This is a genomic window from Lentzea sp. NPDC020367, assembly GCF_044387305.1.
Classification (GTDB): Bacteria; Actinomycetota; Actinomycetes; order Mycobacteriales; family Pseudonocardiaceae; genus Lentzea.
In genome coordinates this window covers 433841-490366 of sequence record NZ_JBIRVV010000003.1, presented here as the reverse complement: position 1 = coordinate 490366, position 56526 = coordinate 433841, and the positions used below count along the sequence as shown (strand labels likewise).

Genomic DNA, 56526 nt, shown 5'->3' with positions numbered 1-56526 from the left:
CGCACTCGGCGGCCGCCCTGGCCGTCTCGTGGTCGCCGTCGGCGAGTGCCGTGTTGCCCTGGCGCACCTTGTTGTGCAGCGCTGCCACGGCTTGGGGCGTGTTCAGGTCGTTGTCCATCGCGACCACGAAGTCCGGGCACATGTCACCACGGAGCTCGATCGGGCCGACGCGTTCGACGGTGCGCCGCAGGAAGGACTCGATGCGGTTGTAAGCCGACACCGCCTCCTGCAACGCCTCCTCGGAGTACTCGATGTGCGAGCGGTAGTGCGGCGCCACCAGGTAGTACCGCAGCTCCTGCGCGCGGACCTTGTCCAGCATCGCGGGGATGGACACGGTGTTGCCGAGCGACTTGGCCATCTTCTCGCCCGACAGCGTCACCCAGTAGTTGTGCATCCAGTAGTTCGCGAAGCCGTCGCCGGCCGCGCGGGACTGGGCCTGCTCGTTCTCGTGGTGCGGGAAGATCAGGTCGAGCCCGCCGCCGTGGATGTCGAACGTGCCGCCGAGGTACGCCGTGGCCATCGCCGAGCACTCCAGGTGCCAGCCGGGCCTGCCGTCGCCCCACGGGGTCGGCCAGGACGGCTCACCGGGCTTGGCGGCCTTCCACAGCGTGAAGTCGCGCGGGTCGCGCTTGCCGCGCACCGCCGTCTCGCCCTGTTCCACGCCGTCGAGCCGTTGCCCGGACAGCGCGCCGTACTCGGGGAACGAGCGCACGTCGAAGTAGACGTCACCGTCGACGTCGTAGGCGTGGCCCTTGTCGATCAGCCGCTGCATCAGTTCGACCATCTGCGTGACGTGGCCGGTGGCGCGCGGCGCGTACGACGGCGGCAGGCAGCCCAGCGCGTCGTAGGCGTCCTCGAAGGCGCGCTCGTGCGTGTACGCCCACTCCCACCAGGGCCTGCCGTGGTCAGCGGCCTTGGTGAGGATCTTGTCGTCGATGTCGGTGACGTTGCGGACCAGCGTGACGTCGGCGCCGTCACGGGCGAGCCAGCGGCGCAGCACGTCGAAGTTCAGGCCGCTGCGGACGTGCCCGATGTGCGGCACGCCCTGCACGGTCGCCCCACACACGTAGATCGACGCCGTTCCGTTGACCTGCGGGTGGAACTCCCGCATGGACCGGCTCGCGGTGTCGTAGATGTGGAGGCTCACACGGGAATGGTACGGGCCACATCCAAAAGAGCGGTCGGGCGGTCACTCGTCGGAACCGGGTTGACGAGCCGGAAGGAGCAACCGATCGACTCCGCTCCGCCGTCCGCCTCCTCGCTGTCGCCGACCATCACGGCATTGCGGGGATCGACGCCCAGCCGTTCGCACGCGGTGGTGAAGATCTTCGGGTCCGGCTTGATGACGCCTTCTTCGTAGGACAGCACGAACTCGTCCACGAGGTGCGTGAGGCCATGCAGCTCGAACACGCTGCGGATGTCCCAGCCGATGTTGCTGACGACCGCGACGGGGACGTCCCTGAGGTGTTCCAGCGTCGCCCTGGTGTCCGGGTAGGGCTGCCAGGACTCGGGGTGCAGCAGCTTGTCGTAGAAGGCCTCGGCGTCGGGCACCAGCGCGTCCTCGAGGACCTTCACGTGCACCCAGCGGTGCACGTCGGGGTCGAGGTCACGCCGGTGCCAGCCGTCGGCCAGTTCGGGGTCCATCCCGTCGGCGATGCCGACCGGGGCGGTGAGGGCACGCATCAGGGCACCGTTGGACTCCAGCTCGGGGTGTTCGAGCCGGAACAGCGTGCCGGAGAAGTCGAAGAGCGCGGCGCGGATCGTCACGCCCCCGACTCTACGTGCCGGATCGCTAGGTGGTCTGGACCTTTTTGAGCTCGGCCTCGACCAGCGAGGCGTCGTAGGACAGGGTCAGCTGCAGGTCGCCCGCGCCGCGGTCGCTGGCGGCCGCGAACTCCTCCGCGAACCGCTCGATCTGCTTGAGCGGCTCGTCGGCGAGCTGTGCGGCGGCCTTGTAGAGCGCGGTGAAGCGGTCCGGCGTCGTGGTACCGCGCAGGTCGGCCGACCAGTCGAGCAGGTTCTCGTACTGCTCCACGAAGTTGTTGGCCAGGTACTTGATCTTGTCGCTGTCGCCGGGCCGGCCTGCCGGGCCGAACGCCATCTGCAGCCGGCCGGGGGAGAGCAGGTCCGCGATGCCGTTGATGATGCCGTCGAACGTGCGGCTGCGCGCCATGAAGGTGTCCAGCGCGTCCACGTCCGCCGTGATCATGCGCTTCGGCTTGACACTGCCCATCTCGTGGCTGATCCGCTTGTCCTTGAGGTTGCGCATGTGCAGCCCCACGGTGTCGGCGAACAGCTGGTACTCCCAGCCCGGCTTCGGCCCGGCGACCGCGGCACCGACCTTCTTCGCGATCATCTCGGCCAGCTCGCGCGGCGTGCGGTTGCGGATGTCCAGGTACCCGGTGCCGACGCGCAGCGCGGGGATCTCGGTGTCGTCGAAGCGCACGGGCAGCACGTACTCGGTGTCGGAGACCAGGGCGCGGTCGAACGCGGACTGCCGCTCGTGCTTCGTCCACATCTTCCTGGCGTAGGCCTCCGAAATGAACATCACGCAGAAGCGCGAGTCGTGGCGGTAGATCTGGTCCAGGTGCTCGACGAGGTTCTTGCCCCAGAGATCGGCCTGCTCGTCGGTGTCGTAGAAACGGGAGACGCCCAGCTCGGTGAGGTGGCGGGCCACCTCGTCGACGTAGGGGCGGTCTTCGCCGGCGAAGGAGAGACAAACGTCGTACTTGGGCACGAGGCGCATGTTAGTGGCGGGAACCACACCGACGTACGGGGAGTTGTCCAGGCATGAGCCTGGGGTACCTGTTCGCGATGTCGTTACCCGCGTTGGTGGCGGCGTTGTTCGTGCTCGCCGTGGTCGAGCGCTTCATGCGGGGGAAGAAGAAGGGCACGCCGATGTCCGCGGCCGGGATCGGTGAGCTCGGCGCGACGTTCGAGGCAGGCAAGCGCGAGGAGATCGAGTTCCGCAAGGAGGAACGGCTGCTGCGCGACGACGAGGGGGACGGCGCGCCGCCGCGAAGCCGGGTGGACCTCGACGGCGGCCGTGCCGTGCTCAACGTGCCCGCGCAGAGGCAGCGGAGTTAACGGCTCTAGGCGTTGCCGGTGGTCTTGGCGACCTTCACACGGACGATCACGCGGACGTTGTCCGTGCCTGCGTCGCCGGGGTAGTCCTTGCCGAGGTACTTGTGCGACAGCTCGTTGATGAGCTCGGCGCCGCCCTCGGTGGTCAGCGCCGCGTCACCGCGGAACTCGCTGTACTGGTACGGGTTGTCCTTGTTGATGACGGTGATGCTCACCCGCGGGTCGTTGCGCAGGTGGCGCTCCTTCGCCCGGCCCACGACGGTGGAGAACAGCACGTCGTCGCCGTCGCGCTTGATCCAGACGACCGAGGTCTGCGGGCTGCCGTCCTTGGTCAGCGTCGCGACCGTGGCGTAGTTCGGGCTGTCGAGGAGTTCGCGCTGCGTTTCTGAAAGCGTGGCCATGTTCGTCAGGCTACGGGGAACAGCAGGGCTGTCGCGATCGCGGCGATGCCCTCGTTTCGCCCTGTGAGACCCAGGCCGTCCGTGGTGGTGCCGGCGACCGAGACCGGGCCGCCGATCGCGTCGGAAAGCGTTTTCTGGGCTTCTTCGCGGCGCTTGCCGATGCGCGGCTCGTTGCCGATCACCTGCACTGTGGCGTTCCCCACACGGAAACCGGCCTCTTCGACGAGGCGGCGCACCTCCGTGAGCAGGACCACGCCGTGCGCGCCCGACCAGCGCGGGTCCGAGGTGCCGAAGACGGCGCCCAGGTCACCCAGGCCCGCCGCGGACAGCAGCGCGTCGCACAGGGCGTGTGAGGCCACGTCGCCGTCGGAGTGGCCGGCGCAACCGTCGACGCCCTCCCACAGCAGACCGGCGATCCAGCACTCCCGGCCCGACTCGATCGGGTGGACGTCGACGCCCTGGCCGATCCTCACTACCTGCCTCCGCTGAACAGTGCTTCCGCGACCGCGAGGTCGAACGGGGTGGTGATCTTCATGGCGTGCGCGTGGCCGGGAACCGTGTGGACGGCGACACCGTTCTTCTCCACGAGACCAGCGTCGTCAGTCGCGGCGATACCGGAGCAATAGGCGGCTTTGAGAGTCTCGGCGCGGAAACCCTGCGGGGTCTGCACGACCCGCAGGCCGGCTCGATCAGGTGTGGAGACGACCACTCCGACCTCGTCCACCTGCTTGATCGTGTCGGCGACCGGAAGTACGGGGATGACGGCGTCGAACCCGCCTCGCACAGCGGCGACGACGGCGGCGATGACCTCGGGAGGGGTGAAGGCACGAGCAGCGTCGTGGACCAGCACGATCGAGGTGTCCGGAATCACGCGGAGCGCGTGTTCGAGGGCGAGCCGCACCGAGTCGGTGCGCTGCGCGCCCCCTGAAAGCACGTGCACCGCCCCGCCGGCCGGAGCCAGCGAGGCGGTAGCGGTGTGCACCAAGTCCACATCGGACGGTGGAGCTGCGATGACGACGTGCTGAACCTGGCCTGACTCGAACAGACCTCGCACGGCACGAGTCAACAGCGGAACGCCGTTGACCGGCACGAGCGCCTTGGGCATCCCGTAGCCCAGACGCTCACCTCGCCCTGCCGCGGGCACGAGCGCGACAACACTCATGTTCGCGACTAAGTCCGATGCTCTGATTGTTTGTTGAAAGAAACTACGAGGCGGTGGCGAGAACTTCGTCGAGGAGAACCTCGGCCTTGTCCTCGTCGGTGCCCTCGGCCAGCGCAAGCTCGCTGACCAGTATCTGCCGCGCCTTCGCCAGCATCCGCTTCTCGCCGGCGGACAGCCCGCGATCCTTCTCGCGCCGCCAGAGGTCGCGCACCACTTCCGCAACCTTGTTCACATCGCCGGAGGCGAGCTTCTCAAGATTGGCCTTGTACCGCCGAGACCAGTTGGTCGGCTCCTCGGTGTGGGGAGCACGCAAGACCTCGAAAACCTTGTCGAGCCCTTCCTGGCCGACAACGTCACGCACGCCTACGATTTCGGCGTTGTCAGCGGGAACCCGAACGGTGAGGTCGCCCTGCGCTACCTTGAGAACGAGGTACTTCTTCTCCTCGCCCTTGATCACGCGGGTCTCGATTGCTTCGATGAGAGCGGCACCGTGGTGCGGGTAGACGACGGTCTCTCCGACCTTGAAAACCATGTGTCCTCTGCCCCTTTCGATGCCTCCATCCTAACACGTCCGGCAACCCTTCGATCGCTGCTCGATGATCCGTTAGTGCTGGTCAGGGCCATGCGGGGGGTTGACAAACCACCTGTTCGCGTGCAAGGTACGTCTCATCGAAGATCGACTGGCATCCCGTCGCGTCCTCGATTCGGGTCCCGGTTAGGCTCCTTGCCTGGTGGTTGTTCCCTAGGAAGGACGCTGGAGCCGTGAATTCAGGAGTGTCTCGCCGGATGATCGTGACGGCAGCGCTGGCCGCGGGCCTCGGCCTGGTGGCGGTCGGCTGCAGCGCCGGTCAGATCACCCAGACCGACACCCAGGTCGCCGCCGTCGACGGTGCGAGCGGCAACGCGGGCCCCATCGCGGTGCGCAACGTCATGCTCGCTTTCCCGCCGGACGGCAACCGGTACCGCGAAGGCGACGACGTGCCGCTGACGTTCGTCATCGCGAACTCGGGCTCAGCCCCGGACAAGCTGCTGTCGGTCAAGTCGGAGGCCTCGGAAGCCGAGGCCGAGATCGTCGGCTCGAAGGACATCCCGGCGCAGTACGCGCTGCGGGCCGAGTACGACGCCTCGAAGGCGCCGGTGAAGTCCTCTTCGCCGTCGTCGTCCGCTGCCTCGTCCTCGTCGGTCGTGCCGACCTCGGGTGCCCCGTCGTCGAACCCGTCCTCGTCGGTGACGCCGTCGTCCGGTGCCCCGTCCTCGAACGTGTCGTCCTCGAACGTGTCGCCGTCCTCGGGCGCGTCGTCGAGCGGCCGCCCGTCGGGTTCCTCCGTCGCGCCGACCTCGTCGTCGGCCGCGGTCGACCCGAGCCTCGAGGTGCTGGAGATCCGCTGCACCCTCAAGAAGCTGAACCGCGACGTGGTGGCGGCCCAGACCGTCAAGGTCACGTTCCTGTTCGAGAAGGCCGGCTCCGTGACGCTGGAGGTGCCCGTGGCGCCGTCCGAGCACAAGCGCACGAGCGAGGGCCACGACTCGGGCCACTGAGCCTCAGAGACGTGAGAACGCCGCCCCCTGGCTTCAGGGGGCGGCGTTTCTCGTTGTTCAGGAGGCCTTGAGCATCGGCAGGAACTTGTCGCGGTACGCCCACGCCAGGCCGATCTCGGCCGCGACCACGAGCAGCCCCATGACCAGGCCGCTCGGCTCCAGGAAGACGTGGAACAGGAAGATGTTCACGATCACCGGGGCGAGCAGGGCCAGCGCCAGCGGCACGAACCGGCCGACGAGCAGCAGGAGCCCCGCGACGAGCTCGACGCCGGACAACAGCTGGACCATGTACCCGGTCGCGTAGAGCGCGGTGTTGAAGGCCACGCCGTCGGGAGCCATGGTGCTGGGGTCCGGGGCGGGCATGAACATGATGAAGCCGTTCAGGCCGGTCGTGGCGAACAGCAGGCCGGTCAGCACGCGGGTGACGACGGTGGCGTAGCGGCCGAGGGCGAACTTGCGGGTCTGCGTCGCGGAAACGGTTGCGGTGCTCACTGTGTCCTCCAGGTTTGTCGTGTCCTTCCACTGATGCGTCGAACGGGCCTCCTGCGGGATCGACAAACGCGCCGAAAAATCTTCGAAGTTTCTCCGGCGACCGGCCTGACCTGCGGTGCGAGTTCGCGTTGGTCGTCCGGTCGCCCCTTCGGGTCAACCGCCGAAGGCGATTCGGGCCGAAGCGGTGCCGGACGACCAACTTCCCGGCGAACTCGCCGCCGACTGCGGAGCAGCGGCCAACAAGAACTGTCGGTGTCGTCCTCTAACGTTCTGGTCGTGGCGAAGACAGCGCGGCCGATCTTCCGTTGTGCCGAGTGCGGGCACGAGGTGGCGAAGTGGTTCGGCCGCTGCCCCGAGTGCCAGGCGTGGGGCAGCATCGAGGAACGAGGCACCGCGTCGGTGACGCGCGTGGTGGCGGGCGCGCCGACGTCCGCTGCCCGGCCCATCGGCGAGGTCGACATCGAGTCGGCGCGGGCGCTTTCGACCGGCGTCAGCGAGTTCGACCGGGTGCTGGGCGGCGGTCTGGTGCCCGGTGCGGTCGTGCTGCTGGCCGGCGAGCCCGGCGTGGGCAAGTCGACGTTGCTGCTGGAGACGGCGCACCGCTGGGCCGAGTCGCACGGCCGTTGCCTCTACGTCACGGGCGAGGAGTCCGCGGGGCAGGTGCGACTGCGCGCGGAACGCACCGGCAACCTCCACGGCGAGATGTACCTGGCGGCCGAGAGCGAGCTCAGCGCGTTGCTCGGGCAGGTCGACCAGGTGAAGCCGTCGATGCTGATCGTCGACTCCATCCAGACCATGTCGACGGTGAGCGTCGAGGGCGTGCCCGGTGGCGTCACGCAGGTGCGGACTGTCGCATCAGGACTGATCGCGATGGCCAAGGAGCGCGGCCTTCCTGTTGTCCTGGTTGGACACGTCACGAAGGACGGATCCGTTGCGGGGCCCAGGGTTCTGGAGCACCTGGTGGACGTGGTGCTGCAGTTCGAGGGCGATCGCCACTCCAGTCTGCGGCTGCTGCGCGGCATCAAGAACCGCTACGGAGCGGCGGACGAGGTGGGCTGCTTCGAGCTGCGCGACGACGGCATCGCGTGCGTGCCGGACCCGTCCGGCCTGTTCCTCACGCGGCGTGAGAAGGCCGTCGAGGGCACGTGCGTCACGGTGATCGTCGAGGGCAAGCGGCCGATGCTCGGCGAGGTGCAGGCGTTGGTGGCCAAGACGAACCTGCCCGCACCCCGGCGCGCGGTGAGCGGGCTCGACTCGGCGCGCATCTCGATGGCGCTGGCGGTGCTGGAGAAGCGCGGCAAGGTCAACCTGTTCCAGAAGGACGTCTTCACCGCCACCGTCGGCGGCATGCGACTCGTCGAGCCTGCCGCGGACCTGGCCGTGGTGCTGGCGGTGGCCTCCGCAGAACGGGAGATAGCCCTGCCCGCCGACCTGGTGGTGCTCGGCGAGGTCGGCCTGGCCGGCGAGATCAGGCGCGTCAACGGCGTCGGCAAGCGTCTCAGCGAGGCCGCGCGGCTCGGCTTCAAGAAGGCACTGGTGCCGCCGGACCACGGCCCGCTGCCGGACGGGGTGCGGGCGCTGGTGGCGAACGACCTGGTGTCGGCGCTGGAGTTGCTCGGCCTGAACCGAAAGCGCAGCAGCAAGTCCGAAGAGAAGCCAGAAGATGACTGAGTTGCTGCGCCGTGCCGTCGCGCTCGTGCCCGACGACGCGCGCAGCGACGCCGGATGCACGTCCGCGGATGTGTACGAGTACTTGGAACACGACGAGTGGGAGATCGCGCTCGACCTGCTCGGCGACTTCGACGGCATCGCCTGGCAGTCCTCGGAGTACTGGAAGCTGCTGGCGGCCGCGGCGGAGGAGCTGTACCTGCCGTCCAAGTGGTTCCACTGGCGGGAGGCAGAGACACGGCTCGGCCTGATCCGCGCAGACCTCCAGCTGGTGCCCAGCACGCGGAACCCGATTCCGGCGCAAGGCGTGCTCAGGCCGCTGTGGCACGTGGGCGGTGGCGACTACCGGGTGGCCAGGATGTGGGTCGAGTCGAAGCCCGAACTGGAGGCCGGTGGCCGCGCGATCATCCGGCTGACGGCGTTGTCGCCGGAGGGGTGGCAGCACCTCGCGCCGGGCGACGTGATCACCATGCACGAGGGACAGCCGGTGGCCGGTACGGCGACTGTGATCGAATTAGCGGGTGTTGGGGAGACACGACAGCGAGATAGGTGAGTTACTGCGGTTCGCGGCGTCCTTGGTGCCCGCGGAGGTGCAGAACTCAGACCTGGTCGACTACCTCGACCTCGAAGAGTGGGAGCTGGTTCTCACCCTGCTGGGCGACTTCGACGGCCACACCTGGCAGACCCCGCGCTACTGGGCCCTGCTGGCCGAGGCGGCGGCCGAGATGGACCAGGACGAGGCCTGGTTCCAGTGGCGCTGCGTGGAGTCGATCCAAGGCCTGCTGCGCGTGGAACTGACCCTGTCCGTCGACGCGGAACCGCTGCAGGCCAGGGGAGAACGCCCGATGTGGGACGTCACCGGCAAGCACCAGCGAGTGGCCGCGCTGTGGATCGAGTCCAAGCCGGTGCTGGGCCCAGGCGAACGCGCGACCGCACGGCTGAGGCCGTTCGTGCCGCCGGCGTGGGCGCATCTCATCCGGGGCGACGTGATCATGTTGCACGGCAGCTCGCCGGGGACCGCGAAGATCATCGAGAAGGTGCCGCCTCGCCCCTGACCCCTGGGGCTTCGGACCCGAAGTACGGCTCCGGCGTCAGGCTCCGGCTGGACCGACCGCTGACCTTGATCGCGAGTTGTCCACAGGCTGGCAAAGTTCTGACCTGCGGTTATCTGTTTCCGGATAGCCTGTGGATAGAGCGGGAACCAAATCCGGGGTTCGCGCGTTGCGTCAGGAGGAATCGCGCGGGGGAGCGGTGGGCACAGCCTCCGCCCACTTCACACGTGGCGTCGGTATGGGCACAGCTGAGGTCCCGGACATGGCACAACGGCGGCCGGACACGGTGCAGCTGAGGTCCCTGAGGTCCCAGACATGGCGACAGCGGAGATCCTGGAAATGGCACCGCCGCGGCCCTGGAACAGGACCGCGGCGGCAGCACGAACTACGAGATCACTGCGAGAGCAGCTGGGCGCAGCGGATCAGGCCCAGGTGCGAGTACGCCTGCGGGTGGTTGCCCAGCGAGCGCTCGGCGATCGGGTCGTACTCCTCGGGCAGCAGGCCGGTGGGGCCTGCGGCCGCGACGATCTGGCCGAACAGTTCCTCGGCCTCGGTGCGCCGGCCGGTGAGCAGGTACGACTCGATCATCCAGGCGGCGCACAGGTGGAAGCCGCCCTCGTCGCCCGGCAGGCCGTCGTCGCGGCGGTAGCGGTAGACGGTGGAGCCGGACCGCAGCTCCGCCTCGATGGCCGTGACGGTGGACTGGAAGCGCTCGTCGGTCGGGTCGATGAGGCCCGACAGGCCCACGAACAGCGAGGCGGCGTCGAGGTCGTCACCGTCGTAGGCCGTGGTGAACGACTGGACCTCGTCGTTCCAGCCGTTCTTCAAAACGTCCGTGGCGATCGTGTCGCGCAGCGGCACCCACGACGGGTCGAGCTCACGGCCGAACTGTTCGCCGAGCTTGATCGTCCGGTCGATCGTCAGCCAGCACATGACCTTCGAGTACACGTGGTGGCGCGGCGCGTGCCGTTCCTCCCAGATGCCGTGGTCGGGCTCGTGCCAGCGCCGCGAGACGGCCTCGGCCATCGCCCCGGCCATCGACCAGTCGGCGTCCGACAGAGAGCCGCGGGCGGTGGCCAGCTGCACGACCAGGTCTACGACCGGGCCGAACACGTCGAGCTGCACCTGCTGGTTCGCGAGGTTGCCCACGCGGACCGGGCGGGAGCCGGCGTAGCCGGGCAGCGACTCGATGACTGCTTCGGCGCCCAGCTGGGTGCCGTGCAGCGTGTACAGCGGGTGCAGCCGCTCCGGGCCCGGGATGGTCTCCAGGACGCCGTGCAGCCACGCCAGGAAGCCGTCGGCCTCCGCGTACGAGCCCACCGACACGAGTGCGGCGGCGGTCATCGCGCCGTCGCGGAGCCAGCAGTAGCGGTAGTCCCAGTTGCGGACGCCGCCGAGCTCTTCCGGCAGTGACGTGGTGGCCGCGGCCATGATCGAGCCGGAGTCCTTGTGCACCAGGCCGCGCAGCGTCAGGGCCGAGCGCAGCACCAGGTCCGTCTGCACCTTCGGCAGGTGCAGGCCCGCCGCCCAGTCCGACCAGTAGCCGGCGGCGCGGTCACGGCGCACCGACTCGGCCTGAGCGTGCTCGGAGATGTCGTCGGTGCCGCAACGCAGCTCCAGCAACACCGGCGCACCCTCGCGTGGGCGGACCACGGCGCGTGCGGTCTCCTGCACGCCGTCCGAGGTGATGTCCCAGTCGACGCCGGGGGAGCGCAGCACCATCGGGTCCGAGGTGCCGACGACCCGCAGGCCCTCGCGCTCGCGCAGTAGCCGCACGGGCACCTGGCCGAACTCCGGGCGCGGCGCGAACGTGATCACCGCGTTGGTCGAGCCGGAGATCCGCCGCACCAAATCGGTCCGGTGCGAGGCGACGTCGTGCTCCAAGTAATCCGTCACCAACAAACGCGACCAGCGGGTCTCCACGATCATCGTGCCCGGCAGGTAGCGCTGGCCCAGCGGCAGCGACCCGTGCTCCGGCTTGATCGAGAAGTGACCGGCGGCCGGACCACCCAGGAGGTCCGCGAAGATCGCCGCGGAGTCCGGTTCGGGGTGGCACAGCCAGTTGACCTTGGCGTCCGGCGTCACCAGCGCGACGGAACGCTCGTTCGCGAGCATGGTCAGGCGCTCGATCGGCACGGCCTGGTCGCCGTGCAGCCACGCGCGGCGCTCCTCCAGGAGGAACGCCAGCACCGTCGCCACGTCGGACGGGTCGCCGATGTAGTGCTCGGCCAGCGACTCGCCGGCACCCACGCGGATGCCGACGTCCGGGCCGGACAGGCGCGCGAACGCCTTCTCGTCCGTCACGTCGTCGCCCAGGAAGATCGCCGCGGTGGCGCCGACCTGGTGGCGCAGGATGTCGAGCGCCTGGCCCTTGTTGGTCTCGACGACGGCGAGCTCGATGACGGCCTTGCCCTCGGTGACCTGCACACCTTCCCAGGTGCACGGGCCGGAGCGGACGGCGGTGAGCACGGCCTCCCCGATGGCCTCGCTCGCGGCACGGCGCACGTGCACCGCGACGGAGGCGGGCTTGACCTCGAGCTGGACGCCTTCTTGGCCGTCGGCGATCTCTTCGAGCTCGGCTTCGATGCGCCGCAGCAACGCCTTGGCGTTCGCGTCCAGCGCGTGGACGAAGCCGACGTCGAACTCGGAGCCGTGCGAGCCCACTAGGTGGACCTCGCCAGGCAGACGGGACAGCGTGGCCAGGTCGCGCAGTGCGCGGCCGGAGATCACGGCTGAGGTGGTCTCGTGCAGGCTCGCCAGCGAACGGAGCGCGTTCACCGACTCCGGAAGCGGGCGTGCCTGCTCCGGGTCGGCCACGATCGGCGCGAGTGTTCCGTCGTAGTCGCTGGCGACCAGCAGTCGTGGGGTCCTGGCCAGCTGCACGATGGCGCGGCGCAGTTCGGCGGGGAGGGCCTCGGCGGTCAACGCCCCTCCTGGAGCACTCGATGGGTCAATACGGGGATCTGAAAGGATTCAGACCGAGGTCTGCGTGCCCAACGCCTCCAGGAACGACCTTGCCCAGCGATCAACGTCGTGGGTGAGGACTTGGCGGCGCAGCGCGCGCATCCTACGGCGGCCTTCAGCAGGATCGATGTCGAGGGCGGCCTGCAGAGCGTTCTTGACACCGTCCAGATCATGGGGGTTCACCAGGAACGCACTGGTCAGTTCTGCGGCAGCGCCGGCGAACTCGCTGAGCACCAGAGCTCCACCAAGATCATATCGGCAGGCCACGTACTCCTTGCACACGAGGTTCATTCCGTCCCGAACGGGCGTGACGACCATGACGTCCGCCGCGCTCATGAACGCGACGAGCTCCTCGCGGTTCACCGACTGGTGCAGGTAGTGCACGACGGGTTTGCCGACCCGTCCGAACTCGCCGTTGATCCGGCCGACCGACTGCTCGATGTCCTTGCGCATCGTCACGTAGTGGTCGACGCGTTCCCTGCTGGGAGTGGCCAGCTGCACCATCGCGACGTCCTCGGGGTCCAGGCGTCCGTCCGCGATCAGCTCGTACAGAGCGCGGATCCTGACGTCGATGCCCTTCGTGTAGTCGAGACGGTCCACGCCCAGAAGGATGCGCTTGGGGTTGCCCAGGTCCGCTCGAATCTGCTTTGCGCGGGCCTGCGTCTCCTTGCGCCGGGCGACCGCGTCGAGCCCCGCGCTGTCGATCGAGATGGGGAACGCGCCGACGCGCACGGTGCGGTCGCCGACCTGCACGACACCTGGCCGGGTCCTGACACCCACGGTGCCGCGGCTCGGCTCCAGGCCCACGAGCCGGCGGGCCAGCCAGAGGAAGTTCTGCGCGCCGCCGGGCCGGTGGAAGCCCACCAGGTCGGCGCCGAGCAGCCCGCGGATGATCTCCGTGCGCCACGGGAGCTGCATGAACAGCTCGACCGGCGGGAACGGGATGTGCAGGAAGAAGCCGATCTTGAGGTCGGGCCGCTGCTCGCGCAGCATCGCCGGGACGAGCTGCAGCTGGTAGTCCTGCACCCACACCGTCGCGCCCTGGGCGGCGACCTTCGCCGTCGCGTCCGCGAACCGCTGGTTGACCTTCACGTAGGCGTTCCACCAGTGCCGGTGGAACGCGGGCTGCGCCACGACGTCGTGGTAGAGCGGCCAGAGCGTGCCGTTGGAGAAGCCCTCGTAGTAGTCCTCGACCTCTTTCGCGGACAGCTCGACCGGGTGCAGCAGCAGTCCGTCGTCCTCGAACGGCGGCACCTCGGTGTCCGCGACGCCGGGCCAGCCGACCCAGGCGCCGCTGTGTGAGCGGAGGAACGGCTCGAGCGCGCTGACGAGACCGCCAGGGCTGTGTTTCCACCGCTCGGTTCCGTCAGGCAAGCGCTCCAGGTCAACCGGCAGCCGGTTGGCCACGACTACGAATTCCGCCCCGTTCTCGCCAATGTCCATGCTCACGAATCTGAGGCTAGTGCGGACACGTGCTGTCGGCGTGCCGTGTAACCCCCGTCACAGCGAGTTTCACTCCAAACGACGCTTGGAGGGTTTGAGCGGCCCGGACATGCGCGGACCAGCGAACTTGCGCTCCAAACGGCCCAGTCCGGTGCGCACGGGCTGGGCCAGGTACTCGCCGAACACGACCCCTCCGGCCAGAGCGAGAGCAATGCCACTCGCGAACACGAGCGTGCTCAAACCGGCCGGATCGCCCTCCGCGGTGAGCTGGAACAGACCCCGGTAGGTGGTCCAGCCGGGCAGCAGCGGCACGACGCCGGCCTGGACGACGACGAGCGTCGGGATGCGCAGCCGGCGGGTCATCGTCGCGCCGCCGAACCCGGTGATCGCGGCGGCCACGGCGGAGCCGAGCAGCGCGTCCAGGCCGAAGCTCGTCATGAGTCCGTAGGCGGCCGTGCCGATCGCGCCGGAGATGGCGGCGGCGACGAGCGCGCGGGGCCGGGCGTAACAGGCGAGCGCGAAGAACGCACTCGTCGCCGCGCCGGCCGCGAACTGCATCGGCACCGCGGAGATCAGCGCTGGCAACGGGTCGCTGAGCCGGATGTCCAGTCCGAAGTGGACGGCCGCGCGGATCGCCAGCGCGACACCCGCGATCAACCCCGCGCTGAGCAGCACGGTCTCGACCGTGCGGCCGGCGGCGGTGACGTTGTAGCCGGAGATCGCGTCCTGCACGGTGCTGACGAGCGCGAGCCCGGACAGCAGCACGACGATCCCGACGGCGACGAGCAGACTCGGCCGCACCGGCAGCAACCCGGTCGAGTAGATGGCCAGCGCCGCACCCGTGCCGAGCGCGCCGCCCACCAGTTGCTGGAAGAAGAACGGCAGGTTGCGGCGGTTGAGGATGCGGCCGACCCGGTCGACCACGGCGGTGATGGCCGCGGCGGTGAGCGCGAGCACCAGCCCGCCGCCCACGAGGAACGCCACCGCGGCGGCCATTCCGCCCCATGCGGCGGTGGCGACCCAGCGCGGATACGGGTGCTTGGCGTTGGTGATGTCTTCAAGCCGTGCGTGCGCTTCTTCGATCGGCCCCAGATTGCGCACGAGATGTTCGACGTCCGCGAGTCGCGTGTAGTCGAGACTGCGCTGCCGGACAACGCGTATCGAGGTGATCGGCAACGCCTCTGTGCCGCGATGACACGACACGCTGATAGAGGTGTAGATCACGTCGACTTCTGTGTGCGGCAGTCCATAGCTCTCGGTGACTGAGAGAATCGTCGCTGTCACATCGGCCGCGCCGGCCCCACTGGACATTTGGACCTCACCGATCTTCAGGGCGAGATCGAGTACCAGGTGAACCGTGGTGTCATCGGGCAGAGCGGGGCCGTGCAGGCTGTTCGTGGAAATCTTGGGCACCTCCGTCGTGTGATCGTGACGGGGACTTCGACTGTTGCTGTGTCATCGGCCACCTCCGATCGGGCGACCCGAAAAGGAGGACATGATCACTGTCCGTTGGTTACCCTCCTGACCTGGTCAAGGCGGTCACTCCGACGCATTGATCCACTCAGTTGGTTGGTCTGCCTCCGGTCGGAGCAATCCGATCACACTGAGAGCAGACCGTTCGCCGCAGGTAGCACCCGCAACGGGCGCTTACGATGTTCGCGAACACGAGCCGGCCGGCGTAGCTCAATTGGCAGAGCACTCGCCTTGTAAGCGAAAGGTTAGGGGTTCGATTCCCCTCGCCGGCTCTATCAGAGAAGAGGGTTCGCCCAGGTGGGCGGGCCCTCGTCTCATTTCGGCCGACCGCCGTTCAGCTTTTGCGGACGAGTCCGGTAAAGCCCGCGACGCTGAGCGTGGCGAACGACCAGCCGAGGATCTGCACGACCCAGCCTGCTCCTGTCGCCCACTGCCCGGCTGGTCCGTTCGCCAGTTCGCATCTCGGTGTGCCACCGAGCTTCACCAGCGGGATGGCGAGATCCGCCGCAAGACTGATTCTGTTCACAGGTGAACACGAGTCGGCGGGGCGGTCCTTGGCCGGTGTCAGGCCGTTATAGGCGTTCGTTGTCCACACGAGACAGAGCGCGAGCAGGAACGTCACGAGTAGGCCAATCACCGCCCTGGAGGGCCGGTAGCCGTAGCCCAGAGTGACGCCCAGGAACCAGTGCCACAGCTTGTTGCCGGGGTCGCCGCGGCGTCTGAGGTCCTGCTGCTGGGCGATCAGCACGCGACGGGCGGTGTGCTCGTGGCCGGCGGAGCGGTGCACGGCGGCGAGCTGTTGGTACGGCTGGGCCTCGTAGCGGATCGTGTGATCGCGCAGCATCGTGAGCCAGGCATCAACGCTGCCGCGTGTGACCTGATAAGTCAGGTCGTGCAGGGTGACCCTGGCCAAGCCCTCGGTCTTGATAGCGAACGCTCGTCCAACCTTGGTGGCCGTCAGGTCGAGTTCAGGATCGGAGCCGCTGTTGACGATCTCGTTCGGCACGCAGATGAGCGCGCCTCCTACGTCGCAGCTGCTGATTTCCAGGGCCGCGCCTCGAAAGCTGCTCGCGTGGATCTCTACGTCCCGCACGTTCAGGCCTCCGTTCACGGTTGCCTTGTGCACGGACACGGCCTGACCGCTGCGGTTGCGCACGAGTCCGGAAAGCACGATGGCTCCGCTGACGTCCATGCTGACCATGCGGATCGTGTTGTCGCGGGTGTTCGAGACCGCGTTGATCCCGTCGAGCCGCACCTCGCCGCGGACCTGGGTGCCGTCGATGCACAACGCGTTGCCCTGCTCGCTCCGCAACACCGCTCCGGACAGGTCCACTTCGCCCGTGGCAGCTTCGATTATCGAGACGGCGTCACCTTCGCCCTGCCCGCGCAGGATCGCGCCGTCCAATGAGAACACGCCGCCGACCTTCGCTCCGTTCGCGACGATCGCGGGACCGTCGAGGCCTGTGATGGTCGAGCCGTCGAGGACGACGTCACCGCCGATCTCTGCGTTCTCCAGGTAGAACGCCACGCCACCTCGGTACTGGGGGTGGTTGTAGAGGTTCCGTGCCATCAACGAGCCACCGACCTTCAGGCCATAGGCGGTGAACGAGCCGATGCTCGCCGCGCTGAGTCTGAAGGTGCCGTCGATCTGGGCATGTTCGAGTTCGAGGATGTCGGAGAAGCGGCCGCCACCCAAGTTGAGCTCGCGGGTGCGCAGGCCTTTCGCCCGCAGACCCCACACGTTCGTGCTGCTGAGGTCGATCGTGCCGATCTGCGCGTGCCGCAGGGTCATCTCTTCCGGGAGGTGGCAGCCGACTAGGGTCAGCGGCCCGGTCATCGTCAGGAAGTCGAGGTCGAGGAGGCCGTCGATCCACGTCCGGTAGATCGTCACGCCGGCCGGTGAGTCCTGCGCTTCGAGCACCCTCGTGCGGACGTCCTCCGCACGCATGAAGGTGTGTTTCTCGTCCTGCTCTGTCTCGTTAGGACGTGACATTGTGGGACCCATGTCCTACCTCGCGGATAGCGCGCGCTACGACCAGATGACGTACCGGCGGACGGGACGCAGCGGCCTCAAGCTGCCCGCCATCTCGCTCGGCCTTTGGCACAACTTCGGCGGCGACCGGCCCTACGAGTCGGGTCGCGGGATCGCGCGGAGGGCGTTCGACCTCGGTGTCACGCACTTCGACCTCGCCAACAACTACGGTCCGCCCTACGGCTCGGCGGAGATCACGTTCGGGCAGATCCTGAAGGATGATCTCAGGCCGTACCGCGACGAGCTCGTCATTTCGACGAAGGCGGGCTACGACATGTGGGCCGGGCCGTACGGGGAGTGGGGCAGCCGCAAGTACCTGCTCAGCTCGCTCGACCAGTCGCTGACGCGGATGGGCCTCGACTACGTCGACATCTTCTACTCGCACCGGTTCGACCCGGAGACGCCGCTCGAAGAGACGATGGGCGCGCTCGTGTCCGCGGTCCAGCAGGGCAAGGCGCTCTACGTCGGCATCTCGTCGTACTCGCCCGCCAAGACCCGCGAGGCCGCCGAACTGCTCCGGTCCGCTGGTGTGCCGTTGCTGATCCACCAGCCGTCGTACTCGATGCTCAACCGCTGGATCGAGCCGGAGCTGCTCGATGTGCTGGAGGAGGTCGGCGCCGGCTGCATCGCGTTCTCGCCGCTCGCGCAGGGCATGCTGACCGACCGCTACCTCAACGGCGTTCCCGAGGGCTCGCGCGCGTCGCAGGGCAAGTCGCTGTCGACGGACCTGCTGACCGAGCAGAACCTCGGCCGCATCCGGTCGCTCAACGAGATCGCGAAGTCGCGCGGCCAGTCGCTGGCCCAGCTCGCGCTGACCTGGACGATCCGCGACCCGCGCGTCACGTCGGCGCTGATCGGCGCGTCCTCGGTCGGGCAGCTGGAGCAGAACCTCGCGGCCCTGCAGGCGCCGCCGCTGACCGACGACGAACTCGCCGAGATCGACAAGTACGCCGTCGAGTCGGGCATCGACCTGTGGGCGACGAGCTCGCAGGCCGACTAGCGAGCGCCGTGACCGCCAACCTTCACCGCGTCTTCCGGCGCTCAGCAGGGCATCTCGCGGCACCGCCCCCGCGCCCCCGTACAACCAGTACGAGGGCGCGGGGGCGGCACCGCGATATGCCCGTCTGACCGTCGAAAGACGGGGCAAAGGTTGGCGGTCACGGCGCTCATGGCCGCCGAGGAAGACGGATCGTGAAGACCGTCGACCCCGGCCGGCTGGCCAGCTCGATCGTGCCGCCGTGCGCCTGCACCAGCGACTGCACCACGGCGAGGCCGAGACCGCTGCCGCCGCGCTGACGGGTCCGCGAGTCGTCCACCCGGTAGAACCTGTCGAAGATCCGTGCCTGGTCGGCCTCCGGAATTCCGGGGCCGGTGTCGCTCACCCGGATCACCGCCCAGCCGTTCTCGGCCGTCACCTTCAACGACACCGCGGTGCCGGCGGGCGTGTGCACGGCCGCGTTGGTCAGCAGGTTGTCGAGCACCTGCCGCAACCGAGTCGGGTCGGCGGTCATGGTCACCGTGTCGGCGTCGACGTCCAGCGCGTGCGAAGGCCTGCCGGCTCGGAACGCGTCCGCCGCCGCCTCCGCGATCACCGACAGGTCCAGCTCCTCGGGCCGCAACGGTGGTTCGGTCGCCGCGGAGTCCAGGCGTGCCAACAACAACAGGTCGTCGAGCAGCACGCTCATCCGTGATGCCTCGGACCGCAGTTTCTCCAGGTGCTTCTCGCGCTCGCCCGGTTCGTTGGCCGCCGCGTACTTGAACAGGTCCGCGTAGCCGCGCAACGACGTGAGGGGTGTGCGCAGCTCGTGCGAGGCGTCGGCGATGAACCGGCGCAGGCGTTGTTCGGCGGCCGTGCGCGCGACCAGCGACGTGTCGATGTGCGCGAGCATCTTGTTGAACGCCTCGCGCAGCTCCTCGACCTCCACGCCGCCGCCTCGGCTGTCCACGCGCACGGCGAGATCGCCCGAGTCGGTCAGGTCGTGCGACGAGATGTCGTGCGCGGTGTCGGCCATGTCCGACAGCGGTTGCATGCCCTTGCGGATCAGCGCCTGGCCGCCCACCACCAACGCGACCAGCGCGGCCAGGAACGCGATCACGCCGACCGTGACGAGCTGGGAGATCGTGCCGTCCCTGTCCTGCATCGGGGCCGCGCTGACCACGATGTACTCGTCCTTGATGACCTGGCAGGCGCGCAGCCGGAACTTGCCCTCGTCGCGCAGGTACTCCGTCTCGAACTTGTCCGCCGTGAGCGCCTGCTTCGCGAGGGCGTCGAACTCCTCGCGGTCCTGCGGCTGCTGGTCGCCGGGCAGGGGCGTGACGCCGCCGTCCTCGATCTTGTAGACGACCGCGAACCAGTCCGGCGGGATCTTGGTGATCTTGCCGTAGTACTCGACCTCCTTGGCCGCGCCCTGCTGGCTGATCACCATCTGGTCGTCGAGGCGGCGGTCGAGGAAGTCCTTCATCGACGTGACCATGACCCAGCCGACGATCACGAACACGGTCAGCGCGAGCGCGCCGAGGCCGAGCGCGAGGCGGGTGCCGAGCCGCCAGTCGCGGACGGGCTTCAGTCCGAGCTTCATCGCGGGCTCACTCGGCTGCTCGGCGGAGCACGTACCCCACACCGCGCACGGTGTGGATCAACGGCTCGCGGCCGTCGTCGAGCTTGCGGCGCAGGTGGGAGATGACCAGCTCGACCACGTTCGAACGGCCGCCGAAGTCGTACTCCCACACGTGGTCGAGGATCTGCGCCTTCGTCAGCACGGCCGGCGAGCGCCGCATCAGGTACCGCAGCAGCTCGTACTCGGTCGGCGTCAGGGTCACGAGCTTGCCGCCGCGCCGGACCTCGCGGGTGTCCTCGTCCATCACCAGATCGGACACCTTCAGCACCGATCGCTTCCACGACGGACCCGTCGAGCGGCGCAGCACGGCCCTGAGCCGGGCCATCAGCTCCTCCACCGAGAAAGGTTTTACGAGGTAGTCGTCGCCGCCGCGGGTGAGTCCCGCCACCCGGTCCGCGGTGCCGTCACGAGCCGTCAGGAAGACCACCGGGACCATCGCCCCTGCCGCCCGCATCCGATCAAGAACGGTGAATCCGTCCAGGTCAGGCAGCATGAGGTCGAGTACGACGATGTCCGGCTGGAACTCGGCGGCCTCCCTCAGGGCCTCCTCACCGTTGAGCGCTGTCGCGGCCTGCCAGCCCTCGTACCGGGCGACCGTCGCGACCAGGTCAGCGATGTGCGGCTCGTCATCTACGACGAGCAATCGAACCGAGTTCCCCTTGTCCACGTGCTCATGGTGCGTCACCTGGTGGCTCCGCCGCTCGATCGACAGGAAGTCGACAGCGGGTGCAAAGCGGAGCCACAGCTCGAACACCAAGTATCGAGATCGACCGACAGAGACCGCCCTGACCGAGGAGCCCGCCGTGACGACCACCCTGCAGCATCCCGTGCGACCGGCTCCGGCCGGCCGGGCGACGCCGCACAAGGTGCTGGCCAAAGCCGGCCTGTACGTGTTCCTCCTGGCCAACGCGGCGTTCGTGACCTACCTGTTCAACGCGGCGGGTGTCGGTTCGAACAAGCTGGTCAACTTCGGCCGGCTGGCGGGCCTGTACGGCGCGCTCGCGATGGCGTTCCAGCTGCTCCTGGTGGCGCGGTTGCCGTGGCTCGACCGGCGCCTGGGCATGGACAAGCTCACCTCGTGGCACCGCTGGGTCGGCTTCACGATCTTCTTCACTCTGATCGGGCACCTGGTCTTCATCGCGTTCGGCAACGCCGGCGCCGAGGGCCCGATCGCGGAGGTCATCCGGCAGGCGACCGAACTCGAGGGCATCCTCCGCGCACTGGTGGCGTGGGCGATCATCATGGTCGTCGGCACGGTCTCCGCCCGCTTCGCGCGGCGCCGGATGGCCTACGAGACCTGGCACTTCATCCACCTGTACACCTACGTCGCGATCTTCCTCGCGTTCTCGCACCAGGTCGCGGTCGGCAGCACGTTCCGCAAGTCCGCGCTCGCGACCGGCTACTGGTGGGGACTGTGGGCGTTCGCGCTCGGGTCCGTCCTGGTCGGACGCGTGGTGCTGCCCTTCTACCGGAACTGGAAGCACCAGTTCCACGTCGCCGCTGTGGTGCCTGAGGCGCACAACGTCGTCTCGGTCTACATCGAGGGCAAGGACCTCGATCAGCTCGGCGCGAAGGCCGGCCAGTTCTTCCTGTGGCGCTTCCTGACCAAGGACCGCTGGTGGCAGGCCAACCCGTTCTCGCTGTCCGCGGCGCCGAACGGCAAGTACCTGCGACTCACCGCGAAGGCCCTGGGCACCGGCAGCGCGGACATCCGCAACATCAAGGTCGGCACGCGCGTGTTCGCCGAGGGCCCGTACGGCGCCTTCACGACCATGCACCAGACCAAGCCCAACGCGCTCCTCGTCGCGGGCGGTGTCGGCGTCACGCCGGTCCGCGCGCTGCTGGAGGAGATCAAGGGCCACGTCGTGGTGCTCTACCGGGTCAGCGACCCGCGCGAGGCCGTCCTGCTGCGTGAGCTCGAAGGGCTCGCCAGGGCGAAGGGCGCGGTGCTGCGCCTGGTCACCGGTTCGTCGAAGACCATCACCGCGAACGGCCCGTTGCTCGGCCCGGAGAACATCGCCGCGCTGGTGCCGGACGTGCAGGACCGCGACATCTTCATCTGCGGCCCGAACGGCATGACCGACGCGGTGATCACGAGCCTCGACGAACTGGGAGTGCCCGCCAACCAGATCCACGCCGAGCGCTTCGCGCTGGCCAACTGAGAGGGTCCGACGACGTGAAGAGGGCAATTCCCGTTCTGGCACTGAGCATGGCCGGCCTCGTTCCGGTCTGGATCTACTCGCCGGGTGCGGCGCACGAGGGCGAGATCAACGAGGTCGCGGCGGCGCCGACCCAGGAACAGCAGCAGCAGACCACCCAGCAGACGGTCCCGAAGACCACCGGTTCCGCGCCGAAGACGACGGGCGCCGCGCCCAAGACCACGACCCAGCAACAGCAGACCCAGCAGCAGGCCCAGAACCGCACCGTGCCAGGGCCCGCGGTGAACACGTCCGAGGGCACCGTGCAGGTGCAGGTGACGCTGCAGGGCACCAAGATCATCGACGTGAAGGCGTTGCGGGCGCCCAACAGCGACCCGACCAGGATGGCGTTGCCGCTGCTGAAGCAGTCGGCGTTGAAGGCGCAGAGCGCGGACATCGACACGGTCTCCGGCGCGACCGCGACCTCCGAGGGCTACAAGAAGTCGCTCCAGGCCGCACTCGACGGGGCGAAGTAGTGGCGGTGCGGCGCGTCGAGCACATCATGGGGCTGCCGATCTCGGTGGACCTCCGTGACGGCGACGCCGCGCTGGCCGAGCGGGCGTTCGCCTGGCTGCGCGAGGCGGACGCCCGGTTCTCGCCGTTCAAGCCCGACAGCGAGGTGTCCCGGCTGGACCGGGGTGAGCTCACCAGGGAAGAGCTCACCCCGGATCTGGTGGAGGTTCTCGCGCTGTGCGACTGGTACGAGGAGTCGACGGGCGGCGCGTTCACGGCACGGGTGCCGGGACGCGGGCTCGACCCGTGCGCGGTGGTGAAGGGCTGGGCCGTGCAACGGGCGGCGGACATGCTGCGCGAGGGCGGCGCCACGACGTTCTGCGTCAACGCGGGCGGCGACGTGGTGACGGCCGGCGAGCCCGAGCCCGGAAAGCCTTGGCGCGTCGGCGTTCGGCATCCCGATCTCGCCGACCAGCTCAGCGTCGTGCTCGGCGTGCGGGACGGAGCCGTTGCCACGTCAGCGTTGTACGAACGCGGGCAGCACATCCTGGACGGCCGCACCGGTCAGCCGGTCTCGGGAATTCTTTCGGTCACCGTTTTCTCCGACGACCTCGCGATCGCGGATACCACTGCCACAGCGGCGTTCGCGCTGGGCAGGGACGGAATCGAGTGGGCGGCGGAGCAGGAGGACTGCGAGATCTTCATCGTCGACGAAGACCGTCGCGTCTTCTCGAGCCCTGGACTTCCCGTACACATCTGTTAACATGCTCGCCCAACGGAGCCTTGACTCCGGGGCACGTTTTCGTTGATCAAGAGCTGGATCGGAGCTCGCGCTCGGGGCAAGACCCGGCCTGCTGTTGACCAACTACTCGTGCGAGAAGGCCTGCTGCGGCGCGAATTCGGGAGCGCACCCAGCAGGCCTTTTCTCTTTTGGTCAGGCGTACCGGTCCTCGTTGAAGTCCAGGTTCACCGCGGACATGCCCAGATCGCGGCCCATCGCGTCCAGCACGTCCACCATCTCCAGCCCCATCAGCCAGTCGCGGGGCAGTGCATCGGTGCCGTGCAACGCGCCGAGCACGTTGCCGGTCAACGCCGCCGTGGCGTCGCTGCCGCCGGAGTGGTTGGCGGCGGCACGCATCGCGTCCACGAACTGCGACGGCTTCGGGTGCGTCAGCACGGTGTAGACCGCGATGGCCAGCGCCTCCGGGCCGGTCCAGCCGCTGCCGAGCCGGTCGACGCGCACGGGTGAAGAACCGTCGTGGTCGTCCGCCAGCACCACGGCACGGGTCAGCACCGTCGCCGTGTACGTGTCGTCGCGCAGCACGCGGCCGATGACCTGGTCGATCGCCTCGCGCAACGGCCTGGCCTTCACGGCGAGCAGGTGCACCAGCAACGCCAGCGCGCCACCGGACACCCAGCCGCCCGTGCCGCCGTGCGTGAGCGCGGCGAACCGACAGCCGAGGTCGTAGGCGATCGCGGCGGACGGCGCGAAGCCCGCGGGGGCCGTGCGCGTGACGCCGTTGCAGCCGGACGACTCGTTGTGCGGGTTCTCCGGAGTGGACGGTGTCTCGGCGGCCAGCGCGCGCAGGCACGTGAGGCCCGGTGAGCGGCTCTCGTACAGCCGTTCGTCGGCGAGCAGTCCGATCGCGCCCCGCTCGGGGGCCGGCTGCTGCTGGGTGATCAGCCAGCGCCGGTAGCTGTGCCAGACCATCTCCGACGGTTCCCAGTCGCCGGTCCGCTTCCCGCGCACCCAGGCGCGCAGATAGCCGTCGGCGGTGAAGAGCGTCAGCTGGGTGTCGTCCGTGAAGAGCGCAGGCTTCGGCGGCCCCAGCACGCCCTCTGGGCCGTGTTCGCGCTGGATGTCGGCCCAGCCGAGGTACTGCACGGGGGCACCGAGGGCATCGCCGAGGGCGCCGCCGAGGAGACACCCGGCGCCGCGGTCAACCACGGTATTTCGATCTCGCGGCACGTGTGAACAGTAGCGTCCCGCGAACTTGGGCCGTACTTGTATCTGAGACTCGGGCTTGCGCACCTTCTGAAGTGACGAGGTCAGCGCACCGGAGGAGGGGCATGCGGAGCAAAACCGGACTCGAGTTCGGCGTGCTCGGTCCACTCCAGGTGCTCGCGGACGGACGTCTCGTCCAGCTGGGCCGCCGTGGCATGCGCGGACTGCTGGCCATGCTGGTCGTCGAGGCGAACCGACCCGTCTCGATCGACCAGATCGTCGACGCGCTGTGGACGGACACGCCTCCGGCCACCGCGCGGACGATCGTGCACGGCTACGTCTCGCGGCTGCGCAAGGTGCTGGAGGAGTCCGATCCCGCGGGCTCCGCGACGATCCGCACCACGCCGACGGGCTACCAGCTGGCCGTCGACCCGTGGCGGCTCGACCTGCACCGCGCCCGGCAACTCGTGGCGTCGTCGCGCGGCAAGCCCGCCGCCATCAGGGCGGGCCTGTTGCGCGAGGCGCTGGGGCTGTGGCGCGGGCCGGTGCTCGCGGACGTGCCCGGCGACCCGATGACGTCGGATCTGGAGGAGCTGCGGCTGTCGGCGCTGGAAGAACGCATCGACGCCGAGCTCGAACTCGGCCGCCACCTGGAACTGGTCGGCGAGCTGCGCGGGCTGTGCACCGAGTACCCGTTCCGGGAACGCCTGGTCGCCCACAGCATGCGCGCCTCGTACCGGTCCGGTCAGCGCGCCGACGCTCTTGAGGCCTACCAACGGTTCCAGCGCCGCGCCGTCGAGGAGCTGGGCATCGATCCTGGACCGCAGCTGCGGTCGCTGCACGAGCAGGTGCTGCGCGACGACCCGTCGTTGAGCGTGGTCGGCCCGGTCGAGTCGCGTCCCGTCGCCCCGCGCGCCGGGATCGTGGCCCCCGCGTTGCTGCCCGCGTCCGCGTCGAGGCTGTTCGGCCGCGACGACGACAGGTCGTGGCTCGACAACGTGTGCTCGACCCGCAATCTCCTGGCTACTTCCGTGGCCGTGCTGACCGGCGCGCCCGGTGTCGGCAAGAGCGCCCTCGCGATCACGTGGGGGCACGAGAACTCCGAGATGTTCCCGCACGGCGTGCTGTTCGCCTCGCTGGGCGACACCGAACCGGGCGAGGTGCTGACCCGGTTCCTGGTGGCGATGGGCGTGCCGGCGGACGGCGTGCCGGTCGGCGTCGAGGACCGCGTCGGGCTGTACCGCTCGCTGCTCAACCGCCGCCGCGTGCTGGTGGTGCTGGACGACGCGACGTCGTTCGAGCAGGTCCAGCCGCTGCTGCCGCCCGGTTCGGGCTCGGTGGTGCTGGTGACGTCGCGCTCCCACATGGAACGGCTCGTCGTCACCAACAGCGCCCGCGTGCGCAAGCTCGGCCCGCTGGACGACGAGGCGGCCCGTGCGCTGGTGGACGACGTGCTGGGCAGGCCGCTGTCGTCAGAGGACCCGGTGGCCGCCCGCAAGCTCGCCGAACTGTGCGGAGGGCTGCCCCTCGCGTTGCGGGTGGCCGCCGCGAAGCTCGTGATCAGTCCGGAGTGGACGGTCGAGGAGCTCGTGGGCGAACTGGCCGACGACGGGCAGCGGATGCGCGGCCTCGACCTGCCGGAGGCGGGCGTCGGGGTGTCGCGGGCGCTGGACCTGTCGACCCGCGACCTGCCGTCCGAACTGGGCGAGGTCTTCCAGTCCGTCGGCCTCGCGCCCGGCCGCTGGATGTCGCCTCACGCGGTCGCCGCGCTGACCCGCATCCAGGTCGAGTCCGCCCGCTCGCGGCTGGCCCAGCTCGTCGGGGTCAACCTGCTGGTCGAACCGTGGCCGGACGGCTTCACGATGCACGAGCTGGTGCGTCTGTACGTGCGGGGAGCGGGCCGCCCGGACCTGGACTCGTTGCGGCGCCTGGTGAACTACTACCTCGTCGCGTGCGACCACGTCCGCCGCGCTATCCGCCCGGCCCGTGACGGCCTGGACTTCGCCTTCGGGGACAACGGTTCCACCGCGTTGCCGGCGTTCGGCGACCCCGTCGACTGGTTCGACCAGGAATGGCCCAACATCGTCGCGGTCGTGCACGCGTCCGCCGAAAGGGGCCTGCACGACCAGGTGTGGCAGCTCGTGCGGCTGCTGCACCCCTACGCGACCGTGCGCGCACTCACCGGCGAGTGGGTGGCGTTGGTCGGGTTCGGCCTGGCCGCGGCCGAGGTGACGGGGAGCCGCCTCGGACAGATCCTCATGCTGGACACGACCTACACGACGAACGCCCGGCTGGGACGTCCTGTCCTGCTGCCGGACGCTCGCCGCGCGCACCGGCTCGCGACCGAGCTGGGCGAGCGCCAGTACCTGGTGCTGACGCTCGCCCAGCTCGCCGACGTCCTGTTCCGCCTGCAGCAACACGACGAGGCGCTGCTGCACTTCTGGGAGTCCGTCCAGCTCGCGCAGCAGTCCGGCGACATCGTCGGCGAGGCGCACGGACTCAACAACGTGGCACAGGTCGAACAGGCCCGCGGCCACGTGGAGGTTGCGCTGCAGCACCAGGCCCACGCCGTCGAGGTGTACCGGCGGTCGGGCGACAACGTGGCGTTGATCCGCGGTCTCGCCAACCTCGCCGAACTCCACCTCCAGGCCGATTCCCTGGACCAGGCAGAGACGCTGGCCCGCCAGGTCGTCGACCAGGCCGTCGTGGCGGAGGTCACGTACCTCGAGGGCTTCGGCAGGCACGTGCTCGGCGGAGTGTTGCTCCGGCGGGCGGAATGGGTTGCTGCAGCAGCGGAATTGACGGAGGCGCTGCGCCTGTACGCGCAGGTCAACTCGGCCCGTGCGGTCGAGGTGCGGGCCGCTTTGGACTCACTGTCGTCCGAGGTTTAGCGGTCGTTTAGTCGTCTGGTCCCAAAGCATGGGATGTTGGACTAGCAGGCCGCCGAGTGGGGGATTACCGAGGGGGTAAGGCGCCTGCTTCTGGAGGGCCCGACCGGCACTCGGGGGAGAATGCCGGTCGGGCCTTTCGCTGTTCGCCGGGCCCCTCGCGGCCGAGCCACTAGCTCAAAGTTTGGTCATGACCGTTGAATGATGGGGAAACGGTGTTCTGCCTGGGGACCATGTTTTTCGGCACGACGGTGGACGACGAGACGTCGTTTGCAGTCCTGGACCGCTTCGCGGAGTCGGGTGGCACGTTCCTCGACACCTCCAACAACTACGCCTTCTGGACCGACGGCGGTGAGGGCGGCGAGAGCGAGGCGTTGCTGGGGCGGTGGATCGCCGCCCGCGGCCACGAGGACTTGGTCGTCGCGACCAAGGTGGGCGCCATGCCCACGGACGTCACTCGCGGCCTGGACGCCGCGGAAGGCTTGTCCGAGAAGGTGATCCGCGCCGGTGTGGACGCATCGCTCAAGCGGCTCGGCGTCGACCGGATCGGGCTCTACTACGCGCACGTCGACGACCGTTCGGTGTCGCTGGAGGAGACCGTCGGAACGTTCGGGGCCCTCCTCGCCGAGGGCAAGATCGCGCGGGCCGGCTGCAGCAACCACCAGCCGTGGAGGTTGGAACGGGCTCGCGCCGTCGCGGCCGCGCAGGGCTGGGAGGGCTACACCGCGATCCAGCAGCGCTACACCTACCTGCGGCCGAGGCCGTGGGCGGACTTCGGCGTCCAGGAACACGTGACGCCGGAGTTGCTGGACTACGTCCGCGCCGAATCCGCCGTGACGCTGCTGGCGTACTCGTCGCTGGCCGGCGGCGCCTACACGCGCGCGGACAAGAAGCCGGGATCCGCGTACCGGCACGAGGGTTCGCCGGCCCGGCTCGCCGTGCTGCACGAGGTGGCGGCGGAGTCCGGCGCCACGGCGAACCAGGTGGTGCTGGCCTGGCTGCTCGCTGCCGGGATCGTGCCGGTCCTGGGCGTGAGCACGGTCGAGCAGTTGGACGAGTGCCTGGCGGCCGCGGATGTTCGGCTCGACGCGGATCAGGTCAGGCGGCTCGACGTCGCCTGACCCGTCGGGGCGGGGCGGGGTCCCGCCCCGCTCACGTGAGGCTCTCGTCGCTGCAGCGCGCGAGCGGCAGCAGGTCGGGCCGCTTGGGCGCGAGACCGTCGCCCATCGACTCGCCCCTGAGCGTGCGGCCGATCCACGGCACCACGTGCTCCCGCGCCCACTTCAGGTCGGCTTTCCGCTGGGTGACCCAGTCGATCTGCTCCAGCGCGGGCCACGGCGCGTTCCAGGAGTGGTCGTCGGTCAGCCCGAGCACCTCGGCGGTCTTGAGCGCGACCCGCTGGTGCCCTTCCGGCGACAGGTGCAGCCTGTCCGCGCTCCACGCGCGACGGTCGTGCAGCGCGTGCATCGACCACAGGTCGACCATCCGGCAGTGGTAGCGCTCGGCGATCGACCACAGGTGCGTGTTGTAGATGGCGATCTTGCCCCGGAGGCTCCTGAGCAGCGGGGTGGATCGGGTGTCGAAGCCGGTGAAGATCACGACGTCGCACCCGGCGGCCCTGAGGTCGGCCACCGCCACCTCGTAGACCTCCGCCAGCGCGTCCGGATCGCTGTTCGGCACCATGATGTCGTTGCCGCCGCCGCAGAACGTGACCAGGTCCGGCTTGAGCGAGATGGCGAGCGGCACCTGCTCGTCGATGATCTCCTGCAGCATCTTGCCGCGGATCGCGAAGTTGGCGTACCTGAACTCAGGCGCCTGCTGGGCGATCATTCCTGCCAGGCGGTCGGCCCAGCCCACGTAGGTGTCTCCGGGGCCGGGGTCGTCCATGCCCTCGGTGAAGCTGTCCCCCAGGGACACGAGACTGTTCCATCGCAGCAGCACAACATCCCCCTTACTCGTGCGATCCAACTGCCGGCGGGCTCCCGTCCGCAGGCGACTAGTTAGCATGCACAACGAACCGCTGGTTACGCCACCGTCGGTTACGGCATCGTAAGTTTTGTCGCAGTGGGTGACGATTCTTTTACCACTCGATCGAGCGATGCTTGAGGGTTTTCCGGGGGATTCGTCTCATTCGTCGCTACCTTCTGCCGGGTGCGTTCTGGTTTGCCGCTTCCGTTCCTTTCGTTCGGTGTAGCGCTTGTCACAGCAGGAGTGTTGGTCGCCGTCGCGCTGACCGGTCCGGCGTCGCCCGGTGCTGGCGGTCCCGTGCTGGTCACGCCGCCTCCCCATTCCAATCCGGTGGTCACGCCGAGGGAGAGCGTCGCCGCGACGACCGTGGTGCCGTCCAGGTCTTCTGGATCGCCCGCAGTCTTGCCCACCGATGTTTCATCTGATGCCCCGAACGCGGAAAACCCCCGCAGCGACCTCGGCGCGTGAGGTCGCTGCGGGGGCCGTAGGGCCTTTCCGAGGAGGCGCCGCCGCCGGTCCTGCCCCCTCGGAAAGGGTTGGGGCCACTGCTCGGGACGCCGCCGCCGATCTGCCCCGAGCAGTGGGGTTGGGACCGTCTCAGGGGGCGCCGCCGCCGATCTACCCCCTGAGACGGGGTCTGTGGGCCTAGCCGCTGGCCGCCACGTCCAGCGCGGCCGCCGGGACGTGCTCGCTGTAGGCCGAGCGCAGCCTCAGCTCTGCGCTCGGCGAGGCCCCGATGTGATCGAGGCCGAGGAGCGCCGCACCCACCACGGGTGGCACGTCGACCAGGCGGACCTGGGCGAGTGGGGCGGCTTCCAGGATCTGCTGGCGGACCGGGCCGACCACCACGTCACCGGTGTGGGTCAGGACTCCGCCGCCCAGCACCACGTCCACGGGCTCGTCCATCAGGTCGAGCTTGCGCATGGAGACCGTGGAGAGCACGACGATCTCCTCGATCAGGCGGTCGACCTGGGCCAGCGCCACGGCGTCACCCTGCGCGGCCACGTCGAAGACCAACGGGCACAGCGCGTGCGGGTCGAGTTCGATCTCCTCGAAGTGGATCTTCTCGACCACGTTGAAGATCGACGTCTCGCCGTAGTGCGCCAGCAGGGCGTCGAGCAGCAGCGTCGGCTTGCCCCGGCCGTCCTCGGCGCGCACGGCGTGCCAGAGAGCGTCGTTGCCGAGCTGGCCGCCGCCACCCCAGTCGCCCGAGATCGCGCCCAGGGCGGGGAAGCGGTGGGTCCGGCCGTCTCGGGCCACACCCACGGCGTTGATGCCGGCGCCGCAGACGACCGCGATGCCGCCCGCCGCCGCGGTTCCTGCCCGCAGCAACGCGAACGTGTCGTTGCCGACGAACGTCGTCTTCGACCAGCCTCGCTCGGTGATCGCCCGCGTCAGGTCCTCCTCCTCGCGGGGCAGGTCCGCCCCGGCGAGGTAGGCGGACGTGTGCGCGGCGATCGGTTCGTCGGGGGACAGTCCCGCCTGAGCTGCGGCCTCGCGTGCCAGTCCCTCGAACACGTCGAGTCCGCGCTTCATGCCCACGGTCTGCGGCGGGGCACCGGGCCCGCGCACCTGCGCGAGCACCTTGCCGTCCGCGTCGACCAGGAGCACCGCGGTCTTGCTGTTCCCGCCGTCGATGGCGAGCACACGGTCGGTCATCGTTGTCAGTTTCCCTTCACCCACGGCAGCAGGTCGCGGTTCTGCGCGATCAGCTCGTCGGCCAGCTGGTCCGCGATGGCGTGCTGGCCGATCAGCGGGTGGGCGAGCAGCGCGTTCGCCACTCGGTCGCGGCCACCGTGCTTGGCCGCTTCCAGCGCCAGGTACTCGTACGCGGTGACGTGCGAGATCAGGCCGGAGATGGACGGTTCCACGGGACGGACCGGCAGCGCTTTGCCGCCGTTCGAGTCCACAGTGGAGGACACTTCGATCACGGCGTCGTCGGGCAGGAAGGGCAGCGTGCCGTTGTTCTGCACGTTCACCACGTGCTTCTCAGCGCCTGCGCCACCGGTCAGCGCGTGCACGAGCTGCACGGCCGCCTCGGAGTAGTACGCGCCGCCGCGTTGCGACAGCTGCTCCGGCTTCGTCACGACCGACGGGTCGCCGTAGATGTCGAGCAGTTCCTTCTCGACCGCGGCCACGACTTCGGCGCGCGGCGGTGAGGTGAGCTGCTTCTTCACGACGGCGTCGTGGTTGTAGAAGTAGTTCAGGTAGTACGACGGCACCATGTTCAGGCGCCGCATCAGACCGCCGTCGATGCCGATGTGCTCGGCGAGGCCCTCGACGTGGTCGGCGAGCAGCTCCGGCAGGCGGTCGACGCCGTCCACGTACACGCCGCGTTCCCACGTGAGGTGGTTCAGGCCGACGTGCTCCAGCTCCACAGTGGACGGATCCACGCCGAGCAGTGCGGACGTCCAGCGCTGGAACGTGATCGCCACGTTGCACAGGCCGATCGCCTTGTGACCCTCCTGCAGCAGTGCACGAGTCACGATGCCGACCGGGTTCGTGAAGTTCACGATCCACGTGTCGGGGCCCGCGATCCGGCGCACCTTGTCCGCGATGTCCAGGACCACCGGCACGGTCCGCAGGGCCTTGGCGAGGCCTCCCGCGCCGGTGGTCTCCTGGCCGACGCACCCGCAGGTGAGCGGGAACGTCTCGTCCGAGGCGCGCGCCTTCTGCCCGCCGACCCGCAGTTGCAGCAGTACAGCCGACGCGCCCTCGATGCCTTCCTCGAGCGACGTGGTGGTGCGCACCTTCGCCGAGTGACCCGCGTGCTCCAGCAGCCGCTGGCTGAACGGGCCGATCAGTGAGAGGCGGTGCTCGTCCGGGTCGACGAGGACGATCTCGTCCACCGCCAGGCTGGTGCGACGGCCGGCGATGCCGTCGATCAGCTCCGGTGTGTAGGTGGACCCGCCACCGACGACGGTGAGTTTCATCCCTTGACTCCCGTGAACGTGATTCCCTTGACGAACGACTTCTGGGCGAAGACGAAGAGGACGACGGCCGGGATCATCGTCAGGAACGTGACGGCCATCGAGGAGTTCCACTGGACGATGTGCATGCCCTTGAACGTCGCCAGTGCCAGCGACAACGTCCACTGGTCCTTGACCTCGCCGGTGTAGAGCAACGGGCCGAAGTAGTCGTTCCAGGTGAAGAGGAAGCAGAACAGCGCGGTGGCCGCGATGCCCGGCTTCGCCATCGGAATGATGATCCGGGTCAGCGCCTGGAACTCCGAGCACCCGTCCACCCGTGCCGCGTCCACGTAGGACTGCGGGATGGTGAGCATGAACTGGCGCAGCAAGAAGATGCTGAACGCGTCGAACAGGAAGTACGGCGCGATCAACGGCACCAGCGTGCCGGTGAGGTTCAGCGACGACCAGGTGTCGTACAGCGGCACGGCCACGACCTGCGGCGGCAGCATCATCGCGCCGATGACGAGGATGAACGCCACGTTCCGGCCGCGCCACTTCAGCTTCGCGAGCGCGTAGGCCGCAGGGATCGACGAGATCAGCATGCCCAGCGTCGCGAGCAGCGAGTAGGTGAGGCTGTTGATCAGGTACTGGAACAGCGGGGCCTTGTCGAAGACCTCGACGAAGTTCTCCCAGTGCCATTCGGTCGGCCACAGGTTCGAGGTGAACGCCTGGTCGTCCGACATCACCGCGGTGAGGAAGACGAACACGACCGGCGTGGCGAACATCAGGCCGAGCGCGAGCCCGATCGCATGCGTCGCGACCCAGTTCAGGATGCCGCCGACGTCGCGCTTGCGACGTGGCTGCTCCGGTTCCGCTGGGACGTCGACCGGTGGTTTGGTCAGCGTGGCGGTCATGCTCCCGGACCCCCTTCCTCAGCGGTGGAGTTCTTGCGCATCCGCTGGACCAGCACGATGGTCACGGCGAACGAGATGATGAACAGGACCGTGGCCATGGCGGCCGCGTAGCCCATGTCGAAGTAGCGGAAGCCTTGCGTGTACAGGTAAACCGGGAACGTCAGCGTCGAGTTGTCCGGGAAACCGAGATATTTGGTCGATCCCGTCGCGTCCGCCGCTCCCGAGCCGGCCGACCCCGCGACGACCGCCTGTGTGAAGAGCTGCAACGCGAGGATCACCGAGTTCACGATGCCGAAGAGCAGCACCGGTGAGATCGACGGGAGCGTGACGTGCCACCAGCGCCGGATCGGGCCGGCGCCGTCGAGTTCGGCCGCCTCGTACTGCTCCTGCGGCACGTCCAGGATCGCGGCGAGGATGATGATCATCAGGTCGCCGGAGATCCAGAGCATGATCGCGGTGATGCCGGGCTTGGCCCACGCCGGGTCCGAGAACCACAGCGGTGACTCGAGCCCGAAGACGCCGAGGAGGCTGTCGAGCGGGCCGCCGTTGGGCCGCATCACCATGAAGAACACGAGTGTCGCGGCCACCGGCGGTGCCAGTGAGGGCAGGTAGCAGAGCGTGCGGATCAGACCGACGCCCGACTTCAGACGAGCGATGACCGACGCCACGCCCAGCGCGAACACCGTCCGCGCGATCGTGAGCACGACGACGAACCACAAGGTGTTCGCGATCGCCTTGGTGAGCAAGGGATCTTTGAACATGAACTCGTAGTTGGCGAGTCCGTTGAACTCCGGCGGGTTGATCAGGTCGTACTTCGTGAAGCTGAAGATGACCGTGGCGACCAACGGGTACACGAAGAACAGGACGAAGCCGATGATTGCCGGGGCCATGAACCCGAGCACGGCTAGACGGTGGCGGGAACGCGCCCGCCCCTTGCCGGGGGCGGGCCGCGCGCCGAGCGTGGCGGTCATCTGGCGAATCCCCTACTTGCCGCTCTTGGCGATCTGGTCGTCGATGTTCTTGTCGACTTCCTTGAGGCCTGCCGCCAGGTCCGGGACCTTGCCGGACTGGTAGGAGACCGAGAAGTCGGTGACAGCCTTGATGTGCGCGTCACCGATGGGCGTGACCGGGTTGCCCTTGAGCTTGTCGCTCTTGGCCAGGTCGATGAACGTCTTGAACTGCTCGTCCACCTCGAGCTTGGAGCTCTCCATGGCGGCCTTGGTGCTCGGGACGTTCTTGATGGCGTTGGACAGGTCGACGATCGTGTCGGTGTCGAACGTCAGGTGCTTGATCAGCTCCCACGCGGCGCCGGGGTTCTTGGCGCCCTTGGGAATGCCCATGATCGTTCCGGTGGTGAACGCGGTGCCGTAGTCGGCGGGCTTCCAGGTCGGGAACGGAGCCGTGCCGAACTTGATCTGCGGCGCCTGCGCCTTGAGGAAGGCGGTCCGGTACTCGCCGTCGATCATGATCGCGATCTTGCCCTGGTGGAACGCGTGGTCGGCCGAGTACTCCTGGCCGAGACCGGCGCGGAACCGCTCCAGCGCGTCGTAACCGTAGAAGTCGACGAGCTTCTTCTGGAAGGTCATCATCTCGGTGAAGCCGGGGGAGCTGGCCAGGCCGGACTTGCCGTCCTTCTCCCACTCCGCGCCGAACGTCGGCGCGAGGATGGTCGGGCGGTTGGCGTAGAAGCCCATCGTGGGCAGGTAACCCGCCACCTCGATGTCACCGTTCGGCGCCTTCTTGGTCGCCTTCACGGCCGCGTCGTACAGCTCGTCCAGCGTCTTCGGCGGGTTCGTGATGCCGGCGCCCGAAAGCAGGTCCTTGTTGTAGTACATGGCGTACACGTCGGTGAGCATGGGCATCGCACAGCGGTTGCCCTTGTACTCGGTGTACTGCTGCACCGCGGGGGAGAGCTGGTTCAGGTCGACCTTGTCGCGGTCGATGTAGGACTTCAGCGGCTGGAACGCGCCCGAGGAGCAGAACTGGCCGATGTTGTCCGTGGTGAACGACAGCGCGACGTCCGGAGTGTTGCCCGAACGGATACCCGCGGTGATCTTGTCGTCGTCCTGCGAACCCTCGTGCTTGATCTCGATGTTCGGGAACTTCTTGTTGAAGGTCTTGAGCGCCTTCGTGACCTCTTCGTACTCGCGGTCGGAGTAGTTGCTCCAGACCGTGAGCGTGAGCTTGTCGTCCTTGCCAGGAGCAGCGGCGGCATCGGAACTCGCGCCGCCACCCTTGCCCGCCGCACATGCGGTGAGGGTCAGCGCTGCGGCGACACAGAGCAAGGCAGCACGGGTGTGCTTGCGCATGTGCACTCCTTCTCGATCAACGTGGGGACCCGGCGACCACTGGGCCGCGGAATGGAGCCGTGGTGGCTGCCGGGAGGCCGAACACCTCTTCGCGGGCAAACGCGAGTGCCGAGTGCAGTGCGCCACTGCGCACCGGTTTCCCGGTCACCAAAGCCAGCTGGATAGGTGTTCTCGGCACCACCAGTTGCCGCAGTTCCGCGGCAACGAGGTCGTTCAGCGTGGTTCCGCCTGCCTGCGCGATGTCGCCGGACAGGAGGATGAGTTCCGGGTCGAGCACCGCGACGACGCTAGCCACGCCCGTGGCTATGCGCTTGGCGAGATCGCCCATGAACTCACGGCCCGACGGACCCGCGGCCAACGCCTTGCGCACGGCACCGTGGCCGTTGCGCGCGGCGAGCCCGTGGGCGCGTGCGAGCTTGCAGATCGACGTGTTGCTGAGCAGTTCACCGAACGTGCCGCCGGAGCGGTCCGTGTCGGTGTCGGCCGCCGCGCGGTCGGGGATCATCAGCCCGTCGATCTCGCCCGCGCCACCGGAGGCGCCGCGCAGCAGCGATCCGTTGACGACGACGGCGGCACCGACGAGGTCCGCGGGCCAGATGACGACGAAGTCGCTCACCTTGGTGGCCCTACCGGCGACCATCTCCTCCAGCGCGACGAGGTTGACGTCGTTCTCGACGCTCACCGATGTCGCGAGCTGCTCCCGCAACTGGCCGGGCATGTCGAAATTGCTCCAGCCGGGCAGATGTGGTGCGTAGGCGAGCTCACCGTTCGCGGGGTTCACCGCTCCCGGACAGCCCACCACGACGTGCAGCAACTGGTCGGCGCTCAGACCCGCTTGCCCGCAGGCCTTGCCGACCGCGCTCACGAACGCCTCCAGCACGCCGTGCTTCGCGGGCATCGGCGCCTTGTACTCGGTGAGCACGGCACCGGAGATGTCCGCGATCGCGATGTCGACCGTCTCGGGGGTGAGATCGACAGCGGCGATGTGCGCAAGCGCCCCATTGACCGACCACAGCTGGGCTCGCGGCCCGCGCCCGCCGCCACGCAGTCCGTTGCGGACCACGGTGTCGGCTTCTTCGAGCCTGGTGAGCAGCTGTGCGGTCGCCGGCTTGGAGAGGCCGATCAGACCTTCCAACTCCGACCTGGTCAGCGGCCCGTTGCGCAGCAAAGCCTCGATGGCTGCGCGGTCGTTGATCTCCCGCAACAGTCGTGGGCTTCCGGCACGCATTAGGTCCGCTCCTGTCTGTTAACTTTCCAGACGATTTCGGCAGACGGTAGTGACCTGGTTCACCGGGGTCAATCCCCGATATGGGTCCGTTACCTGAGTTAGGTTCGCCTAAGGCACCCTGGAACCATGACCGACGTGCGCCAGGAGTCGCTCGCATCACTGCTCGGAGGCCGGGGCGGCGCCCTCGACGCCTCCCTGCCCCCTCTGGCGTTCGTCGCGGGCTGGCTGCTGTCCGGGCACTCGATCGGCGCGGGAGCCGTGGCCGCCGTCGTGTGCGGCGTGGCGATCGGCGTCTTCCGCCTGGTGCGAGGCGAGAAACCCCGCGCCGTCCTGCTCTCGTTGCTGCTGGTGGTGGCCGCCGCCCTGGTGGCTCTCTACACGGGCCGCGTCGAGGACTTCTTCCTCATCCAGCTGCTGTCCAACGTGGCCTCGGCCCTGGCGTGGGCGGGCTCGATCGCGGTGCGCTGGCCGTTCCTCGGACTGGTCGTGGGGACTTTGCTGGGGCAGAAGACCCGGTGGCGCCGAGATCCTGCCCTTTTGCGCGCCTACTCGGTCGCGTCGTGGGCCTGGGTCGGTCAGTACGTGCTGCGGGTCGCCATCTTCACGCCGTTGTGGCTCGACGCGCAGGTGTTCTGGCTGGCGACCCTGCGGGTGGCGTTGTCGTGGCCGTTGCAGATCGTCTGCATTCTGGTGTCGGGGTGGCTGCTGAAGCGGGCGCTACCGAACGGGCATCCCGGGTTCCGGCATCCGCAGGTGCCGGAGTCGACTTCCAGGTCGGCGGACTAGGGGTACGCCCTACTAGGGTTGCGGAAGGAACCTTTTGCAACTTGGCGACCGGAGTGGACATGTACGTCTCGCAGGTGAAGCTGCGGAACATCAAAGGGTTCCACGGCGCCCGCGAGGTGGACCTGACTCTCACCCGGCCAGACGGCTCGCATGCGGGATGGACCGTCATCGCCGGACGGAATGGTTCGGGCAAGTCCACTTTGCTCCAGTCGATCGCCCTCGTCCTTGCCGGTCCGCACACTGCGCTTACCGTCGTACCTGACTTCGAGAACTGGACGAGTCACGAAGCTGAGCAAGCATTTGCGGACGCGCGGGTCCACGTGCCCGCGGGAATCGATCCTGCTGTCTCGGGAACCGACCGTTCCGAGAGATTCATCGATCTTTCTCTCCACTGGCGTTCTGGGAGCCTGTATTCGAGTTTGAACAACGCGATGGACGAGTGGAAGAGATCCACTTCCGCCGAATGGTTGTGTGCGGCGTATGGGCCATTCCGGCGCTTGGGGGGCTCCATTCCCAAGTCAAATCGCGGGCTGAGCATCACGACGTTGTTCGACGAAGGCGTCTCGCTCGCGGAGGGCGTCAGCTGGTTGAAATGGCAGCATCTGCGGGCGCTGGAGGGCGAGCCTGGATCGGATCGACTCAAGCGAGTCGCGCTCCGCCTGCTGAGCGCTGGTCTACTTCCCGATGATCACAAGGTCGAGGACGTCACGTCGGAAGGGCTCTGGGTCAGCCGCGGCACGCGGCGGTTCCCCTTGCGGGAGACAAGCGACGGCTACCGGACTGTGATCGCGATGGTGGTAGATCTCCTCAGCCAGATTCACAGGGCGTTCGGAGAGATTCAGGCTGACGGCGACGTGATCACCGCTCCTGGCGTGGTGATCATCGACGAGGTCGATGCCCACCTTCACGTCTCATGGCAGCAGCGCATCGGCGGCTGGCTCAAGGCTCACTTCCCCAACATCCAGTTCATCGTGACGACGCACAGTCCGTACATCTGCCAGGCCGCGGACCCCGGCGGTCTGATCCGGTTGCCTGGGCCAGAGGAACAACTGCCTCCGCACGTGGTCGACCAGGATCTGTACGAGCGCGTCGTCTACGGCAGCGGCGACGACGCGGTCCTCACCGAACTGTTCGGCCTCGACTCGGCCTACTCGGAACAGGCCGAGCGGCTGCGCAAGCAACTCGTCGAGCTGGAGGTCAAGGTCATCGCAGGCCACGCCGACGAGCAGGAAGTCCAGCGGTACAAGGAACTCAGGGAGAAGCTGACGAGTTCGCTGACCACGCGTGCCGAAGAGGTGGCGGCTCGATTGCGCGACGCATGATCAGAATTGTTCGATCTGATCTTCCGCCGAGCGCGGTGGCACGAATGGACACGTTGACTCAGGCGATCGACGTGACTCCGCCCGACGAACGATGTGCGAAAGCTCGTGCGTCCTGGCGTGCTTCGCCCGTCCGAAAGTCCATCAGAACCGTGCTCAGCGACATGGCGGCAGGGTTTGGTACCTGCATGTACTGCGGTGAAAGTCGTGGCACTGACATCGACCACTTTGAGCCCATCGCCCGCAACCCACTGCGCACCTTCGACTGGCTCAACCACCTCCTGGCCTGCTCGACCTGCAACAGTCACCAGAAGCGCGACCAGTTCCCGGTCGACGACGTCGGCGATCCGTTGCTGATCGACCCCACAGCCGAAGATCCGTTCGACCATCTGCTGCTGACGCTGTCCATCGGGGTCTACAGCCCGCTGACCCCGAAGGGGCAGGCAACCATCGATGTGTGCGGGCTGAACGACCGCGGACTGCCGACGGGCCGAATGCATGCACGCAAAGTGGTGCGGTCTGTTCTGCGTGACTGGGACCGGGCGCGTGAGCGCAACCGCTCGGACGAAATGCTGGAACACGTTCAAACCGTGCAGGACCAGCCGTTCGCGGACGTGTGCCAGTCCATGTTGCGGCAGGCGTTCAGCCCAGGCGCGGACATCGTGTTCAGCGACTCTCCGGATCTGCTCGCCCTCCTGCGGAAACCGGAGCTGCGCAAGGCGTTGCTGAGGTAGGTCAGCGCTTCCTCTTCTTGCTGGAGCCCGGCACCGTCCCGGTCTTGGGCGGAGGCGGCGGCGGTTCGGGGAACGCCTCGACGTAGTCCTGGGTCCCCATGAATCCCTGAAAGCCTCTGAACGCGAAGCGATAGGCGACGTAGAAGAAGGCGACGGCGACGAGTCCGAGCCCGGCGATGATCACCTGGCCCTGTTTGTCCAGACCGCCGGTCGTGCCCCAGTCTTCCTGCAGTTCCGGCGAGCCGGTGACGAGCGACAACGCGATCATCGTCAGCATGTAGAGCGGCATGAGGAAGAAGCCGGCGATCAGGATCAGGTGGTACGGGCGCTTGTCGCTTCGGTAGTTGCTGACGTACTGGCCCCTCCGCAGTCGCTCACGATGAATGGTCGTGTCGTGCGTCGGAACACCGGCGTTGAGGCACCAGGTCTCGGTGGTGAGTGGTTTCTCGTCGAGTTCGATGCCCGCCGATCGTGTTTCGACCGCCGCGAGTGCTGTTCGTCCGACCTTCTCCGTGACGGGGATCAACAGCTCGCGTGCGGTGCCGATCACGTGGAGCGCGGGACCCGGTCGCACGTCGAACGTCCTGGCGTTCGCCTCTTTCCTCGCTGAGAAGAGGAAGACCGTGCAGGTCATCTCCTCCTCGACTTCGACGAGCTCGATCGAGCGCAGTGCGGTCCACGGGACCGCGACCACGTCACGCGACCGCTTTCGCCGTGAGGTGAGGCTGTCGAGGACGAGACGGTCCTCTCTCACGCACAGCCTGACTTTCAGCCCTCGCAACGGGAACGGGATCTCCAGCTTCGAACTGACCAACGCGGGCGTGACCGGTCGGGTGGTGACCAGAACAACCGCCTCGCTCAACGCCCAGCACGCCACCACCAGCCCCACGGCGATCAGCAACGCGACAGGGCGCCCGTGGTCACCGGTGATCTGCAACCCCTGGAAGAGCGCGTAGAAGACTCCGGGGAACGCCGCCCAGCGCGTCCAGACCCGCCACATGGGTACTCGCCGCCAATGCCAGCAGAGACCGATGATGGTGATCACCCAGAACGCCACCGCTCCGTAGGCGAGTTCGCTCCCGCCAACCGGCGTGACCGATCCCTGGCCGGCGAGCGTGCTGCCCCAGGAGCCCAGCCGAGCGGCGACGACCAGCGCCAGGACGGCGGCGAGGGCGATCAGCAGCAGGCCCGCTGCACGGCGGAGGAACCGTTCGATCACAGCTCGCCCGCCATTCGCTGCTGCTGCCAGTACTCGCGCCACTCCTGGTCACGTGCGTCCTGCTTGACCTGCGCGTCCGCCTCGCGATGGGTTTGATCGCTCCACTCCTGGGCCATCGCGTTGCCGAGGACCTTCGGGTACCTGGGCAGGGCGATGCCGGGAAGCTCCTTTCCGCCCGCAGTGGGAATGACCTCGCGATCGAGCATCTTGGCCGCGTTGTCGAAACGCGGGTCGTCGAGCTTCAGATCGCCGCGGAGGTTGGCGTTGGCGTTCTCGCCCAGCAGGCGTTTGACCTCGCTGTGCTGGACGTCCAGCTCATCACCGCGCTTGCCGAGTTCCTTGAGCTTGTCGACGTCTGAGGCGTCGAGCTTGCCCGCCTGCGCCTTCTTCGCCATGTGCAGCGCTTGCTGGGAGTGCTTGACGGCGTCCTGGTTGTACTTCTTGACCGTGCCGTCGAGGTTGCGGGTCGTGCCCTTGATCATGTCGCGGGACTTCTTGGCGTCGTCGGCGACCTTCTCCAGCTGCTTGACGACCTTGCTGATCTTCTTGGCGTTCTTGCCCGCGGTGATCGTGCCCTGGACGACCGTGTCCGCGATGAACGCGGCCTGCGAGGCGCCGAACGTGATCGGCGTCAGGGCACTGGCCGCCGCGAACTTGATGATCGCGTTGGAGACGAAGCTCGCGATGGCGTCACGGACGGCTCCGCGAACCACGCCGACAGCCGACGCGGCGACGGTCATCGCGGAGGCGGCGGAGGTGGCGTGGCTCGCGCCGCCGGCCACGACGTTGGAGAAGTCCTGCACGGCCTTGCGATAGCCGTCGACGGCGGCGCCTTGGGCCTGGCTCAGCGAGTCGATGGTGCTGGAGTACTTGTCGGCGGTCTCCTGCATGCGTTTGGCGATGTTGCTCCACGTCAGTGCCATCGCGTTCACGGCATCGGGGTCACCCGCGAGGAGGTCGAGACCCTCTTTGAGGAACCCGATGTGCTCGATCAGCCAGCCGATTCCCGCGGACAGCAGGCTGCCCATCGGGTTCGTCACGAAGCCGAGCAGGTCCATGCCGAACGCTGCCGCGTCGCCGGCCATGGCGCCCCAGTCGCCCTTGATGCCGTCGTAGATCAGGTTGGCGGAGCTGCTGAAGATGCCGGCCGCGTCCCAGGCCTGGGTAGGGCTGTCGAAGTTCGACTTCTCCGCCAGGCTCGTCGGGTCGAACTTCTCGGTCGCGTTGAGCGGGTTCTGCGGTTGCTCGCTCACGGCTGCACCCCGTCGAGGCCTTCACGCAGCTTCTTGAACGACTGCGCCACGGCCGCGTCCTGTTCCGCGTAGGCCTGGCGCATGCCCGAGAAGCGCTCGACCACGTCATCGCCGGCGGCTTTCACCGTGTCGACGTAGGCGTTCGCGTCAGTGGTCCACCGCTGCATGATCTCGGCGAAGAACATGCCGACGACACCCCACGCCTGTGGATTGCCGATGTAGTCCGAGCCTGCTTCGGCGGCGGAGGGAAGGCCGGCGAGGAGGGCCTTGAGCTCTCGCTCATGGGCCTCCAGGGCCGCGAGATCGACTTGGAAGCCCGACATCACCAGCCACCTTCCTTCTTGAAGAGGCTGCGCTGGTCGTAGTCCGTGTCGTCGTCCTCGGCGGGGCGCCGGGCCGGGCGAGGTGCGGGCGGCTGGGATGCGGCCGCGTCCTGTTGTTCCTCGTTCACCACGAACTGTTGTGGTGTCGGAGGTGCGAGGTCCTCGTCCGGGATGTCGATCGGCGGGATCTGGGACTGGACGAACTGCATGGCCTCGCTGTTGTCGCCGATCAGTGGGGCCATGATCGTGGCGATCTGGCCCACGGCTTGGGCCTGGGCGCGCTTGGCCGTGGACATGACGAGAGCTGCCAGACGGTCCTTGGGCAGGTCGTCGGCCTTCGTGCCGAACGACAGGCTGAGCAGCGCGCCCCCTGCGCTCACGCTCACCGTCACGGCGCCGTCAGTGCTGGTGGCGGCGCCGGTCAGGTTCGCGATCTGGGACTTGGCTTCTTCCGCCTGTTCGAGCAGGGCGGCGGTGCGCTGCTCGTAGTCCGCGATGAGCTGGTTCGGATCGGTCATGGGTCCCCCTTGCGCGTGCGTGAGGAGGACGCTACCGAGAGTTACCGGGGCGTGCTGGGGAATCGGGCGAAACGCAGGAAGGCGGACCAGCCCTCGGCGGAGAGCGGGAGATGGCTGGTGGGCGCCTTGCTGTCCCGGATGCCGACACCCTTGCCGACCTCGACACAGTTGTTGCCGCCACCGCTGCGGCTGCTCTTGCGCCAGATGGTCATCAGAGACCCTCCAAGATGTCGTCGATCACCGTCCTCGATTCTTCCTCAGTCAGAGCGAGGGCCGCGAGGTCCGTGAGGATGCCCTCGTGGATCTTGATGGTGTCCGCGTCGTCGAAGAACAGGCAGTAGTTCACGCTTTCGACGTAGACGACGGGCGGGTACTTGCGGAACTTCATCATCCGGAAATCACCGGCGGTACCCGAATGCATGCCTGCGGACCGAGGAACGATCCGCAGGCTGATGTACTTCCGCACGGACATCCTGAGCAGGTGGGCGAGCTGTTCCCGCCACACCTCCAGGCCGCCGACCGGGAGCCACAACGCCTGTTCGTGCACGAAGAACGTGAACTTTCGGCCTGGCTGCAGGATGTCCGCTCTGGCTGCTCTCGCGGCAGCGACCGTGGGGACGTTTTCTTCTTTGACCGAGGGCGCGTGCTCGGTGACGACGTAGCCGTACTCGGGTGTTTGCAGCAGACCAGGCACGACGATCATCGACCAGTCGAGGATCTCTTCGGCGTCCTGTTCCTGGTCGATCAGCGTGCGTACCTGGTCCGGTACACCGTCGTCGGGCATCTGGAGCCAGGCCTTGCCCGACTCCCGAAACAGTGCAGGCAGGTGCGCTCGTTCCTCGGACGTGGCCCGGCAGTAGGCGAGCAGCAGCATGACTTCCTGCTCGGTGACGCCTCCCTTGCCGAGGGTCATGTCGGAGATCTTGGCTTCCTGCCAGTCAAGCAGTTCAGCGAGCTGGCGGTGGGTGAGCCCGGTCCTCGCGATGACGGCGCGAACGCCACGACCGAACTCCCGCCCCACCACGCTGGACGATCTTTTGGGCATGCGGGAAAGCTAGGCCCGGCGGGTCATCCTTCTCCATTGTTTCCGGTCAAATGTGCCTGAAGGTAGGACGCATGGAGCGGCTCCATGTTTCGGATGATCTTGCCGCTCGACGTTCGCGGAAGTGTGTCCATGACGAGGATTTGGGCGGGGAGCTTGAATTCCGCGAGTCTTTCCGTGCACCACTCCGACAACGCTTGTGCCGTGAGCGTGTCACTGGCCGTGCCGACGTACGCGCGGATTTCTGGCTTTCCCACCGCGACGGCCTCGGTCACCTGCGGGTGTCCACGCAGGACGTGTTCTACCTCGGTCAGGTCGACCTTGTTGCCGCGCACCACGACCAGTGAGTCCGCGCGGCCTAGCAGCCGGAGTTCGCCGTCGCCGGAGAACTCGCCCCGGTCGCCCGTGCGGAACCAGCCGCCGGAGAAGCGCGACGGGTCGTTCTCGGACAGGTACGGCGATTCCGAAAGCGCCACCTCGACGAGGCCGTTGCGCACGCGGGCGGTGATGCCCGGCATCAGCTTGCCGACGGATGGGCGGACGGTGCCGTCCACCGCCATGGTCAGTGCGCCGGTTTCGGTGGTGCCGAAGCATTCGCCGACCGGGAAGCCGTAGGCGGTGGCGAACCTGTCGGCCACGTCCTGCGGCATCATCTCGCCGCCGGCGAACGCGCCGCGGGCCGTGCGCAACGCGTCGCGGTCGGGTGAGGAGGCCAGCAGGTCGAAGTGGAACGGCAGGCCGGTGACGAAGTCGACCTCGTGTGTTCGTGCCTGCCGCAGAACTGCTTCTGCTGAAGGGTTTTCGGCGAACACGAGGTGCGCACCGACCGCCAGCGAGTGCAGCAAGCCGCCGATCAGGCCGAAGCTGTGGGCGGGGGAGTTCAGCAGCAGGAAGCGCTCGCCGCCGCGCACCACGCCGTCGGACGCGGCGAACCGCGCCACCTCGGCGATGAGGGACTCGGTGCTGCGGCCGATCACCTTCTGGCGGCCGGTCGAGCCGGAGCTGAACTGGACCAGCCGGTGCGGGGTCGTCGCGGGGACGCCGGGTGCGTGTTCGACGACCAGGCCGTAGCGCTCCTGGAAGCCCTGCGCCGGACTGCCGCTCGGGTGCACCAGGAACTCGGGGCGCGTCAGGTCGTGCAGGACATGGGTTTCCGCCGGGCGCAACCGGTGGTCGATCGAGATCACCTGCGCGCCGATGCTCCACAACGCGAGCACGGCCTCCAGTTGGCTGAAGCTCGGCGGCACCTGGACGGCGACCGCGCTTCCCTCACGGATGCCGACGGCTTCGAACCGTGCGGCGTGCGCGGAGACGTCGGCGCGCAGCAGGCCGTGCGTGACTGTGTTGCGGTGACTGAAGATCGGCAATTCGTCGCCGTGCCGGTGCAACAGGTCGGTGATGAACTCGCGCATTTCTTTCAGGACTCCTTGCAGAACTCGCCGATCGGAAGGCCCACGTGCCGTTGCTCGGCAGCGATGTAGCCGAGCAGTTCGTCGCCGCGCTGGAGTTCGGTGACGTTGCGGACCTTGCCGCCGGGGCCGAGCACGCGGACGTGCCAGTCGTCCTGCACCATCAGGTGGACCTCGACGCCCTCCGGCGAGCGCGCGGAGATCGTGAGCATCGGGCGTGACTCGAGCTTCGCCCTGCCGACGGTGATCTCGCGGGTGCGGCCTTCGGCGTTGACGGCGAGGACCTTGCTGCCGGACCGCAGTTCGGACAGGTAGTTGGTGCGGTTCGCCGGGCCCAGCACGTAGGAGTGCAGCGCGCCCGCGTTGACCCGGAACGGCCGCGTCGGCATGTAGGGCAACGGATGCGTTTCGCTGCAACAGAGGATGAAGCCCGACGAGAACGAGCCGACGAGGATGCCCTCGTCCTCCTCGAAGTGCGAGGCGGTGTCGACGCAGACCCGGTCGCCGAGTCCGTTGTGGGTCAACGCTTCCACGGTGAGCGTGGTCAGGATCAGCGGCGGGGACGTGACTTCCAGCAGTCGCGCCAGTCTGAACACGTCGGTCGCGTCGGCAGGGGCCATCAGCACGCCGTCGGAGCCGTGTTGCAGGCATTCGAGGACGATCGCGGCCTCGACGAGGTCGGTCACGACGGTGACGAGCTTGCCGGGTGCGCCGTCCGCCGCGGCGATCACGATCTCGAGCGGGATCTTCGTCGGGTCGGTGAACGCGACGACCGTGTGGTCGAGCCGTTCCGCTGCGGCACAAGCGAGTTTGAGCGTGCGGTCGTCGCTGACCGTCACGAACGCGGAACCCGTGGCCAACCGGTCGAGCTGGTCCTGCTCGTCCACCACCACGGTGACGAGGTGCGGGCTCTCGACGTGGTTCCCGGTCAGCAGCACGCGGGTGATCGTCGGTGGCAGGTCGTCGAGCAGCGCGGGATCGTCCGCGACGACGCCGGCGATCCGGCTGTGCACCGCCGCGTCGATCACGGCGGTCCGCTGCGCTTCCGGGACGGTTCTGAGGTCGATCCAGGCGAACTTCACCGGTTCTCCAAGGTGGCGGTCAGTGCGTGCATGAGGCTTGCGTCGGTGGGCGCGTGGACGATCGACGCCAGTTCCGCGACCAGTTGCATCGGCGCGGGCGAGGTGAAGACCCGCCGTCCGACGGCGAGACCGGAGCAGCCGGCGGCCATCGCGGCACTGGCGTGGCCGGCGACGCTGTTCGCGGAGGCTGGGCCACCCGCGACGATCACCGGAATCGGGCAGCTGGCCACGACCTCGGTCATGTCGTCGGCCAGGTTGGTCTTGACGATGTCCGCGCCGAGGTCCGCCGCGATGTTGACGACGTGGGCGAGCAGCGCGGAGTCCCTCGGGTCGGTGACGCGGGGCCCGCGGGCGTAGGCCATCACGACCAGCGGGACGTTCCACGAGTCGCACGCGGCCGCGACCGTGCCGAGATCCGTGAGCTGGCGCGACTCCGTGTCGGAACCGATGTTGACGTGCACGCTCACCGCGTCGGCGCCCAGTCGCAGCGCCTCGTCCACCTCGCCGACGAGCACCTTCGCGTTGGCGTCGGCCATGTGCGCGGTGCCTGCGCTCAGATGGACGATCAACGCGCATCCGCCCAGCACGGCGGGGTCGATCGTGCGCACCCGTCCTTTGTGGACGATGATGGCGTCCGCGCCGCCCTGCACGACAGCGCGGATGAGGTCCGTCCACCGATCTCGCGGCACGACCGGACCGTCCGAAACGCTGTGGTCCAACGGCACGAAGAGATATCTGTCGTCTTGTGGACGGGAAAGGCGTCGCAGCCGCAACGCTTTCCTCATGGCGTTCACACCCTTCGATCGTTTGGTGTCAACAGGGTGTAGTAGGCCGTGCACGCAGCGGCAGGTGTGAGCTGCCGATAATTCCCGGGTTATGGGCCTGACAGACCAATGCCGCTTACGACGGTGACAGCGCGTCATCTGGTGACACCCGCGTGGCCGTGTTTGTGGATCGGTAACTGCTTTAGGCTTCGTCAGTGCGAATGGAGCTGAGACATCTGCACGTGGTGCTGACCGTGGCACGAGCAGGCAGCATCAGCAGGGCCGCCTCCCAGCTGAAGATCGCCCAGGCCGGGCTCACCGCCCAGGTGAGGCGCATCGAGGCGAGTCTCGGCGGCCCGTTGTTCCTGCGCCGCACCGATGGCGTGGAACTCACCGAACTCGGCCGGCACGTGGTCCTGCGAGCCCAGGACCTGGTGGAACACTTCGACGACCTGCTGGTCTCCTCGCGCAAGCTGGCCGAACGCGGCGAGTCGGGCATCCGCCTGGGCGGGGTGGCGGGCTCCCCGACCGCACTGCTCGTCGGCGTGGTCCGCGAGATGCTCCCCGGCCTGCCGCAGACCACTCACATCGAACGCGGCGGCGACGCGGTGCTGGAACTCGTCCGCACCGGCGACCTGGATCTCGCGCTGGTGGTGGAGTTCCCGCGCAGCCCGTTGCGCTTCCCCAAGGCGGTGGGCCTGCGCGGCGTGGTCACGGAACGCATGCTGATCGGTGTGCCAGTGGGCCACCGCCTGTCCGGCCGCAGCGAGGTGCTGCTGTCCGAGCTGGCCGGCGAGGAGTGGGTGGCGCCGGACGAGAACCACGGCGGCCGCCTCAACCTCGACCTGGCCTGTGAGGCCGTGGGCTTCACCCCGCGCTGCGCCCACTTCGGCGTGGACCCGGTGGCGGCGGCGGACCTGGTGCGTTCCACCGGTGCTGTGGCGGGTTTCTTCCCCGGCCCCGACGTGCCGGGCGTGCTGCTCAAACCGATCATCGGCAACCCGTTGCACCGGCGGATCACCCTGGTGTGGAACACCGACGTCGACGTCGCCGAACACGTGGACGACGTGCACGCCGGACTGCTGCGCGCCTACCGCGACCGAACCCCGCACTCGGGCCGGCTGCTGGCGTCATGACTGGGGCGGCTGCGGCGGGTTCAGCTGCGAGAAACGTGCACCAAGGGACGGACTTCGCACATCAGGACGTCGGGCGCGGGGCTTTCGGTCCGAGCACGTCCACGGCCGCCAGCCAGGCAGCGCCCGCCGCGCCCTCCGTCGCCATGATCACCTGAGCGTTGCAGCGCGTGAGCAGTTCCTGCTTCAGGTGGGTCCCGACCGGCGTCTTGATCAGGCTGCCGACCAGCACGATCGGGGACGTGTCGGAGGGCTCGCGCACGGCTGAGGCGGTGTCGGCGAGCAGTCGCGCGGCGGAACCGACGATCGCGAGCGCTTCCGGGTCGCCGTGGTGGTAGGCCGAGCTCACCAGCGGGGCGAACCGCGCCAGTGCGATCGGGGGCTGGTCGTTGACGGCGTTGATCAGCTGGCCCCGGTTCTTCGCGCCCGCGGCGGTCAGGACGGCGGTGGCCAGGCCTTCCAGCGGTGCGTCCACGTCCAGCAGCCGCAGTGCCGCCCGGACTGCCTCGCGGCCCAGCCAGAACGCCGAGCCGTCGTCGCCGATCAGCCAGCCGTAGCCGCCGGACTGGGCGATCATGCGGTGGCCCGCGATGCGGCCCGCGATGGAACCCGTGCCCGCCACCAGGACCGTGCCGTCGGGGGAGGAGGTGCCGGTGGCGAAGGCGGCCTCGCAGTCGGTGATCACGCGCATCGGGCAGTGCAGGCCCGCGCGTTCCCAGGCCTCGCGGAACAGCGCGGAGATCGCGGGATCGGCCAGTTTCGAGGCGCCCGCCATGCCGAGCACGCCGGAGCGGACCTTGCGGGAGTCGAGGCCGTCCAGGGCCTCCGCCAGCGCCTCGCCGATGTGGGCGGCGGCGACCGTCGGTGGGTGCGAGTTCGGGTTCGCACCGCCCGCCAGGCCCTGGCCCAGGCGGGCGCCGTCCAGATCGAGCACCAAAGCCCTGGTTGACGTGCCGCCGGCGTCGAGTCCCACAACCAGGTCCATAACGACCGAGTATGCCGAGACCCGCTCACCTTAGGCACGCCCAACCGGGTGTCACCTCACGAAGGCGCGGTTACCGCTTGCGTTGTGGTGGAAGAACACCAACGATCCGGACGCAGGCCGATCACCCGGACGTACCACTGTGGACAGTCCGGGAACGATCAAGCCGTAGTCGAACGTCACGGCGGGCGTGACGTCGACCAGGTCGTCCGAGTCGGCGGGCGCGGTGTAAGGACTCAGCACACCGACGGTGTAGGTCACCGGGCCGGACGGCAGAGCCGCCCGCGACACCGGCAGCACCACGACGTCGCTGTCGAACAGGTTCGTGTCGGTCGCGCCGTCCAGGCCGTTCAACGGCTGCTCGTCCACGACCTCGTCCGACCCCGCGACCTTGGTCCTGGCGAGCCAGAGGTCGGCGGTGATGTCGCCGTCCGGGTTGGTCGGCTTCACGGCGGTGGTCACGAAGTCCTTGCCACCCACCGAGAACTTCACCTCCGGCTGGATGTTGCTGCCGATGTTCGCCCAGGTGCTCCAGGTCGCGACGCCGAACGCCAGCAGGTCCGAGGTCGCCGTCGCGCCCACGTACCGCAGGTCGCCGCCACGGGCAGTGCGGTTGATGGCGCAGTTGTCCTGCACGTCAGGGCCGCAGTCCGCGAGCCGGTCGGAGCGCGCGCCGAGCGTCAGCACGGTCATGCGGGACTGGTAGTCCGGCTGGTCGAGGCCACGGCCCGCGACCCGGCCACCGGCCGCGGTCAGCCGCGACACCGGCTTCGGCGCCGCGTAGACGGGCACGTGCAGCGTCCGGTCGCCGGTGAACGTCACCTGGCCGGACGCCTCCGCCAGGAACTGACGACCCTCGTCCAGCGCGACCGTGGGATCGGGGGTCTTGCGCAGCGCGGCGGGGTTCGAGATCCGCAGCTGCACGGGCACCGACGCCGAACCACCCGGCGGCAGGGACACGTAAGGCACGATGACCTGGAAGGACACGCCGGGCACAGCGGTGATCGGGTCGAAGCGGGCGTTCAGCCGGACGGTCTGCGAACCCTTGTTCACCAACCGGATCGTGCGGCTGAGCAGCACAGGACCGGCGGCCTCGACCGTGCCGAACGACGCGTCGCCCAGCGCCAGCACGTCGGACGACAGCGCGGCGAGCCCGTCCACCCGTCCCGCGCCGACCCGCATCGGCGCCTCCCGCACGCCGTCCGCGTTCCTGATCACACCGGAGGCGGTGTTCATCAGCGCGGCCTTGATCTCCGCGACCGTCCACTTCGGATGGACCTCGCGCAGCAGTGCGGCGATCCCCGCCACGTGCGGCGACGCCATCGACGTACCGCCCATCGAGACGCCGGACGAGGCCGTCCCTGAGGCGGCGGAGAAGATCGTGTCACCCGGCGCGGCCACGGCGATCGACGAACGGGAACGCGACGACGACGGCGTGATCGTGTCCGCGATCGCCGGTTCCACGGACGGCACCGCGACCTTCAACGCCGAGGTCAGGTGCACGCTCAGGGTTCCGGCCTCCAGGGCGGGACGCAGCGCGGACGAAGCCGTCGCCGTCAGCTGGAACGCGGGGATGTGCGCGTTTCCGGCGATTCCGGCCGCGAACACCGGCAACGTCGTCGGCAGCAGCACCCCGGCCGCTCCGGCCTTCCAGGCGTTGTCGGTGCGGGCACCCGAACCGCAGGCGCGGGTGGCGTCGCTGTCGTCCCACTCCAGCCAGACGATCTTCCCGGTCAGCGCCTCCGAGATGGGCTTGCAGCCGTCCACATCGGACTTGAGCCGCACGACCGGCAAAGTCAGGTCGAAAGAGTCCTTGAAGTTCTGGCTGTACTGGCCTGGGAACTGCTTGCCCGCGACCTCCAGCCCGTCCAGCATCGAGAACGAGTCGCGGCTGTTCGCCACGGAGATCGCCTCGGGGGTGTTGCCGGGAGAGCCTCCGACGTCGTAGAAGTCGCCACCGTTGCCGGCCGCCGCGACCACGACCACGCCGTGCTCCACGAGCTTGCGCACGAACAGCGAGTCCGGGTCGTCCGGAGCACCGAAGTCGCTGCCCAGCGACAGGTTCACGACGTCGAGCTTGTCGGAGAAGTCGCCGTCGCCGTTGGGGTCGAGCGCCCAGTCCAGCGCCTGCGCGGTCAGGTTCGTGCCGCCCTCGCAGCCGAACACCTTCAACGCGTAGAGCGACGCCTTGGGGGCCGTGCCCGGTCCGATCTTCAACGAGTCGAGGTCGACCGACGAGTAGGAGCCGCGATAGGTCGTGCCGTCGGCGTTGACCCCGTACCCGGCAGCGGTCCCGGCGACGTGCGTGCCGTGGCCCTCGCAGTCCAGCGGGTCCGCGTCCGGCTCCGGGATCGACCCCGACGAACCGGTGTAGGCGTCACCCGCGAAGTCGTGGCCGCCGACGACCTTGGCGGTGGGGAACGTGCCCCCGCCGAAGTCCGCGTGCCGGTAGTCGATGCCGGTGTCGATCACGCCGATCCGCACGCCGTCGCCGAACTTCCCGAGCGACTTCCACACCTCGGACGTCCGGGTGAGGCGGACGGCGTGGGCGTTCGAGAGCTTCTTGGGGACCATCCGATGTACGGCACGCACCTCGGGCATGCGCGACAAAGCCGACAAGCGTGACTTGTCCGCCGACAGCACCACGCCGGGCACCGCGTTGGTCGTTCGGGCGACTTCCCGGCCACCGGACCGGGACACCACCCGGGAAACGTGCTCAGATGTCCTGTCCCGGGCTGAACGCGCCTGCGCAACGTTGCTCGCGTCCGCTGCTGCGGTCGAGGTCAGCTCCACGAAAACGGTTACAGGCCCGGTGGGGCCGGATGGCGCGAGCAGTGCGCCCACCAGGAGCGACGCGGTCGCCAGATTCATGATCAACCTCTCCTATTCATCGGACGACTTCACGCTGGGCCCTAGACGAAGGCGACCTCGCAGGGCTATACATCCGATGTATTTCGTAGGGTGTGAGCAGAGGAGGAACGGCCGTGCAGTTCTTGCGCCTGGGGCCGGTCGGCGCCGAACGTCCTGCAGTCAGGACCGACGACGGGACCACATACGACCTCCTGCCGATCACCCCGGACATCGACGGGGCGTTCCTCGCGAACGACGGCGTGGCGCGGGTGCGAGCCGCACTCGAAGCCGGTGAGCTGGGGGCGCTGAGCACCGAGGACGTGCGCGTCGGGCCGCCGCTCGCGCATCCGGGCAAGGTCATCTGCATCGGCCTCAACTACCGCGACCACGCGGAGGAGACCGGCGCGGACATCCCGGGCGAGCCGGTGATGTTCCTCAAGACGCCCGACACGATCGTGGGCCCGTACGACGAGGTGCTCGTGCCCCGCCGGTCCGTGAAGACCGACTGGGAGGTCGAGCTCGGCGTCGTCATCGGCCGCACCGCTCGCTACCTCGAGTCCGAAGAGGACGCTCTGGCGTGCGTCGGCGCGTACGTGCTCTCGCACGACGTGTCCGAGCGCGAGTTCCAGATCGAGCGCGGCGGGACGTGGGACAAGGGCAAGAACTGCGAGACGTTCAACCCGCTCGGCCCCTTCCTCGTGCCCGCCGACGAGATCGCCGACCCGCAGAGCCTGGAGATGCGGCTCTGGGTGAACGGCGAGATCAAGCAGAACTCGTCCACCAAGAACATGATCTTCCCGGTGGCGGAGATCGTCCGCTACCTCAGCCAGTTCCTTGTCCTTCGTCCGGGTGACGTCATCAACACGGGTACACCCGCTGGTGTCGCGCTCGGCCAGCCGGAGCCGAAGCCGTACCTGCGCGCCGGTGACGTGGTCGAGCTGGAGATCGAAGGCCTCGGCAGGCAGCGGCAGATCCTCGGGCAGGCGTGATGCCCAAGATCACCGCACTGGACGTCCTCGACATCCGGTTCCCGACGTCGCGCGAGCTCGACGGCTCCGACGCGATGAACCCGGACCCGGACTACAGCGCCGCGTACGTGGTGCTGCGGACCGACGACGGACCCGAGGGCCACGGGCTCGCGTTCACCATCGGCCGGGGCAACGACGTGCAGGCCGCCGGCATCAGGGCGCTGGCTCCGCACATCGTCGGCAAGGACGTGCCGGAGAACGCGAAAGCGCTGGCGGAGCTGTACTTCGAGCTCATCGGCGACTCGCAGATCCGCTGGCTCGGCCCCGAGAAGGGCGTCGCGCACATGGCGATCGGCGCCGTTGTCAACGCGGCCTGGGACCTCGCCGCCCGCCGCGCCGGACTGCCGGTCTGGCGGTTCCTCGCGCAGATGACGCCCGAGGAGATCGTCAGCCTCGTCGACTTCCGGTACCTGAGCGACGCGCTGACGCCCGACGAGGCGTTGCAGATCCTGCGCAAGGTCGAGCACGGCAAGGCTGAGCGCACGGAGACCATCGCCCGCGACGGATATCCGGCCTACACGACGTCACCCGGCTGGCTCGGCTACTCCGACGAGAAGCTCGCCGGACTCGCCCGCCAGGCCCTCGCCGACGGCTTCGACATGATCAAGCTCAAGGTCGGCGGCAGCCTCGACGACGACGTCCGCCGGATGAAGCTCGCCCGCGAGGTCGTCGGCGACGACGTCCGGGTGGCCGTGGACGCGAACCAGCGCTGGGACGTCGACACGGCCGTGCGCTGGATGCGTGAGCTCGCGCCGTTCGACCCGTACTGGATCGAGGAGCCCACCTCCCCGGACGACGTGCTGGCGCACCGCGCGATCGCCGACGCGCTGGCCCCGATCAGGATCGCCACCGGCGAGCACGTGCAGAACCGGGTGATCTTCAAACAGCTGCTCCAGGCCGGCGCGATCGACGTGCTGCAGCTCGACGCGTGCCGGGTCGCGGGCGTGAACGAGAACATCGCGATCCTGTTGCTGGCCAGGAAGTTCGACATCCCGGTGTGCCCGCACGCCGGCGGCGTCGGCCTGTGCGAACTGGTCAGGCACCTGTCGTTCTTCGACTACGTCGCCGTGTCCGGCGAGGTCGGCGAGCGCGTGATCGAGTGGGTCGACCACCTGCACGAGCACTTCCTGGACCCGGCCGTCGTCGAGAACGGCCGTTACCTGGCACCCGCCGCACCGGGCTTCTCCGCACAGCTCAAGGACGAGACGCTGGCCGACTACGTCTACCCCGAGGGTCCTGTGTGGACGGCACTGGAGGCTGAGGATGACTGACTTCGAAGGACTCGTCGCCGTCGTCACGGGCGGCGCGTCCGGCATCGGGCTCGCGACGGCGGAACTGCTCGCCTCGCGCGGTGCGACCGCGGTCGCGCTGGACCTCAACCCGGACGTGAAGGACCCGATGGTCGGGATCCGCGCGGACGTGTCGGACGACGAGAGCGTGAAGGCCGCCATCGACGAGGTCGTCGAACGGTTCGGACGGCTCGACGTCGTGGTGAACAACGCGGGCATCGGGTCGCAGGGCGACGTGGCGGCCAACTCCGACGACGAGTGGCTCAAAGTGCTCAACGTCAACGTGCTCGGCATGGTCCGCGTGTCGCGGGCCGCGTTGCCGCACCTGAAGAAGTCGCCGTCCGCGGCGATCGTCAACACCTGTTCCATCGCTGCCTGGGCCGGGCTCCCGCAGCGTGCTCTCTACTCGGCCAGCAAGGGCGCGGTGTACTCGCTGACGCTCGCGATGGCCGCCGACCACGTGCGCGAAGGCATTCGCGTCAACGCGGTCGCCCCCGGCACGGCGGACACCCCGTGGGTGGGCCGTCTGCTCGACTCGGCGCCGGACCCGGCCGCCGAACGAGCCGCGTTGGAGGCACGCCAGCCGCACGGCCGGCTCGTCTCCGCTGATGAGGTCGCGGGAGCCATCGCCTACCTGGCGAGCCCGCTGTCGGGGTCCACCGCCGGCACGATCCTCGCGGTCGACGGTGGCATGTATGGCCTGCGCTTGCGTCCCAAGCAGTCATGAAAGGCAATTCAACGATGAAGCGTCGCAACCTCACCGCCGCGGTGTGCCTCGCGCTCGCCGGTGCACTGACACTGTCCGCGTGCGGCGGCGGTGCCACCGGCACCGGTGCCAGTGGCGTCGGCCCGATCGGCGCCGACCACCCGCGGGCCGACACCGACTTCTGGAACTCCTACATCAAGTACTTCCCGGAGAAGGCCAAGGACCTCGGCGTCAACCTGCTGAACCCGACCAACTCCCAGAACAAGGTCGAGAACCTGGTCGCCAACGCCCAGTCGCTGCAGTCGCAGGGCGCCAAGGCGATCATCATGGCACCGCAGGACACCGGCGCCATCGCGTCCACTTTGGACCGGCTGGAGAAGGCGAACATCCCCGTCGTCACCGTCGACACCCGTCCCGACAAGGGCAAGACCTACATGGTCGTGCGCGCGGACAACAAGGCGTACGGCGAGAAGGCCTGCAAGTTCCTCGGCGACAAGCTCGGGGGCAAGGGCAAGGTCGTCGAGTTCCAGGGTGCGCTGGCGTCGGTCAACGGCCGTGACCGCTCCGAGGCGTTCGCCGCCTGCATGAAGCAGAACTACCCCGGCATCACGGTGTTCGAGGAGCCGACCGACTGGGAGGGCCCGAAGGCGTCTGCGGCCCTGCAGACCAGGCTCAACCAGCACCCGGACATCAACGGCATCTACATGCAGGCCGGCGGCGCGTTCCTCACGCCGACGCTGCAGGTGTTGCGGCAGAAGAACCTGATCGTGCCGCCGACCGACCCGAAGCACATCTTCATCGTCTCCAACGACGGCATCCCGCAGGAGCTGGAGGCGATCCGCAAGGGCGAGATCGACGCGACCGTCTCGCAGCCGGCCGACCTCTACGCGCAGTGGGCGCTCTTCTACGCGAAGGCCGCCGTTGAGGGCAAGACGTTCCAGCCCGGCAAGACCGACCACGACTCCACCATCGTCGACACCGGCGCCGGCCGCCTGGAGGACCAGCTCCCGGCACCGCTGATCACCAAGGAGAACGTCGACGACAAGGCGTTCTGGGGCAACCAGATCTGATGAACGACTTTGCTGCTGTCGCGCGTGGCGTGACGAAGAGGTTCGGGCAGACGCTCGCGTTGGACGACGTGGGCATCGAGATCCGGGCCGGTGAGTCGCACGCGCTCGTCGGTCGCAACGGCGCGGGCAAGTCGACGCTGGTCTCCGTCCTCACCGGCATGCAGACGCCGGACGCGGGCGAGGTCACCTTCTTCGGCGAACCCGCGCCGCCCGTCGCCGACAGTTCGGCCTGGCGCCGGCATGTCGCGTGCGTGTACCAGAAGTCGACGGTCGTGCCGG

General features: G+C 68.3%; 54 protein-coding genes and 1 tRNA gene (2 of these 55 only partly in view). 21 read left to right on the top strand and 34 right to left on the bottom strand.

Features of this window, described 5'->3' with window-relative positions:
* The 3 genes in view from cysS to ACH413_RS14655 are tightly spaced (at most 25 nt apart) and all read right to left on the bottom strand, a layout consistent with a single transcriptional unit that may run on beyond the window.
* Positions 1–1147 carry the 5' portion of a cysteine--tRNA ligase gene (cysS, locus tag ACH413_RS14665; RefSeq protein WP_360049221.1) on the bottom strand. It extends 248 nt beyond the left edge of the window, so 1147 of the gene's 1395 nt are visible here — the first part of the coding sequence; it begins with the start codon at positions 1145–1147; its stop codon lies off the left edge, out of view.
* The gene (locus ACH413_RS14660) at positions 1144–1767 is read right to left on the bottom strand and encodes an HAD-IA family hydrolase (protein ID WP_360049223.1); all 624 of its coding nucleotides are present in this window, start codon (positions 1765–1767) and stop codon (positions 1144–1146) included. The genes cysS and ACH413_RS14660 overlap by 4 nt, the downstream gene beginning before the upstream one ends.
* Before the next feature lie 25 nt (positions 1768–1792).
* A complete protein-coding gene (locus ACH413_RS14655) occupies positions 1793–2737 on the bottom strand; it encodes a TIR domain-containing protein (RefSeq protein ID WP_360049225.1) in 945 nt (314 codons plus the stop codon).
* 53 nt (positions 2738–2790) lie between these two features.
* Between ACH413_RS14655 and ACH413_RS14650 the strand changes: the two genes are divergently transcribed.
* Positions 2791–3087 (top strand): DUF6191 domain-containing protein, encoded by a 297-nt coding sequence (locus tag ACH413_RS14650; RefSeq protein ID WP_360049226.1) that lies wholly within the window; start codon positions 2791–2793, stop codon positions 3085–3087.
* 5 nt (positions 3088–3092) lie between these two features.
* On the opposite strand, the gene ACH413_RS14645 is transcribed toward ACH413_RS14650, so the two are convergent.
* The 4 genes from ACH413_RS14645 to ACH413_RS14630 are packed head-to-tail and all read right to left on the bottom strand — an operon-like array spanning position 3093 to position 5179.
* The gene (locus ACH413_RS14645) at positions 3093–3485 is read right to left on the bottom strand and encodes a PPOX class F420-dependent oxidoreductase (protein ID WP_360049227.1); all 393 of its coding nucleotides are present in this window, start codon (positions 3483–3485) and stop codon (positions 3093–3095) included.
* A 5-nt stretch (positions 3486–3490) separates the two neighbouring features.
* A complete protein-coding gene (ispF, locus tag ACH413_RS14640) occupies positions 3491–3958 on the bottom strand; it encodes a 2-C-methyl-D-erythritol 2,4-cyclodiphosphate synthase (protein WP_360049228.1) in 468 nt (155 codons plus the stop codon).
* The gene (ispD, locus tag ACH413_RS14635; RefSeq protein WP_360049230.1) at positions 3958–4647 is read right to left on the bottom strand and encodes a 2-C-methyl-D-erythritol 4-phosphate cytidylyltransferase; all 690 of its coding nucleotides are present in this window, start codon (positions 4645–4647) and stop codon (positions 3958–3960) included. The genes ispF and ispD overlap by 1 nt, the downstream gene beginning before the upstream one ends.
* Before the next feature lie 43 nt (positions 4648–4690).
* Positions 4691–5179 carry a CarD family transcriptional regulator gene (locus ACH413_RS14630; RefSeq protein ID WP_012782996.1) on the bottom strand — a complete coding sequence of 163 codons (489 nt, stop codon included), beginning with the start codon at positions 5177–5179 and terminating at the stop codon, positions 4691–4693.
* A gap of 254 nt (positions 5180–5433) precedes the next feature.
* Here ACH413_RS14630 and ACH413_RS14625 point away from each other — a divergent pair, with 254 nt between their 5' ends.
* Positions 5434–6186, top strand: a complete 753-nt coding sequence (locus ACH413_RS14625) for a hypothetical protein (protein WP_360049232.1) — start codon at positions 5434–5436, stop codon at positions 6184–6186.
* 57 nt (positions 6187–6243) lie between these two features.
* On the opposite strand, the gene ACH413_RS14620 is transcribed toward ACH413_RS14625, so the two are convergent.
* The gene (locus ACH413_RS14620) at positions 6244–6678 is read right to left on the bottom strand and encodes a hypothetical protein (RefSeq protein ID WP_360049234.1); all 435 of its coding nucleotides are present in this window, start codon (positions 6676–6678) and stop codon (positions 6244–6246) included.
* A 276-nt stretch (positions 6679–6954) separates the two neighbouring features.
* On the opposite strand from ACH413_RS14620, the gene radA reads away from it, so the two are divergent.
* The 3 genes from radA to ACH413_RS14605 are packed head-to-tail and all read left to right on the top strand — an operon-like array spanning position 6955 to position 9401.
* Positions 6955–8349, top strand: coding sequence for a DNA repair protein RadA (gene radA, locus ACH413_RS14615; RefSeq protein ID WP_360049236.1), 1395 nt, complete (start codon positions 6955–6957; stop codon positions 8347–8349).
* Positions 8342–8899 carry a hypothetical protein gene (locus ACH413_RS14610; protein ID WP_360049237.1) on the top strand — a complete coding sequence of 186 codons (558 nt, stop codon included), beginning with the start codon at positions 8342–8344 and terminating at the stop codon, positions 8897–8899. The genes radA and ACH413_RS14610 overlap by 8 nt, the downstream gene beginning before the upstream one ends.
* Positions 8900–8936: 37 nt before the next feature.
* The gene (locus tag ACH413_RS14605; RefSeq protein ID WP_360049239.1) at positions 8937–9401 is read left to right on the top strand and encodes a hypothetical protein; all 465 of its coding nucleotides are present in this window, start codon (positions 8937–8939) and stop codon (positions 9399–9401) included.
* A 390-nt stretch (positions 9402–9791) separates the two neighbouring features.
* Here ACH413_RS14605 and otsB read toward each other — a convergent pair whose 3' ends face one another.
* From otsB to ACH413_RS14590, 3 genes are all read right to left on the bottom strand, one after another.
* The gene (otsB, locus tag ACH413_RS14600; protein WP_396424984.1) at positions 9792–12323 is read right to left on the bottom strand and encodes a trehalose-phosphatase; all 2532 of its coding nucleotides are present in this window, start codon (positions 12321–12323) and stop codon (positions 9792–9794) included.
* 48 nt (positions 12324–12371) lie between these two features.
* Positions 12372–13805 carry a trehalose-6-phosphate synthase gene (locus ACH413_RS14595; protein WP_360048692.1) on the bottom strand — a complete coding sequence of 478 codons (1434 nt, stop codon included), beginning with the start codon at positions 13803–13805 and terminating at the stop codon, positions 12372–12374.
* Positions 13806–13874: 69 nt separating this feature from the next.
* Entirely contained in the window at positions 13875–15218 is a 1344-nt protein-coding gene (locus ACH413_RS14590; protein WP_360048685.1) for a threonine/serine exporter family protein, read from the bottom strand.
* Positions 15219–15477: 259 nt separating this feature from the next.
* On the opposite strand from ACH413_RS14590, the gene ACH413_RS14585 reads away from it, so the two are divergent.
* A tRNA-Thr gene (locus ACH413_RS14585) sits at positions 15478–15550 on the top strand.
* A gap of 62 nt (positions 15551–15612) precedes the next feature.
* Here ACH413_RS14585 and ACH413_RS14580 read toward each other — a convergent pair.
* Positions 15613–17226 (bottom strand): hypothetical protein, encoded by a 1614-nt coding sequence (locus tag ACH413_RS14580; RefSeq protein WP_360048683.1) that lies wholly within the window; start codon positions 17224–17226, stop codon positions 15613–15615.
* Positions 17227–17281: 55 nt separating this feature from the next.
* Between ACH413_RS14580 and mgrA the strand changes: the two genes are divergently transcribed.
* Entirely contained in the window at positions 17282–18310 is a 1029-nt protein-coding gene (mgrA, locus tag ACH413_RS14575) for an L-glyceraldehyde 3-phosphate reductase (protein ID WP_360048681.1), read from the top strand.
* A 166-nt stretch (positions 18311–18476) separates the two neighbouring features.
* On the opposite strand, the gene ACH413_RS14570 is transcribed toward mgrA, so the two are convergent.
* Positions 18477–19889 (bottom strand): HAMP domain-containing sensor histidine kinase, encoded by a 1413-nt coding sequence (locus tag ACH413_RS14570; protein WP_360048679.1) that lies wholly within the window; start codon positions 19887–19889, stop codon positions 18477–18479.
* 7 nt (positions 19890–19896) lie between these two features.
* Positions 19897–20595 carry a response regulator transcription factor gene (locus tag ACH413_RS14565; protein ID WP_211335635.1) on the bottom strand — a complete coding sequence of 233 codons (699 nt, stop codon included), beginning with the start codon at positions 20593–20595 and terminating at the stop codon, positions 19897–19899.
* Positions 20596–20731: 136 nt separating this feature from the next.
* Here ACH413_RS14565 and ACH413_RS14560 point away from each other — a divergent pair, with 136 nt between their 5' ends.
* From ACH413_RS14560 to ACH413_RS14550, 3 genes are read left to right on the top strand one after another with little or no spacing between them, the layout of a single operon-like run.
* Positions 20732–22090, top strand: a complete 1359-nt coding sequence (locus tag ACH413_RS14560; protein WP_360048678.1) for a ferredoxin reductase family protein — start codon at positions 20732–20734, stop codon at positions 22088–22090.
* Positions 22091–22104: 14 nt separating this feature from the next.
* Complete coding sequence (locus ACH413_RS14555) at positions 22105–22602, top strand: FMN-binding protein (RefSeq protein ID WP_360048677.1); 498 nt, start codon at positions 22105–22107, stop codon at positions 22600–22602.
* A gap of 5 nt (positions 22603–22607) precedes the next feature.
* A complete protein-coding gene (locus tag ACH413_RS14550) occupies positions 22608–23342 on the top strand; it encodes an FAD:protein FMN transferase (protein ID WP_360048676.1) in 735 nt (244 codons plus the stop codon).
* 171 nt (positions 23343–23513) lie between these two features.
* On the opposite strand, the gene ACH413_RS14545 is transcribed toward ACH413_RS14550, so the two are convergent.
* Positions 23514–24527 carry an ADP-ribosylglycohydrolase family protein gene (locus ACH413_RS14545; RefSeq protein ID WP_360048675.1) on the bottom strand — a complete coding sequence of 338 codons (1014 nt, stop codon included), beginning with the start codon at positions 24525–24527 and terminating at the stop codon, positions 23514–23516.
* Positions 24528–24649: 122 nt separating this feature from the next.
* On the opposite strand from ACH413_RS14545, the gene ACH413_RS14540 reads away from it, so the two are divergent.
* Together ACH413_RS14540 and ACH413_RS14535 are read left to right on the top strand one after the other, a co-directional pair.
* Complete coding sequence (locus tag ACH413_RS14540) at positions 24650–27415, top strand: BTAD domain-containing putative transcriptional regulator (RefSeq protein ID WP_360048674.1); 2766 nt, start codon at positions 24650–24652, stop codon at positions 27413–27415.
* Positions 27416–27645: 230 nt separating this feature from the next.
* Positions 27646–28533: an aldo/keto reductase gene (locus tag ACH413_RS14535; protein ID WP_360048672.1), complete on the top strand. Its 888-nt coding sequence runs from the start codon at positions 27646–27648 to the stop codon at positions 28531–28533.
* Positions 28534–28564: 31 nt separating this feature from the next.
* Here the strand turns inward: ACH413_RS14535 and ACH413_RS14530 are convergent, their stop codons facing one another.
* The 8 genes from ACH413_RS14530 to ACH413_RS14495 all read right to left on the bottom strand — a co-directional run bounded on the left by ACH413_RS14530 (position 28565) and on the right by ACH413_RS14495 (position 36740).
* On the bottom strand, positions 28565–29353 hold the full coding sequence (locus ACH413_RS14530) for an SGNH/GDSL hydrolase family protein (RefSeq protein ID WP_360048670.1): 789 nt from the start codon (positions 29351–29353) through the stop codon (positions 28565–28567).
* A gap of 98 nt (positions 29354–29451) precedes the next feature.
* The gene (locus ACH413_RS14525; RefSeq protein WP_360048668.1) at positions 29452–29790 is read right to left on the bottom strand and encodes a hypothetical protein; all 339 of its coding nucleotides are present in this window, start codon (positions 29788–29790) and stop codon (positions 29452–29454) included.
* 235 nt (positions 29791–30025) lie between these two features.
* Positions 30026–31039: a BadF/BadG/BcrA/BcrD ATPase family protein gene (locus ACH413_RS14520; RefSeq protein WP_360048667.1), complete on the bottom strand. Its 1014-nt coding sequence runs from the start codon at positions 31037–31039 to the stop codon at positions 30026–30028.
* A gap of 5 nt (positions 31040–31044) precedes the next feature.
* Entirely contained in the window at positions 31045–32313 is a 1269-nt protein-coding gene (locus ACH413_RS14515) for a 6-phospho-beta-glucosidase (protein ID WP_360048666.1), read from the bottom strand.
* Positions 32310–33203, bottom strand: a complete 894-nt coding sequence (locus ACH413_RS14510; RefSeq protein WP_360048664.1) for a carbohydrate ABC transporter permease — start codon at positions 33201–33203, stop codon at positions 32310–32312. The genes ACH413_RS14515 and ACH413_RS14510 overlap by 4 nt, the downstream gene beginning before the upstream one ends.
* Positions 33200–34174 (bottom strand): sugar ABC transporter permease, encoded by a 975-nt coding sequence (locus ACH413_RS14505; protein WP_360048663.1) that lies wholly within the window; start codon positions 34172–34174, stop codon positions 33200–33202. The genes ACH413_RS14510 and ACH413_RS14505 overlap by 4 nt, the downstream gene beginning before the upstream one ends.
* Positions 34175–34186: 12 nt before the next feature.
* A complete protein-coding gene (locus ACH413_RS14500) occupies positions 34187–35512 on the bottom strand; it encodes an ABC transporter substrate-binding protein (protein WP_360048661.1) in 1326 nt (441 codons plus the stop codon).
* Between the two features lie 16 nt (positions 35513–35528).
* Positions 35529–36740, bottom strand: a complete 1212-nt coding sequence (locus ACH413_RS14495; protein WP_360048659.1) for an ROK family transcriptional regulator — start codon at positions 36738–36740, stop codon at positions 35529–35531.
* A gap of 126 nt (positions 36741–36866) precedes the next feature.
* On the opposite strand from ACH413_RS14495, the gene ACH413_RS14490 reads away from it, so the two are divergent.
* The 3 genes from ACH413_RS14490 (at position 36867) to ACH413_RS14480 (ending at position 39579) form a co-directional block, all read left to right on the top strand.
* Positions 36867–37526, top strand: coding sequence for a DUF3159 domain-containing protein (locus ACH413_RS14490; protein ID WP_360048658.1), 660 nt, complete (start codon positions 36867–36869; stop codon positions 37524–37526).
* 59 nt (positions 37527–37585) lie between these two features.
* On the top strand, positions 37586–38848 hold the full coding sequence (locus ACH413_RS14485) for an AAA family ATPase (RefSeq protein ID WP_360048656.1): 1263 nt from the start codon (positions 37586–37588) through the stop codon (positions 38846–38848).
* Between the two features lie 149 nt (positions 38849–38997).
* A complete protein-coding gene (locus tag ACH413_RS14480) occupies positions 38998–39579 on the top strand; it encodes an HNH endonuclease (RefSeq protein ID WP_360048654.1) in 582 nt (193 codons plus the stop codon).
* A 1-nt stretch (position 39580) separates the two neighbouring features.
* On the opposite strand, the gene ACH413_RS14475 is transcribed toward ACH413_RS14480, so the two are convergent.
* Genes ACH413_RS14475 through ACH413_RS14435 form a run of 9 tightly spaced genes read right to left on the bottom strand, consistent with a single transcriptional unit; the run spans position 39581 to position 47210 of the window.
* Positions 39581–40798 carry a hypothetical protein gene (locus ACH413_RS14475; RefSeq protein ID WP_360048653.1) on the bottom strand — a complete coding sequence of 406 codons (1218 nt, stop codon included), beginning with the start codon at positions 40796–40798 and terminating at the stop codon, positions 39581–39583.
* Positions 40795–42051 (bottom strand): hypothetical protein, encoded by a 1257-nt coding sequence (locus tag ACH413_RS14470; RefSeq protein ID WP_360048651.1) that lies wholly within the window; start codon positions 42049–42051, stop codon positions 40795–40797. Before ACH413_RS14470 ends, ACH413_RS14475 begins: the two co-directional genes overlap by 4 nt.
* The gene (locus tag ACH413_RS14465; protein WP_360048650.1) at positions 42048–42374 is read right to left on the bottom strand and encodes a hypothetical protein; all 327 of its coding nucleotides are present in this window, start codon (positions 42372–42374) and stop codon (positions 42048–42050) included. Before ACH413_RS14465 ends, ACH413_RS14470 begins: the two co-directional genes overlap by 4 nt.
* Positions 42374–42892, bottom strand: coding sequence for a YbaB/EbfC family nucleoid-associated protein (locus ACH413_RS14460; RefSeq protein WP_360048648.1), 519 nt, complete (start codon positions 42890–42892; stop codon positions 42374–42376). The genes ACH413_RS14465 and ACH413_RS14460 overlap by 1 nt, the downstream gene beginning before the upstream one ends.
* Before the next feature lie 41 nt (positions 42893–42933).
* Positions 42934–43104 (bottom strand): DUF397 domain-containing protein, encoded by a 171-nt coding sequence (locus tag ACH413_RS14455; protein WP_360048646.1) that lies wholly within the window; start codon positions 43102–43104, stop codon positions 42934–42936.
* A complete protein-coding gene (locus ACH413_RS14450; protein ID WP_360048644.1) occupies positions 43104–43937 on the bottom strand; it encodes a helix-turn-helix transcriptional regulator in 834 nt (277 codons plus the stop codon). Before ACH413_RS14450 ends, ACH413_RS14455 begins: the two co-directional genes overlap by 1 nt.
* A gap of 23 nt (positions 43938–43960) precedes the next feature.
* Entirely contained in the window at positions 43961–45346 is a 1386-nt protein-coding gene (locus tag ACH413_RS14445; protein WP_360048642.1) for a class I adenylate-forming enzyme family protein, read from the bottom strand.
* 5 nt (positions 45347–45351) lie between these two features.
* Positions 45352–46425, bottom strand: a complete 1074-nt coding sequence (locus ACH413_RS14440) for a 3-dehydroquinate synthase II (protein WP_360048641.1) — start codon at positions 46423–46425, stop codon at positions 45352–45354.
* Positions 46422–47210, bottom strand: a complete 789-nt coding sequence (locus ACH413_RS14435; protein WP_360048640.1) for a 2-amino-3,7-dideoxy-D-threo-hept-6-ulosonate synthase — start codon at positions 47208–47210, stop codon at positions 46422–46424. The genes ACH413_RS14440 and ACH413_RS14435 overlap by 4 nt, the downstream gene beginning before the upstream one ends.
* Before the next feature lie 200 nt (positions 47211–47410).
* Here ACH413_RS14435 and ACH413_RS14430 point away from each other — a divergent pair, with 200 nt between their 5' ends.
* A complete protein-coding gene (locus tag ACH413_RS14430) occupies positions 47411–48325 on the top strand; it encodes a LysR family transcriptional regulator (protein ID WP_360048690.1) in 915 nt (304 codons plus the stop codon).
* A gap of 61 nt (positions 48326–48386) precedes the next feature.
* Here the strand turns inward: ACH413_RS14430 and ACH413_RS14425 are convergent, their stop codons facing one another.
* The gene (locus tag ACH413_RS14425; RefSeq protein ID WP_360048638.1) at positions 48387–49307 is read right to left on the bottom strand and encodes a BadF/BadG/BcrA/BcrD ATPase family protein; all 921 of its coding nucleotides are present in this window, start codon (positions 49305–49307) and stop codon (positions 48387–48389) included.
* 51 nt (positions 49308–49358) lie between these two features.
* Positions 49359–52175, bottom strand: a complete 2817-nt coding sequence (locus ACH413_RS14420; RefSeq protein WP_360048636.1) for a S8 family serine peptidase — start codon at positions 52173–52175, stop codon at positions 49359–49361.
* Between the two features lie 113 nt (positions 52176–52288).
* Here ACH413_RS14420 and ACH413_RS14415 point away from each other — a divergent pair, with 113 nt between their 5' ends.
* The 5 genes in view from ACH413_RS14415 to ACH413_RS14395 are tightly spaced (at most 14 nt apart) and all read left to right on the top strand, a layout consistent with a single transcriptional unit that may run on beyond the window.
* Positions 52289–53143 carry a fumarylacetoacetate hydrolase family protein gene (locus tag ACH413_RS14415; protein ID WP_360048634.1) on the top strand — a complete coding sequence of 285 codons (855 nt, stop codon included), beginning with the start codon at positions 52289–52291 and terminating at the stop codon, positions 53141–53143.
* Positions 53143–54453: an enolase C-terminal domain-like protein gene (locus ACH413_RS14410; protein WP_360048633.1), complete on the top strand. Its 1311-nt coding sequence runs from the start codon at positions 53143–53145 to the stop codon at positions 54451–54453. Before ACH413_RS14415 ends, ACH413_RS14410 begins: the two co-directional genes overlap by 1 nt.
* A complete protein-coding gene (locus ACH413_RS14405) occupies positions 54446–55198 on the top strand; it encodes an SDR family oxidoreductase (protein WP_360048631.1) in 753 nt (250 codons plus the stop codon). Before ACH413_RS14410 ends, ACH413_RS14405 begins: the two co-directional genes overlap by 8 nt.
* Positions 55199–55212: 14 nt before the next feature.
* Positions 55213–56247, top strand: a complete 1035-nt coding sequence (locus ACH413_RS14400) for a sugar ABC transporter substrate-binding protein (protein WP_360048629.1) — start codon at positions 55213–55215, stop codon at positions 56245–56247.
* Positions 56247–56526, top strand: the 5' end (the start) of a protein-coding gene (locus tag ACH413_RS14395) for a sugar ABC transporter ATP-binding protein (RefSeq protein ID WP_360048627.1). It continues 1196 nt past the right edge of the window; only the first 280 of its 1476 coding nucleotides appear in the window; its start codon is at positions 56247–56249; its stop codon lies off the right edge, out of view. Before ACH413_RS14400 ends, ACH413_RS14395 begins: the two co-directional genes overlap by 1 nt.

Excerpts from the sequence above, each read along its gene's own strand:
- ACH413_RS14650 (WP_360049226.1), top strand. The coding sequence starts at position 2,791 with ATGAGCCTGGGGTACCTGTTCGCGATGTCGTTACCCGCGTTGGTGGCG.
- ACH413_RS14645 (WP_360049227.1), bottom strand. The coding sequence starts at position 3,485 with ATGGCCACGCTTTCAGAAACGCAGCGCGAACTCCTCGACAGCCCGAAC.
- ispD (WP_360049230.1), bottom strand. The coding sequence starts at position 4,647 with ATGAGTGTTGTCGCGCTCGTGCCCGCGGCAGGGCGAGGTGAGCGTCTG.
- ACH413_RS14630 (WP_012782996.1), bottom strand. The coding sequence starts at position 5,179 with ATGGTTTTCAAGGTCGGAGAGACCGTCGTCTACCCGCACCACGGTGCC.
- ACH413_RS14625 (WP_360049232.1), top strand. The coding sequence starts at position 5,434 with ATGATCGTGACGGCAGCGCTGGCCGCGGGCCTCGGCCTGGTGGCGGTC.
- ACH413_RS14610 (WP_360049237.1), top strand. The coding sequence starts at position 8,342 with ATGACTGAGTTGCTGCGCCGTGCCGTCGCGCTCGTGCCCGACGACGCG.
- ACH413_RS14595 (WP_360048692.1), bottom strand. The coding sequence starts at position 13,805 with ATGGACATTGGCGAGAACGGGGCGGAATTCGTAGTCGTGGCCAACCGG.
- ACH413_RS14580 (WP_360048683.1), bottom strand. The coding sequence starts at position 17,226 with ATGCGTGCGGAGGACGTCCGCACGAGGGTGCTCGAAGCGCAGGACTCA.
- mgrA (WP_360048681.1), top strand. The coding sequence starts at position 17,282 with ATGTCCTACCTCGCGGATAGCGCGCGCTACGACCAGATGACGTACCGG.
- ACH413_RS14570 (WP_360048679.1), bottom strand. The coding sequence starts at position 19,889 with ATGAAGCTCGGACTGAAGCCCGTCCGCGACTGGCGGCTCGGCACCCGC.
- ACH413_RS14540 (WP_360048674.1), top strand. The coding sequence starts at position 24,650 with ATGCGGAGCAAAACCGGACTCGAGTTCGGCGTGCTCGGTCCACTCCAG.
- ACH413_RS14535 (WP_360048672.1), top strand. The coding sequence starts at position 27,646 with ATGTTTTTCGGCACGACGGTGGACGACGAGACGTCGTTTGCAGTCCTG.
- ACH413_RS14520 (WP_360048667.1), bottom strand. The coding sequence starts at position 31,039 with ATGACCGACCGTGTGCTCGCCATCGACGGCGGGAACAGCAAGACCGCG.
- ACH413_RS14515 (WP_360048666.1), bottom strand. The coding sequence starts at position 32,313 with ATGAAACTCACCGTCGTCGGTGGCGGGTCCACCTACACACCGGAGCTG.
- ACH413_RS14510 (WP_360048664.1), bottom strand. The coding sequence starts at position 33,203 with ATGACCGCCACGCTGACCAAACCACCGGTCGACGTCCCAGCGGAACCG.
- ACH413_RS14505 (WP_360048663.1), bottom strand. The coding sequence starts at position 34,174 with ATGACCGCCACGCTCGGCGCGCGGCCCGCCCCCGGCAAGGGGCGGGCG.
- ACH413_RS14500 (WP_360048661.1), bottom strand. The coding sequence starts at position 35,512 with ATGCGCAAGCACACCCGTGCTGCCTTGCTCTGTGTCGCCGCAGCGCTG.
- ACH413_RS14495 (WP_360048659.1), bottom strand. The coding sequence starts at position 36,740 with ATGCGTGCCGGAAGCCCACGACTGTTGCGGGAGATCAACGACCGCGCA.
- ACH413_RS14490 (WP_360048658.1), top strand. The coding sequence starts at position 36,867 with ATGACCGACGTGCGCCAGGAGTCGCTCGCATCACTGCTCGGAGGCCGG.
- ACH413_RS14485 (WP_360048656.1), top strand. The coding sequence starts at position 37,586 with ATGTACGTCTCGCAGGTGAAGCTGCGGAACATCAAAGGGTTCCACGGC.
- ACH413_RS14465 (WP_360048650.1), bottom strand. The coding sequence starts at position 42,374 with ATGTCGGGCTTCCAAGTCGATCTCGCGGCCCTGGAGGCCCATGAGCGA.
- ACH413_RS14460 (WP_360048648.1), bottom strand. The coding sequence starts at position 42,892 with ATGACCGATCCGAACCAGCTCATCGCGGACTACGAGCAGCGCACCGCC.
- ACH413_RS14455 (WP_360048646.1), bottom strand. The coding sequence starts at position 43,104 with ATGACCATCTGGCGCAAGAGCAGCCGCAGCGGTGGCGGCAACAACTGT.
- ACH413_RS14450 (WP_360048644.1), bottom strand. The coding sequence starts at position 43,937 with ATGCCCAAAAGATCGTCCAGCGTGGTGGGGCGGGAGTTCGGTCGTGGC.
- ACH413_RS14445 (WP_360048642.1), bottom strand. The coding sequence starts at position 45,346 with ATGCGCGAGTTCATCACCGACCTGTTGCACCGGCACGGCGACGAATTG.
- ACH413_RS14435 (WP_360048640.1), bottom strand. The coding sequence starts at position 47,210 with ATGAGGAAAGCGTTGCGGCTGCGACGCCTTTCCCGTCCACAAGACGAC.
- ACH413_RS14430 (WP_360048690.1), top strand. The coding sequence starts at position 47,411 with ATGGAGCTGAGACATCTGCACGTGGTGCTGACCGTGGCACGAGCAGGC.
- ACH413_RS14425 (WP_360048638.1), bottom strand. The coding sequence starts at position 49,307 with ATGGACCTGGTTGTGGGACTCGACGCCGGCGGCACGTCAACCAGGGCT.
- ACH413_RS14420 (WP_360048636.1), bottom strand. The coding sequence starts at position 52,175 with ATGAATCTGGCGACCGCGTCGCTCCTGGTGGGCGCACTGCTCGCGCCA.
- ACH413_RS14410 (WP_360048633.1), top strand. The coding sequence starts at position 53,143 with ATGCCCAAGATCACCGCACTGGACGTCCTCGACATCCGGTTCCCGACG.
- ACH413_RS14405 (WP_360048631.1), top strand. The coding sequence starts at position 54,446 with ATGACTGACTTCGAAGGACTCGTCGCCGTCGTCACGGGCGGCGCGTCC.
- ACH413_RS14400 (WP_360048629.1), top strand. The coding sequence starts at position 55,213 with ATGAAGCGTCGCAACCTCACCGCCGCGGTGTGCCTCGCGCTCGCCGGT.